The sequence below is a fragment of the Fictibacillus sp. KU28468 genome, from assembly GCF_026153615.1.
GTDB classification, from domain to species: domain Bacteria; phylum Bacillota; class Bacilli; order Bacillales; family Fictibacillaceae; genus Fictibacillus_C; species Fictibacillus_C marinisediminis.
This window is the reverse complement of sequence record NZ_CP110666.1, coordinates 1891478-1948635: the sequence shown is the minus strand read 5'-3', so window position 1 is coordinate 1948635 and position 57158 is coordinate 1891478. Positions and strand designations below refer to the sequence as shown.

62 protein-coding genes and 1 pseudogene (2 of these 63 running past the window's edge) are annotated in these 57158 nt (G+C 45.1%); 12 read left to right on the top strand and 51 right to left on the bottom strand.

Translation table 11 applies throughout. From position 1 onward, the window contains the following. From OKX00_RS10100 to OKX00_RS10065, 8 genes are all read right to left on the bottom strand, one after another. Positions 1 to 313 carry the 5' portion of a purine-nucleoside phosphorylase gene (locus OKX00_RS10100; RefSeq protein ID WP_265410282.1) on the bottom strand. It extends 506 nt beyond the left edge of the window, so the window shows 313 of its 819 coding nt (coding positions 1–313); it begins with the start codon at positions 311 to 313; its stop codon lies off the left edge, out of view. An 11-nt stretch (positions 314 to 324) separates the two neighbouring features. Then, a complete protein-coding gene (gene deoB / locus OKX00_RS10095; protein WP_265410281.1) occupies positions 325 to 1509 on the bottom strand; it encodes a phosphopentomutase in 1185 nt (394 codons plus the stop codon). A gap of 115 nt (positions 1510 to 1624) precedes the next feature. Continuing rightward, entirely contained in the window at positions 1625 to 2515 is an 891-nt protein-coding gene (gene xerD / locus OKX00_RS10090) for a site-specific tyrosine recombinase XerD (RefSeq protein ID WP_062235225.1), read from the bottom strand. Between the two features lie 11 nt (positions 2516 to 2526). Then, a complete protein-coding gene (locus tag OKX00_RS10085; protein WP_053357986.1) occupies positions 2527 to 2766 on the bottom strand; it encodes a YqzK family protein in 240 nt (79 codons plus the stop codon). A 147-nt stretch (positions 2767 to 2913) separates the two neighbouring features. Beyond that, entirely contained in the window at positions 2914 to 3375 is a 462-nt protein-coding gene (locus OKX00_RS10080; protein ID WP_265410280.1) for a ferric iron uptake transcriptional regulator, read from the bottom strand. Positions 3376 to 3492: 117 nt separating this feature from the next. Further along, positions 3493 to 4131, bottom strand: coding sequence for a stage II sporulation protein M (spoIIM, locus tag OKX00_RS10075; protein ID WP_265410279.1), 639 nt, complete (start codon positions 4129 to 4131; stop codon positions 3493 to 3495). A gap of 64 nt (positions 4132 to 4195) precedes the next feature. Beyond that, on the bottom strand, positions 4196 to 5389 hold the full coding sequence (locus tag OKX00_RS10070) for an endonuclease Q family protein (protein WP_265410515.1): 1194 nt from the start codon (positions 5387 to 5389) through the stop codon (positions 4196 to 4198). Next, positions 5382 to 5936, bottom strand: a complete 555-nt coding sequence (locus OKX00_RS10065; protein ID WP_091004795.1) for an NUDIX hydrolase — start codon at positions 5934 to 5936, stop codon at positions 5382 to 5384. The genes OKX00_RS10070 and OKX00_RS10065 overlap by 8 nt, the downstream gene beginning before the upstream one ends. A gap of 100 nt (positions 5937 to 6036) precedes the next feature. Here OKX00_RS10065 and mciZ point away from each other — a divergent pair, with 100 nt between their 5' ends. Beyond that, positions 6037 to 6174 carry a Z-ring formation inhibitor MciZ gene (mciZ, locus tag OKX00_RS10060; protein WP_053357981.1) on the top strand — a complete coding sequence of 46 codons (138 nt, stop codon included), beginning with the start codon at positions 6037 to 6039 and terminating at the stop codon, positions 6172 to 6174. A gap of 84 nt (positions 6175 to 6258) precedes the next feature. After that, positions 6259 to 7176 (top strand): aldo/keto reductase, encoded by a 918-nt coding sequence (locus tag OKX00_RS10055; RefSeq protein ID WP_265410278.1) that lies wholly within the window; start codon positions 6259 to 6261, stop codon positions 7174 to 7176. A gap of 49 nt (positions 7177 to 7225) precedes the next feature. Here the strand turns inward: OKX00_RS10055 and OKX00_RS10050 are convergent, their stop codons facing one another. Genes OKX00_RS10050 through OKX00_RS10035 form a run of 4 tightly spaced genes read right to left on the bottom strand, consistent with a single transcriptional unit; the run spans position 7226 to position 11009 of the window. Beyond that, the gene (locus tag OKX00_RS10050; RefSeq protein ID WP_265410277.1) at positions 7226 to 8407 is read right to left on the bottom strand and encodes a thiolase family protein; all 1182 of its coding nucleotides are present in this window, start codon (positions 8405 to 8407) and stop codon (positions 7226 to 7228) included. 27 nt (positions 8408 to 8434) lie between these two features. Next, positions 8435 to 9088, bottom strand: a complete 654-nt coding sequence (locus OKX00_RS10045; RefSeq protein ID WP_265410276.1) for a CoA transferase subunit B — start codon at positions 9086 to 9088, stop codon at positions 8435 to 8437. Between the two features lie 22 nt (positions 9089 to 9110). Beyond that, complete coding sequence (locus tag OKX00_RS10040; RefSeq protein WP_265410275.1) at positions 9111 to 9800, bottom strand: CoA transferase subunit A; 690 nt, start codon at positions 9798 to 9800, stop codon at positions 9111 to 9113. A 12-nt stretch (positions 9801 to 9812) separates the two neighbouring features. Next, on the bottom strand, positions 9813 to 11009 hold the full coding sequence (locus OKX00_RS10035; RefSeq protein WP_265410274.1) for an acetyl-CoA C-acetyltransferase: 1197 nt from the start codon (positions 11007 to 11009) through the stop codon (positions 9813 to 9815). A gap of 140 nt (positions 11010 to 11149) precedes the next feature. Here OKX00_RS10035 and OKX00_RS10030 point away from each other — a divergent pair, with 140 nt between their 5' ends. Continuing rightward, positions 11150 to 12061 (top strand): hydroxymethylglutaryl-CoA lyase, encoded by a 912-nt coding sequence (locus OKX00_RS10030; RefSeq protein WP_265410273.1) that lies wholly within the window; start codon positions 11150 to 11152, stop codon positions 12059 to 12061. Between the two features lie 100 nt (positions 12062 to 12161). On the opposite strand, the gene OKX00_RS10025 is transcribed toward OKX00_RS10030, so the two are convergent. From OKX00_RS10025 to OKX00_RS10015, 3 genes are all read right to left on the bottom strand, one after another. Further along, positions 12162 to 12500 (bottom strand): iron-sulfur cluster biosynthesis family protein, encoded by a 339-nt coding sequence (locus OKX00_RS10025; RefSeq protein ID WP_265410272.1) that lies wholly within the window; start codon positions 12498 to 12500, stop codon positions 12162 to 12164. A 2-nt stretch (positions 12501 to 12502) separates the two neighbouring features. After that, on the bottom strand, positions 12503 to 13054 hold the full coding sequence (locus tag OKX00_RS10020) for a PadR family transcriptional regulator (protein ID WP_265410271.1): 552 nt from the start codon (positions 13052 to 13054) through the stop codon (positions 12503 to 12505). Between the two features lie 198 nt (positions 13055 to 13252). Further along, complete coding sequence (locus OKX00_RS10015) at positions 13253 to 13828, bottom strand: DedA family protein (RefSeq protein ID WP_062235186.1); 576 nt, start codon at positions 13826 to 13828, stop codon at positions 13253 to 13255. A gap of 139 nt (positions 13829 to 13967) precedes the next feature. Here OKX00_RS10015 and OKX00_RS10010 point away from each other — a divergent pair, with 139 nt between their 5' ends. Continuing rightward, complete coding sequence (locus OKX00_RS10010; protein ID WP_265410270.1) at positions 13968 to 14252, top strand: HPr family phosphocarrier protein; 285 nt, start codon at positions 13968 to 13970, stop codon at positions 14250 to 14252. A gap of 53 nt (positions 14253 to 14305) precedes the next feature. On the opposite strand, the gene OKX00_RS10005 is transcribed toward OKX00_RS10010, so the two are convergent. Further along, entirely contained in the window at positions 14306 to 14956 is a 651-nt protein-coding gene (locus tag OKX00_RS10005) for a TVP38/TMEM64 family protein (RefSeq protein ID WP_053357970.1), read from the bottom strand. A gap of 149 nt (positions 14957 to 15105) precedes the next feature. Between OKX00_RS10005 and OKX00_RS10000 the strand changes: the two genes are divergently transcribed. Further along, entirely contained in the window at positions 15106 to 15351 is a 246-nt protein-coding gene (locus OKX00_RS10000; protein ID WP_053357969.1) for an HPr family phosphocarrier protein, read from the top strand. A gap of 27 nt (positions 15352 to 15378) precedes the next feature. Next, complete coding sequence (locus tag OKX00_RS09995) at positions 15379 to 15633, top strand: hypothetical protein (RefSeq protein WP_265410269.1); 255 nt, start codon at positions 15379 to 15381, stop codon at positions 15631 to 15633. A 58-nt stretch (positions 15634 to 15691) separates the two neighbouring features. Here OKX00_RS09995 and OKX00_RS09990 read toward each other — a convergent pair whose 3' ends face one another. Further along, on the bottom strand, positions 15692 to 16024 hold the full coding sequence (locus OKX00_RS09990; protein ID WP_053357968.1) for a YolD-like family protein: 333 nt from the start codon (positions 16022 to 16024) through the stop codon (positions 15692 to 15694). A gap of 21 nt (positions 16025 to 16045) precedes the next feature. After that, positions 16046 to 17305, bottom strand: coding sequence for a Y-family DNA polymerase (locus OKX00_RS09985; protein ID WP_265410268.1), 1260 nt, complete (start codon positions 17303 to 17305; stop codon positions 16046 to 16048). Between the two features lie 178 nt (positions 17306 to 17483). Between OKX00_RS09985 and OKX00_RS09980 the strand changes: the two genes are divergently transcribed. Further along, the gene (locus tag OKX00_RS09980; RefSeq protein ID WP_062235177.1) at positions 17484 to 17681 is read left to right on the top strand and encodes a YqzH family protein; all 198 of its coding nucleotides are present in this window, start codon (positions 17484 to 17486) and stop codon (positions 17679 to 17681) included. Between the two features lie 43 nt (positions 17682 to 17724). Here the strand turns inward: OKX00_RS09980 and OKX00_RS09975 are convergent, their stop codons facing one another. The 4 genes from OKX00_RS09975 to OKX00_RS09960 form a co-directional block, all read right to left on the bottom strand. Continuing rightward, complete coding sequence (locus tag OKX00_RS09975; RefSeq protein WP_053357965.1) at positions 17725 to 18471, bottom strand: HAD-IIB family hydrolase; 747 nt, start codon at positions 18469 to 18471, stop codon at positions 17725 to 17727. Next, on the bottom strand, positions 18434 to 19678 hold the full coding sequence (locus tag OKX00_RS09970) for a glycosyltransferase (protein ID WP_265410267.1): 1245 nt from the start codon (positions 19676 to 19678) through the stop codon (positions 18434 to 18436). Before OKX00_RS09970 ends, OKX00_RS09975 begins: the two co-directional genes overlap by 38 nt. Before the next feature lie 193 nt (positions 19679 to 19871). Further along, positions 19872 to 20660, bottom strand: coding sequence for an SDR family NAD(P)-dependent oxidoreductase (locus OKX00_RS09965; protein ID WP_265410266.1), 789 nt, complete (start codon positions 20658 to 20660; stop codon positions 19872 to 19874). A 3-nt stretch (positions 20661 to 20663) separates the two neighbouring features. After that, a complete protein-coding gene (locus tag OKX00_RS09960; RefSeq protein WP_265410265.1) occupies positions 20664 to 21632 on the bottom strand; it encodes an MBL fold metallo-hydrolase in 969 nt (322 codons plus the stop codon). A gap of 452 nt (positions 21633 to 22084) precedes the next feature. On the opposite strand from OKX00_RS09960, the gene proC reads away from it, so the two are divergent. The 3 genes from proC to OKX00_RS09945 all read left to right on the top strand — a co-directional run bounded on the left by proC (position 22085) and on the right by OKX00_RS09945 (position 23989). Next, complete coding sequence (gene proC / locus OKX00_RS09955; RefSeq protein WP_416054331.1) at positions 22085 to 22891, top strand: pyrroline-5-carboxylate reductase; 807 nt, start codon at positions 22085 to 22087, stop codon at positions 22889 to 22891. Positions 22892 to 22950: 59 nt separating this feature from the next. Beyond that, positions 22951 to 23106 (top strand): hypothetical protein, encoded by a 156-nt coding sequence (locus OKX00_RS09950; RefSeq protein ID WP_156316367.1) that lies wholly within the window; start codon positions 22951 to 22953, stop codon positions 23104 to 23106. A 103-nt stretch (positions 23107 to 23209) separates the two neighbouring features. Continuing rightward, positions 23210 to 23989: a glycerophosphodiester phosphodiesterase gene (locus OKX00_RS09945; protein ID WP_265410264.1), complete on the top strand. Its 780-nt coding sequence runs from the start codon at positions 23210 to 23212 to the stop codon at positions 23987 to 23989. A gap of 12 nt (positions 23990 to 24001) precedes the next feature. Here the strand turns inward: OKX00_RS09945 and rnz are convergent, their stop codons facing one another. The 9 genes from rnz to OKX00_RS09905 all read right to left on the bottom strand — a co-directional run bounded on the left by rnz (position 24002) and on the right by OKX00_RS09905 (position 33061). Beyond that, positions 24002 to 24937, bottom strand: a complete 936-nt coding sequence (rnz, locus tag OKX00_RS09940) for a ribonuclease Z (RefSeq protein ID WP_265410263.1) — start codon at positions 24935 to 24937, stop codon at positions 24002 to 24004. Between the two features lies 1 nt (position 24938). Next, positions 24939 to 25127, bottom strand: coding sequence for a phosphatase PAP2 family protein (locus OKX00_RS23345; RefSeq protein ID WP_416054318.1), 189 nt, complete (start codon positions 25125 to 25127; stop codon positions 24939 to 24941). Positions 25128 to 25137: 10 nt separating this feature from the next. Beyond that, a complete protein-coding gene (locus tag OKX00_RS09935; protein WP_265410262.1) occupies positions 25138 to 25590 on the bottom strand; it encodes a phosphatase PAP2 family protein in 453 nt (150 codons plus the stop codon). Positions 25591 to 25640: 50 nt separating this feature from the next. Beyond that, positions 25641 to 26834, bottom strand: coding sequence for a DNA polymerase IV (locus tag OKX00_RS09930; RefSeq protein WP_265410261.1), 1194 nt, complete (start codon positions 26832 to 26834; stop codon positions 25641 to 25643). Between the two features lie 117 nt (positions 26835 to 26951). Beyond that, positions 26952 to 27458: a winged helix DNA-binding protein gene (locus OKX00_RS09925; protein ID WP_265410260.1), complete on the bottom strand. Its 507-nt coding sequence runs from the start codon at positions 27456 to 27458 to the stop codon at positions 26952 to 26954. 402 nt (positions 27459 to 27860) lie between these two features. Continuing rightward, positions 27861 to 28982: a tripeptidase T gene (locus OKX00_RS09920; protein WP_265410259.1), complete on the bottom strand. Its 1122-nt coding sequence runs from the start codon at positions 28980 to 28982 to the stop codon at positions 27861 to 27863. Positions 28983 to 28996: 14 nt separating this feature from the next. Next, positions 28997 to 30547: an acyl-CoA carboxylase subunit beta gene (locus tag OKX00_RS09915; RefSeq protein ID WP_053357956.1), complete on the bottom strand. Its 1551-nt coding sequence runs from the start codon at positions 30545 to 30547 to the stop codon at positions 28997 to 28999. Further along, positions 30547 to 31395, bottom strand: coding sequence for a methylmalonyl-CoA epimerase (gene mce / locus OKX00_RS09910; protein WP_091004751.1), 849 nt, complete (start codon positions 31393 to 31395; stop codon positions 30547 to 30549). Before mce ends, OKX00_RS09915 begins: the two co-directional genes overlap by 1 nt. A gap of 22 nt (positions 31396 to 31417) precedes the next feature. Further along, the gene (locus tag OKX00_RS09905) at positions 31418 to 33061 is read right to left on the bottom strand and encodes an acyl-CoA mutase large subunit family protein (protein ID WP_062235144.1); all 1644 of its coding nucleotides are present in this window, start codon (positions 33059 to 33061) and stop codon (positions 31418 to 31420) included. A gap of 166 nt (positions 33062 to 33227) precedes the next feature. On the opposite strand from OKX00_RS09905, the gene prli42 reads away from it, so the two are divergent. Further along, complete coding sequence (prli42, locus tag OKX00_RS09900) at positions 33228 to 33320, top strand: stressosome-associated protein Prli42 (protein WP_156316366.1); 93 nt, start codon at positions 33228 to 33230, stop codon at positions 33318 to 33320. 45 nt (positions 33321 to 33365) lie between these two features. Here prli42 and OKX00_RS09895 read toward each other — a convergent pair whose 3' ends face one another. The 12 genes and pseudogenes from OKX00_RS09895 to OKX00_RS09835 all read right to left on the bottom strand — a co-directional run bounded on the left by OKX00_RS09895 (position 33366) and on the right by OKX00_RS09835 (position 47547). Further along, complete coding sequence (locus OKX00_RS09895; protein WP_265410258.1) at positions 33366 to 34325, bottom strand: aromatic acid exporter family protein; 960 nt, start codon at positions 34323 to 34325, stop codon at positions 33366 to 33368. 114 nt (positions 34326 to 34439) lie between these two features. Beyond that, positions 34440 to 35162, bottom strand: coding sequence for an amino acid ABC transporter ATP-binding protein (locus OKX00_RS09890; RefSeq protein WP_053357952.1), 723 nt, complete (start codon positions 35160 to 35162; stop codon positions 34440 to 34442). After that, positions 35155 to 36624 (bottom strand): ABC transporter substrate-binding protein/permease, encoded by a 1470-nt coding sequence (locus OKX00_RS23235; protein ID WP_062235135.1) that lies wholly within the window; start codon positions 36622 to 36624, stop codon positions 35155 to 35157. Before OKX00_RS23235 ends, OKX00_RS09890 begins: the two co-directional genes overlap by 8 nt. 181 nt (positions 36625 to 36805) lie before the next feature. Next, the gene (locus OKX00_RS09875) at positions 36806 to 37237 is read right to left on the bottom strand and encodes a BrxA/BrxB family bacilliredoxin (protein WP_265410257.1); all 432 of its coding nucleotides are present in this window, start codon (positions 37235 to 37237) and stop codon (positions 36806 to 36808) included. A 153-nt stretch (positions 37238 to 37390) separates the two neighbouring features. Further along, positions 37391 to 38716, bottom strand: coding sequence for a dihydrolipoamide acetyltransferase family protein (locus OKX00_RS09870; RefSeq protein ID WP_265410256.1), 1326 nt, complete (start codon positions 38714 to 38716; stop codon positions 37391 to 37393). A 28-nt stretch (positions 38717 to 38744) separates the two neighbouring features. After that, positions 38745 to 39728 (bottom strand): alpha-ketoacid dehydrogenase subunit beta, encoded by a 984-nt coding sequence (locus OKX00_RS09865; protein WP_265410255.1) that lies wholly within the window; start codon positions 39726 to 39728, stop codon positions 38745 to 38747. A gap of 12 nt (positions 39729 to 39740) precedes the next feature. Beyond that, on the bottom strand, positions 39741 to 40733 hold the full coding sequence (locus OKX00_RS09860; RefSeq protein WP_265410254.1) for a thiamine pyrophosphate-dependent dehydrogenase E1 component subunit alpha: 993 nt from the start codon (positions 40731 to 40733) through the stop codon (positions 39741 to 39743). Between the two features lie 18 nt (positions 40734 to 40751). Further along, positions 40752 to 42173: a dihydrolipoyl dehydrogenase gene (lpdA, locus tag OKX00_RS09855; RefSeq protein WP_265410253.1), complete on the bottom strand. Its 1422-nt coding sequence runs from the start codon at positions 42171 to 42173 to the stop codon at positions 40752 to 40754. A 20-nt stretch (positions 42174 to 42193) separates the two neighbouring features. Continuing rightward, positions 42194 to 43304, bottom strand: a pseudogene (gene buk, locus OKX00_RS09850) (butyrate kinase). 26 nt (positions 43305 to 43330) lie between these two features. Then, the gene (gene bcd / locus OKX00_RS09845; protein ID WP_256226010.1) at positions 43331 to 44431 is read right to left on the bottom strand and encodes a branched-chain amino acid dehydrogenase; all 1101 of its coding nucleotides are present in this window, start codon (positions 44429 to 44431) and stop codon (positions 43331 to 43333) included. Between the two features lies 1 nt (position 44432). Beyond that, the gene (yqiS, locus tag OKX00_RS09840; RefSeq protein ID WP_265410252.1) at positions 44433 to 45353 is read right to left on the bottom strand and encodes a phosphate butyryltransferase; all 921 of its coding nucleotides are present in this window, start codon (positions 45351 to 45353) and stop codon (positions 44433 to 44435) included. 133 nt (positions 45354 to 45486) lie between these two features. Further along, positions 45487 to 47547, bottom strand: coding sequence for a sigma-54 interaction domain-containing protein (locus OKX00_RS09835; protein WP_265410251.1), 2061 nt, complete (start codon positions 47545 to 47547; stop codon positions 45487 to 45489). A gap of 136 nt (positions 47548 to 47683) precedes the next feature. Between OKX00_RS09835 and OKX00_RS09830 the strand changes: the two genes are divergently transcribed. Continuing rightward, complete coding sequence (locus tag OKX00_RS09830; protein ID WP_053357941.1) at positions 47684 to 47917, top strand: DUF2627 domain-containing protein; 234 nt, start codon at positions 47684 to 47686, stop codon at positions 47915 to 47917. Positions 47918 to 48077: 160 nt separating this feature from the next. Here the strand turns inward: OKX00_RS09830 and spo0A are convergent, their stop codons facing one another. The 8 genes from spo0A to OKX00_RS09790 all read right to left on the bottom strand — a co-directional run. Continuing rightward, positions 48078 to 48878, bottom strand: coding sequence for a sporulation transcription factor Spo0A (gene spo0A / locus OKX00_RS09825; RefSeq protein WP_265410250.1), 801 nt, complete (start codon positions 48876 to 48878; stop codon positions 48078 to 48080). 272 nt (positions 48879 to 49150) lie between these two features. Continuing rightward, positions 49151 to 50452, bottom strand: a complete 1302-nt coding sequence (gene spoIVB, locus OKX00_RS09820; RefSeq protein WP_265410249.1) for a SpoIVB peptidase — start codon at positions 50450 to 50452, stop codon at positions 49151 to 49153. A gap of 152 nt (positions 50453 to 50604) precedes the next feature. After that, positions 50605 to 52317 carry a DNA repair protein RecN gene (recN, locus tag OKX00_RS09815; protein ID WP_265410248.1) on the bottom strand — a complete coding sequence of 571 codons (1713 nt, stop codon included), beginning with the start codon at positions 52315 to 52317 and terminating at the stop codon, positions 50605 to 50607. Positions 52318 to 52367: 50 nt separating this feature from the next. Next, the gene (gene ahrC, locus OKX00_RS09810) at positions 52368 to 52817 is read right to left on the bottom strand and encodes a transcriptional regulator AhrC/ArgR (RefSeq protein ID WP_053357937.1); all 450 of its coding nucleotides are present in this window, start codon (positions 52815 to 52817) and stop codon (positions 52368 to 52370) included. Positions 52818 to 52983: 166 nt separating this feature from the next. After that, on the bottom strand, positions 52984 to 53811 hold the full coding sequence (locus OKX00_RS09805; protein WP_265410247.1) for a TlyA family RNA methyltransferase: 828 nt from the start codon (positions 53809 to 53811) through the stop codon (positions 52984 to 52986). Then, positions 53808 to 55709 (bottom strand): 1-deoxy-D-xylulose-5-phosphate synthase, encoded by a 1902-nt coding sequence (dxs, locus tag OKX00_RS09800; RefSeq protein WP_265410246.1) that lies wholly within the window; start codon positions 55707 to 55709, stop codon positions 53808 to 53810. Before dxs ends, OKX00_RS09805 begins: the two co-directional genes overlap by 4 nt. 21 nt (positions 55710 to 55730) lie before the next feature. Beyond that, positions 55731 to 56330, bottom strand: coding sequence for a hypothetical protein (locus tag OKX00_RS09795; protein ID WP_265410245.1), 600 nt, complete (start codon positions 56328 to 56330; stop codon positions 55731 to 55733). 725 nt (positions 56331 to 57055) lie between these two features. Continuing rightward, positions 57056 to 57158 carry the end of a polyprenyl synthetase family protein gene (locus OKX00_RS09790; protein ID WP_265410244.1) on the bottom strand. Its footprint extends 776 nt past the window's final position, so only the last 103 of its 879 coding nucleotides appear in the window; its start codon lies beyond the right edge, outside the window — the gene reads right to left on this strand; it ends in the stop codon at positions 57056 to 57058.

The window sequence follows — 57158 nt, the reverse complement described above, 5'->3', positions numbered from 1 at the left end:
CACCAAGCTCCTTCATGACTCTGACAGGGAAGGTGACTTTCTCCAGAGTGTAGCCTTCATAATAATGAAAACGGCCCTGCATCGCAATGACCTGTTTGCCTTCAAGCTCCCCAATAACAAGCTGGCCGGCATGCCCCTCAACCGTCGATACAGGAAATTCAGGTATTTCGCCGTAAGGAAGAATAACAGCATTTTCGATTTCATCAGCCAATATCCCCAAACCTGATCCCAGGATGAGGCCGATTTCCGGTTTTGCGGACAGTTTTTCTTGAATAAAGTTTGCAGCAGTCTGTATCTGTTTCAATTCTCCCATTTCTTTTCCTCCTAATTTAGTTGATCAAGAAAACTTTTTCCATATTCAGGCATCTTCACGTTGTAGTTGGCGGCTACCGTCGCCCCGATATCGGCAAAGGTTTTACTCACCTTTAAAGGTTTTCCTGATTCGATTCCTTTGTAATACACAAGAAGCGGAACATATTCTCTCGTATGGTCTGTTCCATGATGAACCGGATCATTTCCGTGATCGGCTGTAATAATCAGAACATCATCTTCGTTAAGTTTTTCAAAAACCTCCGGAAGGCGGGCGTCAAACTCTTCAAGAGCTTGTCCATAACCTTTTGGATCCCTTCTGTGTCCGAACAGGGCGTCGAAATCAACAAGGTTTATGAAGTTCAGTCCAGTAAACGATTGATCCATCGATTTAACGAGCTGATCCATGCCATCCATATTGGATTTGGTGCGGATCGCTTCCGTAACTCCTTCACCGTCATAGATGTCGGAAATCTTCCCGAGCGCGATCACATCATAACCGCTGTCCTTCAGTTCGTTCATAACCGTTCTCCCAAACGGTTTCAACGCATAATCATGACGGTTGGCTGTCCGTTTGAAGTCACCGGGTTTGCCGACAAATGGCCGCGCGATAATGCGGCCGACCATATATTTATCGTTTTTGGTAAGTTCCCTTGCTATCTCACAGATTTTGTACAGTTCTTCAAGCGGGACCACTTCTTCATGAGCCGCGATTTGCAGAACGGAATCCGCAGAGGTATAGACGATGAGCGCTCCTGTATTCACATGCTCCTCACCCAGTTCATCCAGAATTTCCGTCCCTGAAGCTGGTTTGTTGCCGATGATCTTGCGTCCGGATTTTTCTTCAAGCACCTGAATCAAGTCATCAGGAAATCCTTCTGGGAACGTTTGAAAAGGCTGTTCGATATGAAGGCCCATGATTTCCCAGTGCCCTGTCATCGTATCTTTGCCGTTCGATGCTTCCTGAAGCTTAGCAAAATGTGCTTTCGGCTTTTCTGCAGGCTTGATCCCTTTGATTTCCCGAATGTTGCTCAGGCCTAAAGATTCCATGTTCGGCATATGAAGCCCGTTCATTTTTTCAGCGATATGGCCAAGTGTATCCGATCCTTTATCATCAAACTTTCCGGCATCCGGTGCTTCTCCGATTCCGACAGAATCCATTACAATCAAAAACGTGCGTTTGAACTTTTTATATTTCATTCTTAAAAAACCTCCAAAACTAATTAATTCATCTTTAGATACTATATCCTCACACCCGCTTGAACAAACTCGGAGCGATGATGTCAGAAGTCAGACATCTATGTAAAAAAAAAGGCTAAGCCCTTGGATGATAGGCAGCGTAAATATCTTTAAGCCTTGTTTTCGACACGTGGGTATAGATTTGCGTGGTGGAAATGTCTGCATGGCCGAGCATCTCCTGTACCGCCCGCAGATCCGCTCCATTTTCCAGCAAATGCGTCGCGAACGAATGTCTAAGCGTATGGGGAGTCAATTCTTTTTCAATATTTGCTTTTTTGGCAAGCTGTTTTAAAATTTTCCAAAAACCTTGCCTTGATAAACGGTTTCCGTGGTGGTTCAAAAACAAAGCGTTCCCGCTCTTGCCTTTTGAAAGTGCAGGACGGCCCTTATCCAAATAGGTTTGTATGGCCCCTGTCGCCATTTTACCGAGCGGAATAATACGTTCTTTGTTTCCTTTTCCAAGACAACGCAAAAACCCCATTGATAAATGGACATCGGCAAGATCCAGGCTTACCAGTTCCGTCACCCTGATCCCGGTCGCATATAGGAGCTCGAGCATGGCCTTGTCCCTGATCCCGAACGTTTCATGGGTATCAGACGTATCTAAAAGCGCTTCCACTTCGTTCATAGCCAGCACCTTCGGAAGCTTGCGTTCAGCTTTGGGTGTTTCAATATGTACAGATGGGTCAGATTCGCTCGCCTTTTCACGAAGCAGAAACTGGTGAAACGAACGGATAGATGCAATGTTCCTCGCAATAGTTGTTGTAGCCTTGCCGTTTTCTTTAAGATGAAGCAGGTAACCTATTATATTTGCACGTTGAATCTGGTTGATATCTGAAATGTTTTCCACTTTTTCAATGAAAAGCACATACTGCTCAAGGTCGCGGCGGTAAGAATCCACCGTGTTTTTAGAAAGACCACGCTCGACTATTAAATAATGAATAAAATCCTGGACATGATCTGTCATATCTGCGCTCCTTATTCACTGGATTCGTAGAAAAACAGCAATCGGATGAGCCAATTGCTCTCCTCTTTATTCGTAGTGGCAGCGTCACTTTGGAAAACCTTGACCGCTTTCCCCTTCGGCACATCGTACCGGTGATAATCCTGGTACTCCTGGTTGATCCAAAGCAGCCCAAAGTAGAATAACAATGTGCAAGCTGTAAAAGATAAAAATATTTTTGATGTGTTCCAGCATAACCTCAGCCAAGATCTCATGGTTCAGCGGCCTCCCCGTACTATAATATTAGTACAGGTTATGCCAAAGAATTGCGGTTATATACACATTTTCTAATTTTACTACAACTTTACGTTAACTGATTCTTTCGGATTTGTAAATAAATAAAAAATGATGAGTACCTTTCATCAAGGGGTCTCATCATTTTTATCATTTCCGTTACAGCGGTGGCAGATGCCGTGAAAAGTGAGGCGGTGGTCTTTAATTTTAAAATTCCAGCCCTCTTCAACGACCTTTTCCACATCTTCCAGCAGATCCTCTTGGATTTCATCGACCGCTCCGCATTCAAGGCAAACGAGATGATGATGGAAGTGAGCTGCTCCTTCTGTACGAAGATCATATCTCGATACGCCATCTCCAAAATTTATTTTATCGACTACTTTCAGTTCAGTTAATAGTTCTAATGTACGGTAGACAGTGGCAAGACCTATCTCTGGTGATTTCTCCTTCACAAGAAGATAGACGTCCTCTGCACTTAAATGATCTTCCTCATTTTCCAGGAGGACCCTAACTGTAGCTTCTCGTTGGGGAGTAAGCTTATAGCTCTGGGAATGCAGCTGTTTTTTGATCCGGTCAAGACGGCTTTCCATACCTAATCCTCCCTTATGTTTCACATGATTATTATAAGGCATGGAAAGAAAAGGTGTCAATTTAAAATAATTATAATTTGCAGTTTATAATTATTATTTTATGGTAGTTTTTATTCTTTATTTGGACCCCAAACTCATGACTCCTTCCATCAGAAGCGGTGAAAGATACGCTTCAAAGGCGGATGCAACAGCCAGGAACAATCCTACTGCGATAATGAGAGCTGAATATTTAAAGAACTTTGGAAAAAAGGGGTCGCTCGATTTTTTCAAAAACTGCTGTCTGATCATTTTAACGGAAAATAGAATAGAAGCGGCAGCTGCCACGATCAATCCCGGAACCAGAATGAGGTTCTGTGGAAGAACGGAAACAAAAGCGAGCAAGAATCCGTGCCAGCCCATCTGATTCACGAGAAAACCGACCGTAAACCCGATGACTACCCCTTTAATGAAGAGCATGATCAAGATGACCGGCAGTCCGATAACAGACAGCCCAAGAATCCACATCACCGCTATATATTTAATATAATGGCTGTAGCTTTGTGAGAACATATCCTCTGGATCAGCAAAACTCCCTTTGGAGACCTCCCCGAAAAACCGGGACAAATAATTCAGCAGGTCCTGTTTTTGGCTCAGTGTCAGGCTGTTTACAATAACAGCTCCAAAAATAACGCCCATCAGCAAGAGGACGGATACAAACACATACAGCGAATAATGCTCTTGAAGGTGCAACAGTACAAACCTTTTAATAGACCGCATCTCTATTTCCTCCCTTAATCTCTTATTTCATTCTATGAAAGTCAGAGGGAGGTATGTCTATTTTTTATCTGCTAGATTTGCCTGATGCTACTTTCCCGTACTTGCCGCCCCCGCCAGACTGGAAAGATAGCTTGCCTTCCCTTGCACGCAGAATATGATGCACGATCGTTTGCGGAGCAGCTTCCATTAAATCTTTTTCTTCTACCTCATGAAGGATCGCCATGTCCGTTCCAAAATGATCCCTTAGTTTTTGCAGCGTTTTCGGTCCAAGAGCAGGAATGAACTCCAGTGGAACTTGATGGATATAAGGCGGCCTTTCTTTGTGATCTGACTGGTGCATGGCGCATTTTCCTAATTCATTGATCCGGTTTTTAACACCTCGTATCGTTGATGAACTCCCGCATTGTTTGCATACGGTCCCTTTCTCTTCCTCGATGAACGCAGAGCATTTAGCGCAGGTCGTTTCATAATACTTGCCGAGTCTCGGATTTAAGCCGTAGTTGGCTGTAATCCCCCTCCCCTGTTCCTCTTTTAATGCCTGTTTGAATTCCAGAAAAGTAGGTTTCTCCATCCGGATCGTCTGGTATTCCCGTCCGATCTTTTCCAGAGAATGCGCGTCTGAATTTGAAAGAAATGGATAGGACGTCAGTTCTTCAACAGCAAAAGCCATAGACGTATCCGAACTTAAACCGAGTTCGATGGCATCTATGAGGTCTGGAAGGAAAACTTCTGAAAGAGAAGCGTTTACCCCTTTTCCATACAAGCTCTTATGCGGAGTGAACACGTGAGCCGGGATAAACAGTCCTCCCAGTTCTTTCGTTTTTCTTTGAAGGTTATGGGCCGACTCGTAAATTCGCTGCGAGCTTAACGTAATATTTTTCATCCGCCCGGCCATATAAAAACTGAACTGTTTCATCTTTTCAAGTGTAGGAAAAAACACTAGAACATGGATAGGCCCTTTGCAGTTCTCATCATAGATTTCGATTTCGGACCCTGGCAGAAGGCACACCTTCTCATACCATAATCCGCCTTCTTCGTGTTCAGCCATGACACCCGATTCTAGCATCTCCTCTAGTTCTTGAATCACTTCCGGCACGTGGCAGTCAATGATACCAAGAAGATCGATTCCTTTAACGGCAGAAGCCATATCTAAAATAGCAGATAAAGTCAGGGATTTGGCCCCCGTTATCTTTACAGGCTTTCCAGAACGCGACCTTCCGATATGTACATGCAGGTCCGCGTAATACGTATTAAGCATCTTTCTCAAGCTTTCTCTTCAATAGTACATATTGTACGGCATAAGCGGTCTTCGCATCGTGTATCTGCTGGTTTTTTACGAATTCCTCCGCCTCTTCAATAGATACTTCAAGAACATCCAGAAACTCATCCTCATCGGGCTGCTGTTCTTTGCACTCTTTAAGGGAATCCGTGTAATACAGGTGGATCAATTCGTCTGCAAATCCCGGTGAAGTATAGAACGATGATAAATACTCAAGCGATCCGCATTCATAGCCTGTTTCTTCGAGCAGTTCACGCTTCGCACACTCCAGCGGATCTTCATTCTTCTCAAGCTTTCCTGCTGGTATTTCAACGATCGTCTTTTCCAAGGCTTTACGGTACTGTCTCACAAGCAGCAGTTTATTTTCCGGTGTAAGGGCAATAATAGCTACTGCCCCGGGATGTTTTACAATCTCGCGCTTGCTTTTGTTGCCGTTGGGAAGCAGGACTTCCTGTATTTCTAAATCTATGATTTTTCCAGAATAAACCGGGGTTGTTGATATTGTCGTTTCTTTTAAATGATCCATTGCTTGTCTCACTCCTGGTTCTATATCTTATTTGGCTACATAAAGTCTATCATAAGCCGGTAATGATGAACACGATAACGCCATATTGAGGAGGAAACCCGTGAAAGTGTATATCCAGCATAATGGTGTAACAATGGTAGGAAAAGCTTGGCAGATTAAATATATGCTCAAGCACTATATGAAGCAGCATTCCACTGTAAAGGAGTGGATCACTTCCTCCCCAGGACATAAACGCTGACCCCTTCCAGGCTGGAAGGTTTTTTTTTGCCTGTTTTCATGCTACTCTTTTTGTAATTCATTCATACAAGGAGATGATTTTCCCATGAAGCAGAATAAACTTGGAGCCTCTGATTTGTTTGTAAGCGAAATCGGGCTCGGCTGCATGTCCATTGAGCCTGGTAATGAAACAGAAGGAAGAGAAATGATTCAAAGAGCGTATGAAGAAGGCGTCACTTTTTTCGACACCGCTGATCTTTATCACTTCGGCTGGAATGAAGAATTTGTAGGAAAAAGCGTAAAGCCTTTCAGAGACAAGATCGTTCTCTCCACAAAAGTTGGCAACCGCTGGACCGCGGGTAAAGAGGGCTGGGACTGGGATCCATCAAAGACATACATAAAAACAGCGGTAAAAGACAGCCTCCACCGCCTGCAGACGGACTACATCGACTTATATCAGCTCCATGGGGGAACCATTGAAGACAATATGGATGAAACCATCGCCGCCTTCGATGAACTGAAAAAGGAGGGCCACATCCGGGAATATGGTATCTCTTCGATCAGACCAAACGTGATATCGTATTATGCGGAACATTCAGACATCGTGAGTGTCATGATGCAGTACAGCATTCTTGACCGTCGCCCGGAGGAAGAGATGCTTGATTTTCTTCATGATAAAAACATCAGCGTGATCGCACGCGGACCTGTTGCGAAAGGCTGGCTCTCTAAACGAGCGCTGCAGCGCAACGAAAGCGATCAGTACTTGGATTATGAAGGAAAGGAGATCCAGGAACTCGTCAAACACTTGCACAGCGAATTTGGAAGTGAAAACCGTTTGAGCCAGACTGCGATCCGTTATGCTCTTCATCACCCTGCCGTCGCTTCGGCTATTCCAGGCGCGAGTTCTGTGGAACAGCTTCTTTCCAATATCGGAGCCAGCACTATGCATGAACTGGCTTCCGATGAGGTTAGCGCCGTCCGTTCGTTGTCTAAAAAGAACGTCTATGAACAGCATAGAAGATAAAATGAAAAAGCTTCACGGCTGTCATCATGGGCGGCCGTGAAGCTTTTATTTATGAAACGTTCTCTATAATCATGGCAATTCCCTGGCCTCCGCCGATGCACAGGCTCGCTAAACCATACTTACCGCCCCGGTTCCGGAGTTCATAAGATAAAGAAAGCAAGAGCCTTGCTCCGCTTGCTCCCACTGGATGGCCGAGTGCAATCGCTCCGCCGTTGACATTGGTTTTTTCCCGATCTAGCCCCAATTCTTTCTCAACCGCCAGATACTGTGAAGCAAACGCTTCGTTTACTTCAACCAGGTCCATGTCTCCAATCGTCAGGTTTGCTTTGGCCAATGCCTTTTGTGCGGCAGGAACTGGGCCGATTCCCATAATCTTTGGATCAACCCCGCAGACTGCCCATGATACAATTTTCGACATCGGTTTAACTCGTTTGTTCTGAACGCTTTCCTCTCCTGCCAGAATAAGAGATACAGCACCATCATTGATCCCGCTTGAATTTCCTGCTGTTACGGTTCCGTCTTTTTTAAACGACGGTCTCAGTGCTAAAAGCTGTTCCAGAGTGGAGTCGGGTTTGACGAGTTCGTCCGTTTCCAGCTGCTGCTTCCTCTTTTCATCAACTGCAACCGCAATGATCTCTTCAGCAAAACGGCTGCTGCCAATCGCTCTTGCGGCTCTTTGGTGGCTCAAAAGCGCATATTGATCCTGTTCTTCTCTTGTTATACCGTACATCTCTGCCAGGTTTTCAGCGGTAATCCCCATTCCGCACCCGATATACTGATCTGTTAAGGTGTGAAGAAGCATATCTTCAAGCTGGAGGTTTCCAAATTTCTGTCCCTGGAAGCGCTGGTTAAAGGTCGAATGAGGGCTCATGGACATGTTCTCAATCCCTCCGCATAACGCCAGCTGTGCGTCTCCGGTTTGGATGGAAAGCGCACTGCTGATCACCGCCTGAAGGCCGGAACCGCATAACCGGTTAACTAGCATTGCCGGCACCGTTTCAGGAATATCCGACCTTAGTGCGATATGCCTTGCTGCGTAAGCCGCATCAATGCTCGAATGAATCACATTTCCGTACACCACTTCTCCTATTTCTTCAGGATTGACTTTTGCACGCTGAAGCGCTTCATGGGCGGTTATTGTTCCAAGCTGCAAGGATGAGATATTTTTCAATGATTTACCAAAGCTCCCGAAGGGAGTCCTCGCCCCTTCCACCACATAGACTGAACTCATCATCTTCCTCCCCGTTTGTTTTAACTGTTAGTAAGCGTCCGTTTTTACATTTTCATCAATGATCAAATCAGGGTCCGTGCATGCTTGAATGTCCTCAACGGTATAACCCGCAGCTACCTCTGCCAGCTTAAGACCCTGTTCTGTCACATCTAGAACGGCCCTGTCTGTAATAATGCGGTGTACGACACCTTTTCCTGTTAACGGCAGGCTGCAGTTCTTCAAGATCTTGCTTTGGCCGCTTTTATTCACATGTTCCATGATCACGATAATTTTTTTTGCGCCATGGACGAGATCCATCGCACCGCCCATGCCTTTGATCATTTTGCCCGGAATCATCCAGTTGGCCAGATCACCATTCTCTGAAACTTCCATCCCGCCAAGAATGGCGATGTCAACATGGCCGCCCCTGATCATGGCAAACGATTCGGCACTGTCAAAGTAAGATGCTCCCTTAATGGCCGTAACCGTTTCTTTCCCTGCATTGATCAAGTCCGGATCTACGTCAGATTCCCTCGGGTACGGACCGATTCCGAGCAGGCCGTTTTCGGACTGCAGGACAACGCTCTTGTTTTCACTTATGTAATTCGCAACCATGGTAGGCATTCCAATGCCAAGATTGACGTAGAATCCGTTCTCAATCTCTCTTTCTGCTCTTCTTGCGATTTTTTCTCTATTATTCATCGCCATTCCCCGCTTTCTCTGCTTATGATTGAACGGTCAGTCGTTCGATGCGCTTTTCCTGCTGTGCGACGATTATCTTCTGTACGTAAATTCCCGGTGTATGAATACCGTCTGCGTCCAATTCTCCTATTTCATGCAGCTCTTCCACTTCTGCAATGGTTACTTTGCCTGCCGCTGCGATCATAGGGTTAAAATTTCTTGCTGTTTTGTTGTAGATCAAGTTTCCTGCCTTGTCTCCATGCGCCGCACGGATCAGGCTGTAGTCAGCGGTCAGCCCTTTTTCTAAAAGGTACTCTTTCCCATTGAATGTGCGGACTTCTTTGCCTTCTGCGATCGGTGTACCGACTCCGGCTGGTGTGTAAAAGGCGGGAATGCCTGCACCGCCCGCGCGGATCCGTTCAGCAAGCGTCCCTTGCGGAATCAGCTCGACTTCAATCTCGCCGGAGAGCACCTGTCTCTCAAACTCCTTGTTTTCTCCCACATAGGAACCTACCATTTTTCTAATCTGCTTGTTCTTCAGGAGCAAGCCAAGCCCCCAATCATCCACGCCGCAGTTATTGGAGATGACGGTTAAATCCTTCGTCCCCTTTTCAACGAGCGCCAGAATCAATTTTTCAGGAATTCCAACGAGACCGAATCCGCCGACCATCAGCGTTGATCCGTCCTTAATCTCTTCAATCGCATGCAGTGCACTGGTTTCTATAGATTTCATTCTGCTCCCCCCTTATTGCCACTTTTCATTTTCTACGATTGTAGCTACTCCCTGGCCGCCGCCGATGCAAAGGGTAGCAAGCCCGTACCGGTTCTCTCTTCTTCTCATCTCGTGCAGAAGGGTCACAAGGATTCTCGCGCCGCTTGCTCCGATCGGATGGCCAAGGGCGATTGCGCCTCCGTTGACATTCAATTTTTCATCTGAGAACTGAAGCTCTTTTCCTACAGCAAGCGACTGTGCCGCAAACGCTTCGTTCGCTTCGATCAAATCGATATCTTCAAGCGTTATCCCTGACTTTTCGAGCACTTTTTTCGTGGCATCTACCGGGCCGATTCCCATTATGCTTGGATCAACACCTGCACTTGCATTGGCTACAATTCTTGCGAGAGGCGTCAGGCCAAGTTCTTCTGCTTTTTTTCTGGATACAACAACAAGAGCAGCTGCGCCGTCATTTATGCCTGAAGCATTTCCCGCTGTTACTGTGCCGTCCTTTTTAAATGCCGGTCTCAGCTTTCCTAGCTTTTCGGCTGTCGTCCCTTTCTTCGGATATTCATCCTCTGAGAACAGCAGTGGATCTCCTTTTCTTTGCGGAATCTCAACCGTTACGATCTCATCCGAAAATTTGCCATCCTCCATGGCTCTTTCACATTTCTGCTGGCTGTCTGCTGCAAACTGATCCATCTCCTGGCGGTTCAAGCCATAGGCGTCACAGAGATTCTCAGCCGTAATCCCCATATGGTAATCATTAAAGGCACACCATAATCCGTCATGAACCATGGAATCAACCAGCTTGCCGTCTCCCATGCGCAATCCGTTTCTTGCATCGTTCAAAAGATATGGCGCCGCACTCATATTTTCCATTCCGCCGCATACGACCACTTCCGCTTCTCCGAGCGTGACCGCCTGGCTGGCTAAATGAAGAGCCTTCAGTCCGGAACCGCATACCTTGTTGATCGTCATACTTGAAACCCTCTGCGGCAGTCCCGCTTTCATGGCCGCCTGGCGCGCCGGGTTCTGGCCCAATCCTGCCTGAAGAACATTCCCCATGATCACTTCACTCACTTCATCCGCTGAAACGCCTGCCCGCGACAGTGCTTCTTTAATTACAATGGCTCCCAGCTCTGTGGCGGGGATATCCTTCAAACTTCCCAGGAAGCTGCCGATCGGTGTTCTGACAGCGCTTACAATCACTGCATCTTGTAGTGCCATAATTTCTTCTCACTCCCGTATTTTTTTCTGAATATTCCTTATTATCATACCATAATTCCATGCTCCGTATTGCAACTTAAGGAGGTAAAACGTAAAATAAAGGAAAGATTTCATACATAACGCAATGACTAGGAGGAGCTATGGAACTACCCCAAAGAGTCACCATCATTGAAGTTGGACCGCGCGACGGACTGCAAAACGAAAAGCAGCTCGTGCCGGCGGAAGACAAGATCCGTTTTATTCATAAACTGAAATCTTCGGGAATTCAAGAAATGGAGCTTACCTCGTTCGTCTCTCCCAAATGGGTGCCGCAGATGGGGGATGCTGAACAAGTGATCGAGCATTGCACCGATGACAGCACTCGAAATATCGTGCTCGTTCCGAACGGAAAAGGAGTAGAGCGCCTGCTTTCTTCCGGATGTAAGAACGCAGCTTTTTTTGTCGGTGTGAGTGATACGTTCAACCGGAAAAATATTAATAAAAGCACGAGAGAGAGCATGGATGAGCTTGCTCCGCTCATCAGAGACCTGAAACGGAAGGGCTTTTTTGTGCGGGCATGTATTTCGACGGCTTTTTATTGTCCGTATGAAGGAAAAATGGACGAACAGGCTGTCCTGAAACTATGTGAGGAATTTTCAGATCTGGGAGTAGATGAGCTCTCCGTCGCCGATACGATCGGGCTTGCTAATCCTCAGGAAGTTTATGACTTGTTTGCCCTGCTTAAGCATCATCTTCCTTCTGCCCTGCTCATCGCTGCCCATTTTCATGACACACGCGGCATGGCCCTGGCTAATATCTTTTCTGCCCTTCAGGCAGGTGTGGACCGCTTCGACACGTCCGCAGGGGGGCTTGGCGGCTGTCCGTTTGCTCCGGGAGCAACAGGAAATGTGGCAACAGAAGATACTGTTTACATGCTGAATCGTATGGGTATCTCGACCGGCATCCAGCTCGATCTTCTCCTTGAGGCTGTGGAGTTTATCTCTCCTTTTGTTTCCCGCAGCCTTCAAAGCAGGCAATACCTTCTTTCAAAACAGGAAAAGACGCCCTTTTAGGCGTCTTTCATCATCATTGATGCACTAAAAAATAGGAAAGACGCCCTTTTAGGCGTCTTTTTTCAGTATTGAAACACTGGATTTAAAAAAAGATGCCCTATTATGCGTCTTTTCCTGTTTTTATTTTATTTTCGAGCCTAAGATGCGGATTGAGCATCTGGTTCGGGCTTTTTAGCTGAAACGTATGGTGTTCCTTTTTAAAATCGATCGTCATCTGCTCATCAAAGAATACCATTTTGGTTTTCTCCATATAAACGGGCAGGAAGTTCGTTTCAAGCTGGACCGTGCCCCTTGGTTCTTCATCCACAATCCAGAGTGCGGACACCCCGCTGACAACACAGCCGCACCCTTCCGTATCATACTTTAGCAGTACGCTGTCTCCTTCCTGCATCTTACTCTTTATCTTTTCGATCGCCCTTTCCGTCCATTCCAGTTTCATATTCACTTCTCCTTGCTGTTCATGGTTTGTATGACCTGAATGGCCCAGTCGCACCATTCAATCCAGTTTTGCAGGTATCTTCTCCCGAATTCCGATGTTAAATATTCGCCTAGATCCTCCTGCTGAAAGCTGTCTTCGGGAAAATGGCTGTCCTTCCAGTCTTTCATCAATCCCAGTCCGAAAGAATGCTGTTCCTTGGCCCGTTCTAAAAAAGCAACAGCCGTATCTGGAGGTATAAGATGAAACAATGAAACACGCAATAACAGGTCATCCTTTAGTTTCGGCTGTGAGATTTCCTTGCTCAGCAGCCATTTCAGCAGCCTCTCACAGCCTTTTGGTCCGATTTGATATACCTTCTTATCCGGATAGTCCACCTGATGAATCACTTGCGAGGTTACAAGCTCCTCTTCCTCCATCTTTACAAGTTCTCGATAAATCTGGGTATGATGGGCTGTCCAGAAGTGGATCATCGTTTCTTTAAACTGCTGATTCAGTTCATATCCGATTGCCTCGCTCTTGGCCAACAATCCAAGCAGCGCATATCTCAACGCCATCCTCTTCATTCCTTCTTTCCGTATCTGTTTGTCATTTTAACATATTCTACACAATTTTTAAGGGAAAATGCTTGATGAACATATGTGAAAATACACATATCAATAATAAGGCGAAAAGAGAGCAAAAGCTACAGAAGATCTCAAAAATCAAAAAGCGGAAACCTTCGAGATTTCCGCTTTTTTGATTTGTCTCTTATTTTAGCTTGCCGTCCTTTTCTTATAAACGAATTTATACAGTAAAAAACCAACCAGCAGGACTCCTGCCCCTGCAAGAATATAGGACTGTGAAGCCTGCAGCACATGATTAACGGTCTTGACTTCCCCCAGCCTGCCTAAAAACAGCATGGCAACTGCTAAAGGAAAGATGCCGATAAAGGTCAGCCCGCCGAATTTCCACCGATTGACCTTGCTCATCCCTGCTGCGTAGGAAACATAATTTCCGATTCCCAAAGGACGGGAAAGAGCAATGCTCCACTCTCCGTATTTTTTAAACACTTTCTTCGTTTTCTCTACTTTCTTCTCGTTGAACTTCTCTTTCATCTTGCTTTCAAGCTTATAACCTATCATATAAGGTACATAGCTGAATATGGTGTATACTGCACTTACTGCCAATGCCAGAAGCAAGCTCTCGACCAGGTTTGGCTTCAGCAGAAATCCGTAGATCAGAATGACCAGCGCACCGGGAAAAGGAATCGAGGAAGCCTCCAGGGCGGTCCCGATAAATAGCCCGACCGCTCCCAACTCTTTTAAAAAATGAAAGATCATTTCAAACATCCGTGCATCCTCCTCCTTCTTTCTCCCCCTCACTATTCCCTTTCCTGATGTTTTCAATCTCACCTGGTTTGAAACGGTTTATTACAGGGTAGATACGCTGTAGATAACTATTACAATCCATTTCAGGAGGATCCTATATATGAAAAAGATTTGTTCAAAAACCATCTCCATTACCAGTGACGCTTCTAAATTCACCATTCAAAAGGTTACGGATTTCGTAAAAATATCCAGATCGTTTCAGTCCAACGTCTTTTTATGTAAAAACGGAGTCACCCTGCACGCGAAAAAACTAACATGCCTTGTTACGTTTTTCATGATGCTCCGAAAAGGTGAATCTTTTCTGCTGATCACCGAGGGGGCCGATGCTGATTCGGCCATCCAGCAGCTTCTTCAGCAGCTTCTCCCTTCCAAAGCGACTACATAAGCATAAAAAAGAAGCGCTAATGCCATTCAGCGCTTCTTTTTCCATGAGAGAGGCTAGAGGCCCAGTTTTTTTTGCCATCTCTTCCTTGTTACAACCGGAAGAATAATCAAAGTAATGATGATGATGGATGAAATTAAAATTTCCTTCATTCCTGTATTCGCCACTGAAGCTCCTATGTACGTGTATGCCAATGTGCCCGGTATGATTCCGATGGCCGTGGCTGCCGCGTAATCTTTAAACTTGACGTTTGCCGCGGCCGTCAAGTAGCTCACAAGATCATAATTCAATATCGGCAGGAGGCGGAGGATCAGTACATAAATAAATCCACGCTGCTTGATGCCCTCCTGGATCTTCTGATAATTTCCCTTCCATTCCTTTTTTACGCTTTTTTTGCCGATCCATTTCACTGCTAAAAACGTCATGAGTCCGCCTGACAAGGATCCCAGGTATGTATACAGACACCCCCAATATAACCCGAAGGCCAAGCCGCTTGTCACTGCAAACACGGATGACGGAAACAGCACAAACGGCCGGAAGGCATATAAAGCGATATAAACGATTGGAGCCCAAACTCCCCACGACAGAATCCAGCCTCTAAACCGCTCCGGCGTTAAATTTAAATACCGATGGTTGATATATAAAAGGCAGCCTGCCAAACTTAATATAATTAAATAGTTCATTATTCTTTTTTTATTGCGAATCACTCTTTACTGCTCCTCTCCACACATCTTACTTTCTATATTTTCCTTTATTTTCCGATAGAAGTCACTTTAATTTAAAATAAATTTTATGACATTTCTCAATTCACCCTTCATAAGCTGTATAAAAAGGATATGCAGGGAGAGAGATTAACTTGAGAATTATTGCGAAAAAACCCATCTATGCCGGAAACGCAAGCCAATTCGTCCAGTTCACTGGAAGTTATGAAGAAGCCGTGTATGTTAAAAAAGGAGATAAGACAGCCGACGGAAAAAGCCTGCTCGGCCTTATCGCATTATCCATACAGCCAGGGCAAGAAATCGAAATTTCAAGCGAAGCGAATCTTGACTCCCTGCAGAGAAAATTATTGGCCTCTGATCTGTTTGCTGAGGCCGAATAAGGGGCTTTCCAAGAAGTCTGGTAGCTATTGATCTCCGCTCCAGGCTGCTCGCTTTTACCGGCGCGTGCTCCTACTTTCGCGGGGCGTGCGGTGAGCCTTACCGGCGTGAACGCCTACTTTTTGGCGCTAGCGCCTGCGGGAATCTCACCTGTCACGCTCGTCCCGCAGGACAAGGAAGACTCCGGCAGCTTTTTATCGCACGAAGAAAATGTGAAGTTCATTTTCGAGGAGTCTCGCACCTTGCACTCCAATCAACTTTTCATTGAAGATTTTTCACGTTAAAGGAGCTGCCTGAAGGTCAATTTTCGACTTTCAGGACAGCCCCTTTTTTTATTTGTCTTTAAACATCCATCTCTATCCCTATGATGGCATCGAGAGAAACATCCTGTTTCTTTCCTTCATCATTCATTATTCTGAGCAGACGGCGATGAGGGTCATAGTAATGGATGAGGCCCAGTATTGCTTTTTCACCAAGGGGTTTACGGCAAAGGACGGCTACTTTCCTTGCCTCTTCCATCGCAAAAAAGATCTGCTGGTTCATTTCCTCCAACTGCTGTTCATCAAGCTCAGTGTTCTCAAGCCACGCCTCTTCCCGCTCCCAGTCCCTTAACTGCTTTACGTGCTCAGGCAGCATCATTGCCGTCCATTTGATGCTTCCGCGGTCTTTGATCATTAGAGACCCTCCATTCTGGTTTTACGCTTTATGCCCGCCTAAAAGGGTGCTGCGGTGCAGAGCCGTTCCTCCGCTCGTATAGGAAACGGCCCGGAGAAGAGCATTGGAGCCGTATTTCCTGCGGATATCGTCCATCACGTATCCAAGCTTTCGCTTTTTAGGATGCTCAAGTGTAAAGATGCTGAGCTGCGTTTCGTTATCTTCACATACATTGGATAGAGCAATGGTGATTTTACGGACCGTCTTTCCTTCATAAAAGGTATGAAAGAGTTCCAGGCACACCTGGTAGATCTCCATTGTAATGTTAGTCGGTTCAGCTACGGTCTTTGAACGGTAAAAACCCCCGCCCCATTCTTCTTTGCTGTAGCCGATTCCCAGACTGACCGTTCTTCCTGCTTTTTTCGCTGTTCTGGCCCGCCTTGCCACTTCTTCGCACATTTCTAAAATAACATGCTGAACCTCTTTCGGATCGGTATAATCACGAAGGAGGATCTGGCTTTTTCCATAGCTGATCTGGCCTTGCATGATGGGAGCCCCCACCTCCGAGAGATCCACTCCCCACGCATGATAATAAAGCTGATTTCCCATCACACCGAATTTTTTTTCCAAGAGCTCCAGCGGATAATGGGCAAGATCGCCTACGGTTGTAATGCCCATCAGATTAAGCGTCCGTTCCACACGGGAACCGATGCCCCACATCTTGCTCAAGGGAGAAAGTTTCCATAGCTTCTCCGGAATGTCCTCATACGTCCATTCTTCCACGCCTTTCTTCTTCGCATCCAAATCCAGACAGAGCTTAGACATCAGCATGTTCGGCCCGATTCCGATGGCGCAAGGCAGACCGAACTCTTCTTTTATGGCAATCCGGATGGCCTGGGCCAGCTGCACCGGCCCTCCCCACAGGCGTTCTGTCCCGTCTGCCTGAATAAAACTTTCATCCACACTGTAAGTATGAAGGGCCTCTTTTGGAACAAACCGATTGAGCAGGCGCGTAATCTCCATGGAACGCTGTAGAAAAAAAGCCATTTGGGCATCCACGATGTGAATACGGCTGTCTTTCGGAATCTCAAACAGCCGGCTTCCGGTTCTTATTCCAAAATCTCTTTTCAGACAAGGAGAAGCAGCCAGGACCACACTTCCCTGCCTCTCTGTATTCCCTACTACAGCAAGGTAACAGGTCAGCGGGTCCAGCCCTAAGCGCACAGCCGCACAGCTGGCATAAAAACTTTTCATGTCCATGCACATAATTGAACGATTTTGAATCATAGAATAATCGATCAACTTCCTTCACCCCTCTAAAAGCAAACATTAGTTCTCATTTATTATGTATACCCATCTTAACCGAATATATGTTCTCTTCTCAATGGAAATTTTTTCAGGGGGCTTTCCGGCTTAAAAAATCCATTGACCGGCAGGCATTCGTAAGGCTACATTGTTGGGAAATGAAAGGAAGTGCAGAATGGAAAATCAGCTGCTGCGCAAATGGCTGGAAAAGGCTTTGCTGGATTATTTTTACGAGAAAGAGGCCATCCCTTATACTGAAAAGGATTATGCTCTCCTGCAGGAACGAATAAAAAAAGAACTTCAAACCGAAGAGGCAGAAGATCCTTATTTGACGGTTCAAGATGTCGTATACAGCTTTATTACAAAAGAATAAGCAAACCCCCGATAAGCGAGGGCTTATAAGGGGTTTGCTTGCTTTATATGCTATTTTTAACTGGAGTTTTTTCAAAGAAATGCTCCCACGCTTCATGAATTCCGCCTGCACAATGCTTTTGCGCACGGAAAATCATAGGGTGGTCTGGCAGCTGTTTTAATTCCTTTTGGCAGTTTCCGACAACGACAGCCGGATATCCAAGTGTAATCATATCACGGTCATTGCCGGAATCGCCGGCAACTAATACATTTGCTTTCTCCCAGCCTTTTTCCCGAAGCAGAAAGGATAGCGCCTCTCCCTTCCCTGCATTTGGCGGAAGAATGTCTACATCTCTTCCGGAACTGAAAATCAGCTTGTGCGGCACCGAACTGCCGCTCAGCTTTTGTTTCACTTCCTCAACCGCCTCATCGCTTTCTGCAAAATAGGAAAGCCGATGCACGGATGGAATCGATTGAGGCGTTAATCCGCTGCAGGATTGAACGATGCGAGAAATATCAGCGGGATTCCACTTTTCTTCCAATGTTTTTTTCCAGCGCTCATGAAGCTCTGGATCATTCAAGTCATACATTTCCGTACCAACATCCGAAATGAGGATGGAAGGCATCGGAAGCTCTTCCTCTTTGATCAGCTCCATAGTAGAAGCATAGTGTCTTCCTGTAACATAAACGAGCTGCACATTGTAGGGACGTTCTTTATAATAATCAAACAGCAAAGAAGTCAGTTCCTTCTCTCCCACTAAGGTTCCGTCTAGATCAGTAGCTAAAAGATGTGTAACGTTTTCTCGTTTCACCTGACAGAACCTCCTCGTACACCTGCTCTACCCTCGCTGCCACATTCGGCCAGCGGTAATCGCGTTCTGCAAGAGAGGATGCCTGTTTGCCGAGCCTTTGCGCAATGATGTCATTGTTTAAAATAATTTCCAGGGTGAGCGCCAGGTCCTGAGCGTCTTTTGGGTTGACGAGCAGCCCTGTTTCTCCTTCAACGACCACATTTTGAAGCCCGCCGACACGTGAGGCAATCACTGGACATCCGCATGCCTGTGCCTCTGCAGCCACCATTCCGAACGATTCATAATAGGAAGGCACGACAGCAACGTTGGCAGCGTTAAAGTATTCCGCCAGCTCCTCCTGGCTTTTCGGCCCTACAAACTGAACATAACGCTCAATTCCTTTCACCCAAGAACGCTGTTTTTCCTGAATCGGAAGCTGGTCATCACCGATTTCTTCTTTCTGTCCTCCAGCAAGAATCAGTCTTGTGCTTGACGGGACGTCACCCCATTGAATCAAGTATCTGAATGCTTTAAGGAGGGTTTCAACACCCTTGGTTTCTTCCAGACGGCCGGCATAAAACACGAGGGGGCCGTGAACGTCCAATTTTTGTTTTATCGCGGGTTTTTGGTTTAAAGGATAAAAAGTTGGAGATACACCGATCGGAATGACATCAACAGGTGCAGGCTGTTTAGTAAACTCATGGATCAGGCTCTTCTCGCTGTTGGTCGTGGCGATCACGCGGTTAGCGGAACGGAGAATGGTTCGTTCATACTGGAACCTGCGCTCATCCCTTTCTCCTGTGGCCCGTTCTTTAGCTGCTCCAAGGGAATGTGAAGTATGGACAAACGGTATATTGTACTTTCTGCGAAGCTGGCGGCCTAATATTCCTGACAGCCAGTAATGAGTATGAATTATATCATATTGTTCAACAGGAACAAGTTCCTCGATTTCTTTAAAAAAGGCGGGTAATATTTGAAACATTTCATTTTTGGATACAAAGCCTTTGATACCGGCTTGGATACGGATAACTCTAGAGCGTTTTCCAAACGCCTCCATCTGCGGAGCATCTTTATCACACCAGTGGGTTATGACATCAACATCCCATCCCCTATTTTCCATGGCAAGCGCCAAATGGTACACATAATTATTCTGTCCTCCAGCTTGCTTTCCGCCCAGTTTTGCCAGCGGGTCTCCATGGTCTGATATAAATAAAACTTTTTTATTCATAACTGCTACCCCTCTTTCTGTTGTTGCGGTCTATAACCTGTAAGTTACTTATACCCGTTCTCTCCCCAGACAAACCACAATAGGTTCTTTAGACCTATCAAATTAAGACTTTCTTCCTTTTGGTGAAGGTTTAGGAAAAGAAAAAAGATGCGTATATCAGCGCATCTTTTTGTTTACATAATATAATTATTGTCTATTTTTGATTAAATGCATTTCCGCCAAGCTTTTCTACAAGCCTGGGAAAAAGCTGATAAAGCGTACTGCCTGCATTCATCCAAAGAGGCAGATTGATCTCACGGACAGGACGGCCGATCGCCGAAATGATTTTTCTAGAAACATACTCTGGGGACAGCATCCACTTCTTGATGTTTTTCTCATAGGAACCCGATTTGTCTGCGATGGAAAAAAAGTTCGTTTCAATCGGCCCCGGGTTGACGGCTGTTACCCATATTCCACTGTCTGCGAGCTCCATCCGCAATCCGTTTGAGAAGCCAAGAACAGCGTGTTTAGAAGCGGCATATCCGGTCGACTTCGGAGTGGATATCTTTCCTGCCTGTGACGCAATATTGATAATATGGCCAGAACGCCGTTCCAGCATTTGCGGCAGCACTGCCTGTGTACAAGCCATCAGGCCGACCACGTTGGTCTGAAGCATGCAGGAAAGATCATTTAGGTCCGCATCAATGAAGTAGTCGAATATTCCAAATCCAGCGTTGTTGATCAGAACATCGACAGAAACCGTACGAGTGATCTCTGCGAAAACCGCTTTCACCTCTTCTGCGTTGCTAACGTCCAGCGAATAGATCAGCGCTTCCACCTCAAAATGTTCTTTTAGATCTTTTTTTACGTTCACTAGTTTGTCCAGACTTCTGGCGATCAGCACCGGCTTAGCACCAAGGCTTGCCGCATCAAACGCGATCCGGGCTCCAAGCCCTCCGGAAGCCCCTGTGATAACCACCGTTTTTCCTTTTAGTTCCTTCATATCTTACGCTCCTTCTGCCCGCTTGTAGTAAATAATACCCTTTATGTCCTCCGTTTGAATCCTTCCCTCCTCTTCAAGCAGATCAAGATGCCCCACGGTTTCGGAGAGAGTAAGCCCAGGTTCCTTTTGATAGATCCTCGGGAATAAAAGCTTGCTTAATTCATAAGCCGTCTTATATCCGGCGAGCATCTCCCATAGGACATCCGCCCGGTTGTTCTGCTGTGCAAGCCTTTCTTCGATCAACTCAGAACTGTTGGAGATCGGAAGTCCATGCCCCGGCAGGATGACGGTTATAGGGAGTTCGGCTGCTGTCTTTAGTGAATCCCGGTATTGCAGCAGCGGTTTAGGCCGGTCTCTTTTCGTGAGAGGGGGAGGCTCGATGAGTGCGTTGGAAGAAATACGCTGCAGCAAAAAGTCCCCTCCAATCATAATACCGCTCTCTTGATGAAACAGAGAAAGATGATCTGGAGAATGGCCCGGTGTTTTCATGATTCTCCACTCTGGCAGCCCTGGCACTTCTTCTCCTTCATACAACGCCGGGGAAGCATGGACCACAGCAGAAAACTCAAGATACTTCTTTAATTTCCTATGTTCAAACCGGACGGCTTCTTCCGGCATTCCCATTTTTTTGTAAAACCCCTCATAAAATTGATTTCTATGTACAAAAAACTCTTGCTGCTGGCTGAGATAGGGTATTTCTTCTAAACTTGCGAGCACAACAGGCACCGGGCTCGTAAAGTATGAATAAAGTCCGACATGGTCCGGGTGAAAATGGGTAAAGATCACCTGTTCAATATCGTTTTCTTCCAGCCCGTTCTCCGCCAGTTTCTCCCGAAAGATGCTCCATGCCTCAGGCGTTTTTGGTCCGCAGTCAACAAGGGTAAGCTTTTCTCCCCGTATGAGATAGACATTGACATCCCCTACCGGAAACGGTGTCGGAAGCGCGATGGTTATAATATTCTGGTTCAACATTTTCACCTGACCTCTTCTCATGCATATATATATCAAACAGTATAGCAAAAGATCAGCACTATAAAAAAAGTAAATATTCAAAATTATCTTTTTTATAAACTTGACATACTGTACAGACTCATTGCATAATGTTTTGTAATAACTGAACGCTGAACACGGCGCTGAAAGGGACCAGTAATTCATTAAACGGCTGAAAGAGAATGGAATCCACCGGCTGAAAGATTCCAGCAGTGCGAAATGAATGAACCTATCCCCCGAGCCATCAGGGATTGAACCTGATCGTATGCCTTCGATACAGGCGATAAGCTGGGCTTTTTACCAAGCCAATTAAGGTGGTACCGCGGACCGCACTCCTCCGTCCTTTTCCAAGGATCGAGGAGTGCGTTTTTACGTTAACCTAAGTTGGAGGGATTGCCGTGAATAAAAAAATCGCGTTTATCGGAGCAGGTGCCATGGCAGAAGCAATGATTTCAGGATTGATCGCCAACAAGCTGGCCTCACCTGAACAGATCATTGCCACAAACAGAATGAACACAAAAAGGCTTCTTGAACTGCAAAGGAAGTATGAGATAAAAATTTCCGCCTCAGCCGCAGATGCAGTGAGTGAGGCAGAAATCATCATCCTTGCTATGAAGCCGAAAGATGCTGAAGACGCCCTGCACTCGATCAGGGACGCTATCCATAAACAGCACCTTGTCATTTCCGTACTTGCGGGGATATCAACAGATCACATCTCCACTCTGCTTCATACGGATGCCCCTGTCATACGGGCGATGCCGAACACATCTGCTGCGATCGGTTATTCTGCAACCGGCCTCGCCGCTGGAAAGTATGCTGAAAAGCAACATGTAAAACAGGCCGAAGAGCTTTTTAATTGCATCGGAACGACCACCTGCTTGAAAGAAGAAAGCCTGCACGCCGTAACCGGGTTGGCAGGAAGCGGTCCCGCTTATGTTTATTATTTAGTAGAAGCGTTGCAACAGGCAGCCTCCTCGCTCAATCTCAGTGAAACTGAGGCAAGGGATTTGATCGCGCAGACTCTGTTGGGTGCTGCCCATATGCTGAAAATGAGCGGCGAACATCCCCGGCTGCTTCGGCAAAAGGTAACCAGTCCGGGTGGAACCACCGAAGCCGGAATTCAAATGCTGGACCATTTTAAAGTAAAAGAAGCGATTGAATCATGCGTCAAGCGTGCCGCACAGCGCTCTGAAGAGCTCGGGAGCATGTACACCCCGCCCTCTCCCAAAGGAATAGTTTGACAATTCTGTTATTTTATTTTATAATAAAACGACTATAGAGCAGCAACGGGAGGTATAAGATGCTTGATCAAGAAGAATTCAAGCGGTACAATCTGTTGTTTAAAGAGTTTGAGCAGTTTCTTACACGGCCACTGACAAAAAAGGAAAAAGATTTTATAAAATGGATCGTAAAAAATGATGTGAGCATCGAACGCACATCGGCGCGAGCCACCTAAACAAGCCCCTGAAAGGAAATGGGCTTGTTTTTTTCTTGGATTTAGAACGTTTGACCTGCTTATGTTAAGGTAAAATATAAAGAGGAAAGGAGTTTTTCCCGCTATGACAAAAATCTTTGGACACCGGGGCGCAAGCAAGGTATGCCCCGAAAATACAATGGCCTCCTACACTCGGGCTTATGAAATGGGCGCAGACGGACTTGAAATTGATGTCCATTTAACAAGCGACGGTGTTCCTGTCATCATTCACGATGATACGGTCAAACGGACAACCAACGGAAAAGGATATGTAAAAAATTTCACGCTCGCTGAAATTAAACAGCTGGACGCGGGAAGCTGGTTTTCTCCCACCTTTCAAAATGAACGGATCCTCACACTAGAAGAGTTCCTGCAATGGATCTGTACCAAGCCGCTGCTTCTCAATATAGAATTGAAGAATAACAAAGTGATGTATGAAGATTTAGAGAAAAAAGTATACGATCTCGTAAATGCTTATGGAATGAAAGAAAAAACGATCTATTCATCTTTTAACCATTACAGCCTTGTGAAATTAAGGAGCATGGACTCTTACATTGACATTGCCCCCCTCTACTCTTCGGCCATCTACGAGCCATGGAACTATGCAAGAAGCATGGGTTCGCTGAGTGTGCATCCTCAATTTAAGAGCCTTCATCCCGTGATACTGCAAAGCCTTCATGAGCATGGGATACGGGTCAGGCCTTATACGGTCAATCAAGAAAAATGGCTGCATTATTTAATGAATTGGCGGGTGGATGCCATCATCACAGATGTACCCGATGTTGCGTTGGCTGTTAGAAATGGAGAAACTACTGAACAAAAAAGCTTAATCCTTGAAATGTATAATAAGTTAAAAAAAAAATGAGCGGCTGCCCGCTCATTTTTTGTTGAGCTTTTCAATTGGAAAGACACTGAAGTCATCGGCAATCTGCGTATTCGGAAAGACTTCCCGTGCCTCTTTTAAAAGAAGAGTCTTCTCCTCTTTATGATATCTGGAACTGATATGGTTCAAGATCAAGGCAGCTGCATTCGCCTGTCTGGCGGTAACTGCAGCCGATCTGGCTGAAGAATGGCCGAATTCCGCTGCCTTTTCAGCCAGTTCGTGAAGAACAGTAGCCTCATGAATAAGTACCTCAGCATCTCTTCCCAGCTCCACCGCATTCTCGCAGTATTTAGTATCGCCAAGGATAGCGACAATCCGGCCAGGAACAGGAGGGGAAACAAAATCACTGCTCTTGAGCACCGTTCCGTCCTCCAGAGTAATATCCCTGCCTTCTTTCAATTGCTGATATAAAGGACCGGGCGGAAGGCCCATCTTTTTTAACAAGCCGGCTTCCAGCTTTCCGGGCTGTGCCTGCTCTTCTACGCGAAAACCGAAACAAGGGATCACATGCTCAAGTTGCTTGGCGTATACCCGGCGGCCTTCCTCTTCACAGATCAGCCCTTCATCTATTTCTATCACTTGAATCGGATAGGTAAGATGCGTCTGGCTTATGTTCAAAGAGGTGTCGATGAAGGCCTTTATTCCCTTTGGTCCGTATATGGATACCGGACTCTCTTCACCATTTTGGAAGGAGCGGCTTCCCAGCAGGCCCGGCAGACCGAATAGATGGTCACCGTGCAGATGAGTAATGAAAATTTTATTGATCTTACGCGGTTTGAGAGAAGTGTGCAGGATTTGATGCTGTGTAGCTTCTCCGCAGTCAAAGAGCCAGATTTCTCCTCCCGTCTGCAGGAATTTAAGGGCAACCGAAGAAACATTCCGTTCCTTTGAAGGCATTCCGGCTCCTGTTCCCAGAAAATGAAGTTCCATATCAGCTATTCCTTTCATGCTTTAAAATAGAAATCATGAGGTGATAAGTGACAACGAAAAAAAGGAGCAAGCTTCCTCCCGCAAGAAATCCTGCCAGCACATCACTCGGATAGTGCACACCAAGATAGACTCTGCTTAATCCGACAAGCACGATATAAACACATCCCCCAGCGGTTATAAGATGCCGCACCCAACTATGCTTAGCCTGTCTCACAAGCAGGTAGAATAACAATCCAAAAAAAACCGATGGAGATCATGGCGTGTCCGCTCGGAAAACTATATCCTCCGATATCAACTAGGCGATGGAGGGATGGCCTCTTTCTTTCATAGACTCCTTTAAGAAAAGCGTTACCGTAACGGATGACAAACAAACAAATCCCCAGGATTACCGGTTCAAGCCAGCTCCTCCTCCATAAAATAGAAAAAGCAGAGAACACGGCAAGCACTATAAATTCATTGGTCCTTGCTGCACTGTTTGTGATCACTATAAAAGCTCGAGTCAGCTCGTGGGGCTGATATGCCGTTACTGCATCAATCACCGTCTGATCCAGTCTCTTTACGCCAGCCTCCCCATAGACGGCTGCAAGCAGAAAAAAGAAAATAAAAAGCAACAAAAATCCAAGCACGTATGGCAGATGGATACTTTTCTTCAATTATAATCACCCGGCCTTTGGCTCGATAAAAAGCTGTCTACAACCTATAGCTATGATGGATCATCTGTTAGTTTGCCTCGAATAATGGAATGATCACCAAACTTTTTTTGAATATCGCTGATCAATCGATTTACATCATCCCGTTTTTTTTCCTGTTCAAAAGTAAACAAGTCCATCTGTTTATAGGCTTTTTCTTTAGGGATAACATCCGCGGCCGTAATGCCGAGCAGCCGTACAGGTTCACCGTTCCAGTGTTTTGTAAACAAGGACCAGGCATGTTCCAGGATTTCACTCTTATCATGAAAGGGATTCTCCAGTGTCTTGCTTCTCGTAACCGTCTTCCTGTCTCCATACCGGATCACGATCTGAAGATTTTGACCGACGACTTTCTTCCCTTTCATCCGGCGTTCAACTGAATCAGCCAGAACTGAAAAGACGCGTTTAAGCTCCGTTTCATCACTCACGTCTTCAGCCAGAGTGGTCGAGTTGCCAACGGATTGAAATTCTGAGGCGCGCTCCGGGTCTACTGGGCGGTCATCGATCCCGTTCGCACGCTCCCACATCCTCACTCCGTTTTTTCCGAAGCGGTGTTTTAAACTGTACGCGTCTTCCTGTGCCAGGTCACCGATCGTATGAATATTATATTTTTTTAGTTTTTCTTCTGTGGCCTTTCCGATCCCATGCATTTCACCTACGGTCATCGGCCAGAGGATCTGCGGGATCTCCCGCTTTCGCAAGACGGTAATCCCCATAGGTTTCTTCATATCTGAAGCCATCTTCGCAAGAAATTTATTCGGGGCAATCCCTATGCTGGAAGGAAGACCCAGTTCATGATACAGCCTGTTTTGAATTTCCTCGGCAGCTTCGATGGGGCTCATGGATATCCTCGTAATATCAAGATATCCTTCATCGATTGAAACAGGCTCTACAAGCTCAGTATATTCCCGAAGCAGCTGAAACATCTTCTGAGACATCGTCCTGTATTTTTGAAAATCCGGCCGTAAGACGATAAGAGATGGACAAAGTTTTTTTGCCTGCCACAGAGGCATCGTAGTTTTCACTCCAAACTTACGTGCTTCATAGCTGCAGGTTACGATGATGCCGCGGCGCTCTTCGGGATTGCCGGCGATCGCAAGAGGCTTTCCCTTTAAAGTGGGATCCATCATACTTTCTACAGAAGCATAAAAGCTGTTCATGTCGACATGCAGGATAAATCTTCGTTTTATATTGGCAGACCTATCCATGTTGTTCCATCTCCTTCAATCCTTTTCCTTTCCCATTATATGAAATGGGAGAACATAAGAAAAGCGAAAGCCGTTCACTATCACGGGGTTCACACCATAAAAAAAAACAAGGTTTATTCACCTTGTCTCCACTTTATCCCGCAGCTGCCTGCCTGTGTTTTCAATCCATTCCACGTATTCTGTTCCGTGAAAATGCTCATTCATATCCCTATGTAAGTTTACAAGCTGCACCAGAAATTCCTGGTTCCCATGATCCTTGCTCCAGGCCTGAAGATAACTGTACACTGAGTATTTGCCTTCAGAGGACATCTGCTGTTTTTTTGCTCCTTCTTCCGTAAGCGTTACGTACGAAATTCGCCGATCATGATCTTTTTTCAATAATTGTATTAAGCCTTTATCTTTTAGGCGTTTTATAACCTGCATGACTGTCGAAACATCCCATAATCCGAGGTGTGCTATGCGGGAAATCGTCGCTTCTCGTTCAAAGAATACAATCCATAGAATATGCTGTTCAGCTTGGGTCAATCCCAATGACTTCGCTGATTTTTGCCATTCATCTTCAAGAACCTTGTACACTCCCCGCAAATAATTCATCATCATATGCATGTTCGCAAGTTCACTCATCCAATCCCTCCGGCTTCCCATCCTATTTAGACATTTTTTTCCATGATTAAACTACAACCAAATATACTAATTTGAGCAATATATGTCAACCTTGACCTGAGGGGGACATAACAAAAGGCTGTTTTCGTAATCTTTGTTGCTCTTAGAAGTGGTTGATTTCCGTTTTAGGCTACTCGCTTTTACCGGCGTAAACGCCTACTTTCGCGGGGCGTGCGTTGACCCCCAGGCGCAAGCGCCTGCGGGTCTCATCTGTCACGCTCGTCCCGCTGGAGTCTAACACCTTCCACTCCACTCAACTTGTCATCGAAGATTTTTTTGCATGTAATGTTTCCACAGTCAAATTTTTTTAAAAAAGGAGCTGCCAGAAGGTCAGTTTATGACTTTCTGGACAGCCCCTTAGCTTTACTCTCCTGCTACTTCCTGAATGACTGCAACCACGATCTCGGCTGTTTTCACCAGTTCCTCGATCGGCATTTTTTCATTTTTAGTGTGTATTTCCTCGTAGCCTACAGCAAGGTTAACAGTTGGAATCCCATGACCGGCAATCACATTCGCATCACTTCCGCCGCCGCTTTGCAGCAAGCGGTGAGAACGTCCGATCCTTTCAGCAGCTTTCTTAGCCACTTCAACGACATGGTCTCCATCCCTAAACTTAAATCCAGGGTACATGACTTTCACATTCACTTCAGCACGTCCGCCGAACTTAGAAGCCGTTGCTTCAAATGCCTCTTTCATCTTAGCAACCTGAGCTTCCATTTTCTCTGTTACGAGAGAACGGGCTTCTGCCAAAATGGCCACATGATCACAAACGATATTGGTCTGTGTGCCCCCTTCAAACCTTCCGATGTTAGCCGTGGTTTCTTCATCAATTCTTCCGAGCGGCATTTTAGAAATGGCTTTTGCAGCGATTGTGATGGCTGATACACCTTTTTCAGGAGCAACACCGGCATGCGCGGTCTTTCCATAGATATCAACCATCAGTTTAGCTTGTGTCGGCGCTGCAACAATAATGTCACCGACTTTGCCGTCACTGTCGAGCGCGAAACCGAATTTTGCGGTTAAGCGGGCAGGATCCAGTTCTTTCGCTCCTACAAGCCCTGACTCTTCCCCAACTGTGATGATGAACTGGATGTCTCCGTGTTTAATATTTTGTTCCTTTAAAAGTTTAACGGCTTCGAGCATCGCTGCGAGGCCTGCCTTGTCGTCCGCCCCAAGGATGGTCGTTCCATCGGTTACAACATACCCATCTTTAATCGAAGGTTTTACCCCATTGCCAGGAACGACGGTATCCATATGGGAGGTGAAATAAATTGGATCCACCCCGCCTTTGTTGCCTTTCAGCGTACAAATCAGGTTGCCGGCGCCGTGTTCAGTTTTGGACTCAGCGTCGTCTTCGAATACTTCGACACCAAGATCAGTGAATTTTTTAGTAAGGACTTTGGAGATTTCCTTTTCAAATTTTGTTTCAGAATTGATCTGTACCAATTCCAAAAACTCTTCTAGTAATCGTTGCTCATTAACCATTGTGTCTTCCTCCATTATAACGGGATATTGCCATGTTTCTTCCAGGGCCTTTCCTCATGCTTCGTCCGCAGCATTTCCAGTGCTTGAATACATTTGATCCTCGTATCCCGTGGATCGATGACATCATCGACCATTCCTCTTGCTGCTGCAACGTACGGATTGGCAAACTTCGTCCGGTACTCGTCAATCTTAGCCTGCCTTGTTGCTTCAGGATCATCGCTTTGTTCGATCTCTCTGGCAAAGATGATGTTCGCCGCACCCTGCGGTCCCATGACTGCGATCTCCGCATTTGGCCAGGCAAAAACAAGGTCAGCGCCGATGGACTTGCTGTTTAATGCCACATAAGCCCCGCCATAAGCCTTGCGGGTAATGACCGTTATTTTTGGGACGGTTGCCTCGGAATAGGCATACAGGATTTTAGCTCCGTGTCTTATGATGCCGCCGTGCTCCTGTTTAATTCCTGGAAAAAATCCGGTGACGTCCTCAAAGGTGATAATCGGAATATTAAAAGCGTCACAAAAACGAATAAAGCGCGATGCCTTATCCGAAGAATCAATATCAAGGCCGCCAGCCATAACTTTTGGCTGATTACATACTAATCCTACCACTTCACCCTTAATCCTGGCAAAACCAATGACTATGTTTCTGGCAAAATACGCTTGAACTTCTAAAAAAGTATCCTGATCGACCACTTGCTCGATGACCTTACGAACATCGTAAGGTTTTGTGGCATCCACAGGTACCACCTCGGCGATATCCGGGCGGTCATCATTCTTGTGCTCCTGAACTTCTATTCTAGCCGGTTTTTCTTTATTGTTTTGAGGAAGCAAGGCTACCAGCGCCCTAACCTGCTCGAGCACTTGAGCCTCTGTTTCCCCCATAAAATGGGCGTTTCCACTTTTCGTGCTATGTACCTTTGCCCCGCCAAGATCCTCAGATGAAATTTTTTCGCCCGTTACCGTTTCGATGACTTTCGGCCCGGTGATAAACATTTGGCTTGTCTGCTCCACCATGAAAACGAAATCCGTAATAGCCGGTGAATAGACAGCTCCACCTGCACAAGGCCCCAGAATAACTGAAATCTGTGGAATGACACCAGAGTAGATGGAGTTTCTGTAAAAGATCTGCCCATAGCCGTCCAGAGAAACAACACCTTCCTGAATTCTCGCTCCTCCTGAATCGTTCAGACCGATAAACGGTGTTCCATTCTTAGCCGCAAGATCCATCACACTGGCGATCTTGTGAGCATGCATCTCTCCTAACGCTCCTCCAAAAACCGTAAAATCCTGAGCAAATAAATAAACAGGCCGGCCGTGAATCTTTCCATAGCCTGTAACAACTCCTTCTCCAGGAGCCTTCATATTCTGCAGACCAAAATCGGTGCAGCGGTGCTCAATAAAAGGATTCAACTCCACAAACGTTCCCTCATCGAGCAAAAGATCGATTCGCTCCCTTGCGGTCAGTTTTCCGCGCTCATGCTGTTTATCAATCTTCTCGTCTCCGCCGCCAAGCTCAATCTCACGTTTCCTGTCATATAATTCGTCCATTTTATCGTACATATCCATCAGGACACTCCTCCTTCCTTTTCGTGTTTTTCGCACAGTTCAAACAGCACCTTATGAGTAGAAGATGGATGGATGAATGCGATAGATGCCCCGCCCGCACCTTTCACCGGCTGATCCTGAATCATGTTAACACCGGCTTTCTTCAATTCTTCGATTCTCGAAGCAATATCTTCCACACCTAGAGCGACATGGTGGACTCCCTGTCCGCGTTTGATAATAAATTGCCGGATCGGACTCTGTTCATCCATTGGCTCTAGAAGCTCCAGCCGTGTCTGGCCGATCTTCAAAAAAGCTACCTTTACTTTTTGAGACTTCACGTCTTCGACAGCTTCAAGCTTAAGACCGAGTGTGTTCACATAAAACGGAAGAACCTCATCGAGGGATTCGACGGCTATGCCGATATGGTCGATTTTTTTTGGCGGTTCCATGCCTGCTGGTGCTGGATAACCATCCCGCTCGAGCACGGCTGCCTCAATGAATTTAGCGGTTTCAACCGTTGGTGTGCCGGGTGTAAATATCTTTCTTACGCCCGCTGATTCAAGGAAAGGAATGTCCTCCCAGGGGATAACACCGCCTCCTATTACGATAATATCCTCTGCTCCCCGCTGTTTTAAAAGCGACATCACCTCAGGAAACAGTTCATTATGTGCTCCAGACAGACAAGATAAACCGATGGCATCCACATCTTCCTGCACAGCAGCAGCTACAATTTGTTCTGGCGTCTGGCGAAGGCCGGTATAAATGACCTCCATCCCATAATCACGAAGAGCCTGAGAGATCACAAGAGCTCCGCGGTCATGCCCGTCAAGCCCTGGCTTTGCTACCAGCACACGTATTTTCTTATTCATTGTTCTTCCCACTCCTGTCTGTCTATATTCCTGTAAATTCCCCAAACTCTTCCCGGAGGATGCCGCAGATTTCTCCGATCGTGCAATAATCACGCACACAGTCCAAAATGAGCGGCATAAGATTTTCTGCTCCTTGAGCACCTTGGCGCAGCGCATCCAACCGAGCGCTCACTCGGTCGTGGTCCCTCGCAGACTTCAAACGGTTCAGCTTTTCTTTTTGCTTCTCCCCCAGTGTTGGATCGACTCTTAAAAGTTCAGGCTGGACTTCATTATCAACCGTGAATGAATTCATGCCTACGATGACTTCATCCCCTTTTTCAATCGCCTTTTGTATTTCATAAGAAGTATGATGAATTTCGCGCTGCATGTAACCTTGTTCAACAGCAGCCACTGCTCCGCCCAGTGATTCGATTTTTTCAAGATAAAGTTTGACTTCTTCCTCCATGACATCCGTCAGGTGCTCCACATAATAAGATCCGGCCAGAGGATCCACCGTATCCGCCACCCCGCTCTCATGGGCGATGATCTGCTGAGTTCTTAACGCGATTCTCGCAGAATCCTCGGTCGGAAGGGCGAGTGCTTCATCCCTCGAATTCGTATGCAGGCTTTGAGTGCCACCCATTACGGCCGACAGCGCCTGAAGGGTTACACGGACAATATTGTTATCCGGCTGCTGGGCCGTCAGCGTAGAGCCGCCTGTTTGGGTGTGAAAACGAAGCTGCCAGCTCTTCGGGTTCTTTGCCTGATAATGTTCCTTCATAAGTTTGGCCCAAATTCTTCTGGCTGCCCTGAACTTGGCGACTTCCTCAAAGAACTGATTATGGGCGTTAAAGAAAAACGCCAGCCTCGGTGCAAAGTCATCGATGTTCAATCCGGCTTCCAAGGCTGCATCGACATACGCTTTTCCATTGGCAATCGTAAATGCCAGCTCTTGAACAGCATTCGCCCCGGCTTCGCGGATATGGTAGCCTGATATACTTATGGTGTTCCATTTCGGTACCTGTTCCTTGCAATAAGCAAATATATCCGTGATGAGGCGCATAGACGGCTTAGGGGGAAAAATATACGTTCCCCTCGCAATGTACTCTTTTAAAATATCATTCTGAATCGTACCGGATATTTTTTCTGAAGAAACACCTTGCTTTTCTGCCACAGCAATGTACATTGCCAGCAAGACGGATGCAGGTGCATTGATTGTCATCGAAGTACTGACCTGATCCAGCGGGATATCCCGTAAAAGCGCTTCCATATCTTCCAATGAATCGATGGCTACCCCTACCTTCCCTACTTCTCCCTTGGACATCGCATGATCAGAGTCATAGCCGATCTGGGTAGGAAGATCAAAAGCGACGGAAAGACCCGTTTGCCCTTGTTTTAACAGGTAGCGGAACCGCTTGTTGGTCTCTTCAGCAGAACCGAAGCCGGCATATTGCCTCATCGTCCAGTAGCGGGCCCTGTACATCGTTGGCTGTATACCCCTAGTATAGGGATATTCGCCAGGCAATCCAAGTTTCTCTATATCGTAATCTTCTGCTTCTGCTCCATAAAGCCGGTCGATCTCAAACTTTGAACTCGTTTCAAATGTTTGCTTTCGTTCTGGAAACCGCTGCATGCTTTTCTCTGTTGCCAGCTTCCAATTCTTTACTCTCTCCTGATGCTTGCTCATATGGCTGCCTCCTATAACCTATCATTCGACATTTTCTTTCTTACATTACTTTCTTTTTGAAAACGCTTTTTCCTGCCAAAATTGCTAAAATTATAGACAGATGGAAGGAAATCTTGTTACACTGTTCAATTCCTTGTACAATAATAATTGGATAAGGAGGGTAATGATGTCTCGAAAATTAATAAAAACCATAGTCTTTATCATGCTTGGCTCCTTGCTGCTGACAACCTTGCTGACGGGGATAAGTGCATTGTTCTAATAAAAACCAAAAAAAAATAAGCCTTTGCGGCTTATTTTTTTTGCACTAAATATCACTTTTCTTAAAGCTTTTCTTAATCTGCAAGTAACGCTCAATCTCATTTAAAAGATGAAGCAGCTTCGATCTTGTCTCAAATTCTTCCCGGTCTTTCGGCAAATCCATCTCTCGGAACTTGCCTCTCAATTTTTCAATACTATCAAGATAGATGACTGCCGTATTGCCCGGATGTACGGCTTCGCTCAATTCATTGAAGAAATTTCCAAGGATGTACCCCTGCATATATCTCTGATCAATAGAAGAAAGGATCGGCATCATCCTCTCGATCAGTTCAAGCTGCTTTTCCCTCATTCTGAAATAAAGGTAATATTCATTTTCATAGCGTACCGTATGATTCTCCACATCACGGAAAGCAAGATCCTTCCCCTCATCGATCAGCTGGGCAGCTTTAGTGATCTCATGCCCGTCCCAAAGATGGTTATGGTCATACAGATAGTCCCGAAACTCAAGAAAGATGGATTTGAATTGTTCCTCGAGGTCCGACTGGATCTTCTTAACGGTATGTTCCATGCTTGGCATATACAAGTTGACGATAAGGGCCATGCCGATTCCGATACAAATCAGGGCAACTTCATTCCCTACCGCTTTCCAGCTGAGGTATTCCAGTGTATACAGATGAAGAATGATTACCGAACTTGTAATGATGCCTTCCTTAAGGTTTAAGGCAACAAGGACAGGGATAAACAGCAGAATCAGCAGCCCGATGCTCCAAGGATGGTACCCTAGAACATTGAAAAAAACCGCGGCAAACAATATACCGATGATACATGCCGCAAACCGTTCCCAGGAACTGATCAAGGACCGTTTCTGCGTCACTTTAACACAAAGAATTGTTAATATTCCTGCGGAGCTGTAGAATTCCAGACCCAACCACTGAGCGATGCCGATAGCAAGAGCCGTCCCGATTGCTGTCTTTACCGTCCTGTAGCCGATTTTGATTGCTGGCATATTAGCCTTCCTTTCCTGCTGTACTCCCAACGATTATCTCATGTTTAGCATGCGGCAGAAAGAATTTTCACATGCACATAGAAAGAAGCAAAAAAAGAGACCTGAAAAGGCCTCTTATAATACTTTTTCAAGAAAGGATTTCGCTCTTTCTGTTTTTGGCTGTTCAAAAAATTCAGCCGGCTCAGCATCTTCCACAAGCACACCGTCATCCAAAAATAGAACACGGTCCGCCACTTCCTTGGCGAAGCCCATCTCATGAGTGACGATGGCCATGGTCATCCCGCTTTGAGCAAGGGATTTCATAACGTCCAGTACTTCCTTTACCATCTCAGGATCAAGAGCAGAAGTGGGTTCATCAAAGAGCATTACTTCCGGATTCATCGCAAGAGCTCTTGCAATCGCTACACGCTGCTTCTGGCCACCGGAAAGCCGGCCTGGATATTCGGCTTCTTTATCAGCAAGACCGACTCTCTTCAGAAGCTCACGGGCAGCTGCTTCTGCCTCGCGTTTAGAAACTTTATTAACGGTAACCGGTGCATACGTTAAGTTGTCCATTACAGTCATATGCGGAAAGAGATGAAAATGCTGAAACACCATCCCGATCTTCTTTCGGACTTGCTGGATTTTAGATGCTTGAGCAGTTACCTCCTGATCCTTGAATAAGATTTTTCCATCCGTCGGTTCTTCAAGCATGTTTATACATCGGAGGAAGGTCGATTTCCCTGAGCCGGAAGGGCCGATGATCGCAACGACCTCGCCTTGTCCGATCTCAGTGGAAATGCCTTTTAATACTTCGTTTTTTCCAAATGTTTTATGAAGGTTTTCGATTTTAATCACCGCGGCTCATTCTCCTTTCAAGCTTGCGTCCCAGAACAGTTAATGCCATTACCATCAGATAATAGATGATTCCTGCAGTTATCAGCGGTTCAAAATAACGGTACGTATCCGCCCCGACAATCTGTGCGCGCCTCATGATATCTGTCGTACCAATCACCGCAATGATGGCTGATTCCTTCGTTAGTGTAATAAATTCGTTCATCAGTGCCGGCAGAATGTTCTTCAAGGCTTGAGGAAGGATGATCTGTCTCATCATTGAACCATAGGAGACCCCAAGCGCCATAGAAGCTTCACGCTGCCCTTTATCAACTCCATTGATTCCGGCCCTGATGATTTCGGAAACGTAAGCCGCTGAGTTCAATCCAAAGGTCAGTACACCCGCAAGAAATGGTTCGATTTTATATCCAGTCAGCTGAGGTGTCGCATTATAGATGATGAGCAGCTGAAGAATAAGCGGTGTTCCACGGAAGATAGACGTATAAGCGTCTGCTCCCCATCGAAGCACTTTCACTTTGCTTATTTTGAACAGAGAAAGGATCGTACCAAGCACAAAGCCTAAAAGAATGGACACAACCACAAATTTCAGGGTCGTTAATATCCCTTTTAAAATATACGGTACAGATGGCATGATAGTTGAAAAGTCAACAATCGATTTCTTCTCTGCTTTTTTCTTGGATTTCGGCTCAAACCATTTCTTGGCGATTTTATCCAGCTCGCCATTCTTTTTCATCAGCGCAATCTGCTGATTAAAATCATCTGTCAGCTTACTTCCTTTTTGAAGGGCAACCGCAGAACCGGCAGATGCGGAATCAGGTATTTCAAAAGCACTTAAATCTGAGTTTTTATTTAGATATTCAATAGCGACTCCGTCTTCAATAACGGCTCCATCAAATCTTTTTGACATAATTTCCTGTACAAGGTCAGGAACTTTATTTCTTTTTTCAATATGAACCTTGTCCACTTTATCAGCAATTTTTTTCGCTTCATTTTCCTGGATGGAACCTAGCTGGACACCAATTGTTTTTCCTTTTAAATCCTGAATCGTTTTAATTTTAGGATTATCTGTAACTACCAGTTGCTTAGCTTGATAGTAGGTGTTTGAGAAATCCACCTTCTTCTTCCGCTCTGCATTCGGCGTCATGCCAGCCATGACGAAATCGACCCGCTTTGAATCAAGTGCAGGAACCAAACCGTTAAAATCCATATCTTTTATGACGAGATTATAGCCAAGCTTGTCCGCGATGTGATTAGCCACATCCACATCAAAACCAATGATTTTGTTGCCTTTGGTCGTATCGATATACTCATAAGGCGCATAATCGGCAGATGTTCCCATCACCAGTGTTTTTTTATGTTTTTCTTTTGCTAAAGCCTGGTGCTCGCCCATTGGCAATACAGCCCCCACTGCACTGAAAATGATCAATAGCGCAAGTGAAAGCAATACATAGGTTCTTTTTAGCATTATATCCCCCAACTTTCTTAAAAAGTGTCTCTAAAAAATTTATGCATTCATATTTATTCAATATAATGTATTTTAACACAAAAAGTGAGTGATATTAGTTTTTAGATAATTCCGAATGTATTTCTATTCATGATAGTGCATAATAAAACCCATCCTCTAAGAGAGAATGGGTCTTAAATGTTTATTTGCAATAGGTATTAAACGCACTGATTAATTTATTGACAACTTCCATCGGTTCTTCGCCTTCAATTTCGTGTCTTTGCACCATCGTTTGAATTTCTCCATCTTTAAGAAGTGCAAAAGATGGGGAAGAAGGAGGATAACCGGTAAAATAAGAACGCGCTTTCTCTGTCGCTTCCTTATCCTGTCCAGCAAAAACGGTAACGAGATGATCCGGGCGGATACCCTGCTTAACTGAATAAGAAGCAGCCGGCCTGGCAATACCGCCTGCGCATCCGCATACAGAATTGATCATAACCAACGTTGTTCCATTTTTAGCTAGTGCTTCATCTACCTCTTCAGGCGTCGTTAATTGCTTATATCCAGCCTCTACGATTTCTTTTCGTGCTGATTCAACGGCATCATTCATGAAAAAGTTAAAATTTAAATTCATTGCTGACCTCCCCTTTCTGCCTTTATTTTACCCGTTTTCTCCATGAATACAAAGAAAAGACGCTTACCGAAGCGTCTTTTCTTTAGGGGGTTATGGGGTATGGAGGTGTTGATACTTCTTACTTACCCTTTTCATTCCCACATAAACCTCTTTTTAATAAATAGATGTTGTTTCAATCGAAATATTTTCCAAGCGTTCTTTAACACGGGCAAGGAACCTTCCGCAGACAAGTCCGTCAAGTACGCGGTGATCAAGTGACAAACAAAGATTAACCATATCACGGACTGCGATCATACCGTTATTTATAACAACCGGACGTTTTACAATGGATTCTACCGAAAGAATCGCTGCCTGCGGGTAATTAATAATCGGTGTAGACATGACAGATCCAAAAGAGCCGGTATTATTGACAGTGAATGTGCCGCCTTTCATATCATCAGCGCCCAAACGGTTCGTACGGACTTTATCTGCCAGTTCCTTCACTTCACGCGCTATACCTTTGATGCTCTTCTCATCTGCCTGTTTGATAACAGGAACGTAAAGTGCAGTATCGGTCGCTACAGCGATAGAAATGTTAATGTCTTTCTTCTGTATAATCTTATCGCCCGCCCACATGGAATTCAATTGAGGGAATTCTTTCAGTGATTCGACGACAGCTTTGATAAAGAAAGGCAGGAACGTTAAGTTGTAGCCTTCTTTTGATTTAAAATCGTTTTTCACGCCATTGCGGTAAGACACCAGGTTAGTAACATCTACTTCGACCATCGTCCACGCATGAGGAGCTTCGTGTTTGCTCCTCACCATGTTGGCAGCAATCGCTTTTCTTACACCTGTAACTGGAATCTCAATATCGCCAGGCTGGCTTTCAACCGATGCTGCTGGTTTTGGTGCTTCAGTTTGAGGAGCCGCCTGTGGTTCTGGGGCCTTGACGTTTGCTGCCTCCTGAATCGGAGCTTGAGCCGGTGTTGTTCCTTGTGCCGGAATATTACCGGATTCAATCAATTTCATTAAATCTTTGCGGGTAATCCGGCCATTCATTCCGGTACCTTCCACTTGGTTCAGATCAATGTTATGTTCATCCGCTATTCGAAGGACAGCTGGAGAAAAACGGTTTTTCTCAGATTTGTCCCGCTTAGGAAGCCCAGTTTCTGCAGAAGCAGTCGCCGTTCCTTCTTCTTTTTTATCAGAAGAAGAAGCTGCCGGTGCTGCTTGATCATTACTTTTTTCCGCTGTCCCGCTTTCCGTATCGATATAACAGATCAACTCGCCTACAGCGAGTGTGTCGCCTTCCTGAGCAGACAATTCTTTAATAACTCCAGTAAATGAAGAAGGAATTTCTGCATTTACCTTATCAGTCATTACTTCAGCAAGCGGATCGTATTTCTTTATATGATCACCAGGCTGTACCAGCCATTTGCTGATTGTTCCTTCTGTAACGCTCTCCCCGAGCTGGGGCATTAAGATTTTTTCCGTAGCCATTTATTCACCCTCCTGCTAGAGTGCTGTTTTAGAATTCAGCAAGTTCTCTCATTGCTTTTTCTACCTTATCTGGATTCACCATAAAATACTTCTCCATCGTTGGAGCGTAAGGCATTGCAGGCACATCAGGCCCTGCAAGACGTTTAATCGGTGCGTCCAGTTCAAAGAGGCAATGTTCACCGATAATAGCAGAAACTTCGCTCATAATGCTTCCTTCTTTATTATCTTCAGTCAATAGCATTACTTTGCCTGTTTTTGAAGCAGATTCAATAATCGCTTCTTTATCAAGAGGATATACGGTCCTTAAGTCAAGGACATGAGCGGAAATTCCGTCTTTCTCAAGCTTTTCTGCTGCTTGAAGAGCAAAATGTACACATAAGCCATATGTAATGACCGTAATATCATCACCTTCACGTTTAACATCGGCTTTGCCGATCGGCAGTGTATATTCTTCTTCTGGAACTTCACCTTTAATCAAACGGTAAGCGCGTTTATGTTCAAAGAATAGAACAGGATCTTCATCACGAATCGCAGCTTTCAGAAGGCCTTTTACATCATAAGGAGTCGAAGGCATCACGATCTTAAGTCCAGGAACATTAGCGAACAATGCTTCGACTGACTGAGAATGGTACAGAGCACCATGAACCCCGCCGCCATACGGAGCGCGGATAGTGATCGGACATGTCCAGTCATTGTTCGAACGGTAACGGATCTTCGCAGCCTCGGAAACAATCTGGTTTACAGCAGGCATGATGAAATCAGCAAACTGCATTTCAGCAATAGGCCGCATGCCATACATCGCTGCACCAATTCCTACGCCTGCAATCGCGGACTCCGCCAATGGAGCATCAATTACTCGATCTTCACCAAACTCTTCTATCAATCCAGCAGTGGCACGGAACACTCCTCCGCGTACTCCAACGTCTTCTCCAACCACAAAAACTTTTTTATCCCGTTGCATTTCTTCTCGTATCGCCTGTGTTACTGCATCTATATAGGAAATAATCGGCATGGTTTCTCCCCCTTACTCTGCATAAACAAAGCGCATTGCAGATTCTGGGTCTGCATACGGCGCTGCTTCTGCATAATCAGTTGCTTCATCAATGATCGCTGCAATTTCTTCATGGCATTGCTTCTCAAACTCGTCAGTTAGAACGCCTGCATCTCTTAGATATTGAGCAAACGTAAAGATCGAATCCTTTGCCTTTGCTTCTTCAACTTCTTCCCTTGTACGATAGGCACGGTCATCATCATCACTGGAGTGAGGAGTCAGCCTGTATGACACGGCTTCGATTAACGTTGGACCCTCTCCGCGGCGTCCGCGGTCTGCAGCTTCTTTTACTGCTTCATATACAGCCAACGGATCGTTTCCGTCTACGGTAACACCAGGAATGCCATAGCCTAAAGCACGGTCTGAAACATTTTTGCACGCCAGCTGTTTTTGGATCGGTACAGAAATGGCGTATTTATTATTTTCACACATGAAGATAACAGGAAGTTTGTGAACACTGGCAAAGTTGATGCCTTCATGAAAATCTCCCTGATTGGAGGAACCTTCTCCAAAGGTAGTAAATGTAACAAGATCTTTTCCTTCAAGTTTTCCGCCAAGTGCCATACCGACAGCGTGTGGAACTTGAGTCGTAACCGGGGAAGAACCTGTAACGATTCGATATTTTTTTGCTCCAAAGTGACCCGGCATCTGCCTTCCGCCGCTGTTAGGATCTTCTGCTTTTGCAAAACCTGAAAGCATCAAGTCTTTTGCAGTCATCCCAAACCAAAGGACGACTCCCATGTCTCTGTAATACGGCAATGCGAAATCTTTTTCACGGTCCAGCGCCATTGCGGCGCCGACCTGTGCTGCTTCCTGTCCCTGGCAAGAGATAACGAACGGGATTTTACCAGCCCGGTTCAACAGCCACATACGCTCATCGATTTTTCTGGCCATCAGCATCGTTCTATACATTTCAAGGACTTTTTCGTCCGTTAAACCAAGTCTTTCATGGCGGTTTTCGCCCATGATAGATCCCTCCTATTTTTAGAAATGAATCGCTTTTCCATCGACGGCAAGCGCTGCTTCGCCGAATACTTCAGAAAGTGTAGGATGAGGATGAACAGTCTGGGCGATCTCCCATGGTGTAGCATCCAAAACTCTCGCCAGACCTGCTTCGGAAATCATATCGGTAACGTGCGGTCCAATCATATGGACTCCCAAGAGATCGTCCGTTGCTTCATCCACTACCAGTTTAACAAATCCGTCTGATTCTCCATAAACAAGAGCTTTGCCGATTGCTTTGAACGGAAACTTTCCGACCTTTACAGTATACCCTTTCTCTTTCGCTTCCTTTTCCGTATATCCCACACTCGCCATTTCCGGGCTGGAGTAAATACACTTAGAGATCATGGAATAATCTATAGGGTGCGGGTTCTGGTTGGAAAGATGCTCAACTGCTGCAATGCCTTCATGTGATGCCACATGAGCAAGCTGCAGCCCACCGATAACATCTCCGATGGCATAGATATGGCTTTCTGCCGTTTGGTAATATTCATTTGTTTCGATAAACCCTTTTTCTACTTTGATTGCTGTGTTCTCCAGGCCAATTCCTTCCACATTTGCCTGGCGTCCAACGGAAACAAGAATTTTTTCTGCTGAAAACGATGCCGTTCCGCCTTTATGCTCAGCATCAATCTGAACAGATTCTTCTTTTTTCAGCGTTTCTGAAAGAACTTTCGCACCTGTAACAAGTTTGATTCCTTTTTTCTTCAAGATGCGCGCAGCTTCCTTGGAAATCTCTTCATCTTCTGTCGGAAGGATTCTGTCCGCATATTCTACAACCGTAACTTCGACACCGAAATCATTGAGCATGGAAGCCCATTCGATGCCGATTACTCCGCCTCCGATAATCAGGATTGATGCTGGAAGAGTCTCCATTTTCAGTGCATCATCTGAAGACATGACCAATGTGCCGTCAATCTCTAACCCAGGCAGTGTACGAGGCCTGGATCCAGTCGCTACAATAACATTCTGCGGAATGAGGATTTCATTCTCGTCTCCATTGTTAAATTCAACCGAAATGGTTCCAGGCATCGGAGAAAAAATGGATGGCCCAAGGATACGGCCTGTCCCTTCGAAGACTTGAATGTCTCCTTTTTTCATGAGGTGCTTTACACCGTTATGAAGCTGATCAACAATTTTTTGTTTGCGTTCCTGTACTTTATTAAAATCAAGGGACACACCTTCAATGGATACACCGTATTCAGCTGCTTTTTTAGAAGTAGAATAAACTTCTGCACTTCGCAGCAAGGCTTTGCTTGGAATACACCCTTTATGAAGGCAAGTTCCGCCAAGCAATCCTTTTTCCACTAACGCTACTTTTTTGCCTATTTGAGCTGCACGGATGGCTGCAACATAGCCGCCTGTACCTCCGCCGAGGATGACTAAATCAAAATCAGTTGCCATACTGTTTCTCCTTTATCACTTTAATTCGTTCGGACAGAAACATCTGATGCAGGATATTCTTTGGCTTCTTCCTCGCCCTTTAATACGCGAAGCCCTCCTTCGGCCAAAGCCTGAAGCTCATTTTCACCGGGCTGAACGATAACATCAGCAATCCATTCTACACGTTCTGTAATCTTTTTCACAAATTCCTTGCCGTAAGCTAGTCCTCCGGTAATGATGATCGCGTCAACTTGCCCTTCTAATACGGTACTGGAAGCGCCTATCTCCTTTGCCACCTGGTAGGCCATCGCATCGTAGATCAGCGCCGCTTCTTCATTTCCATTCGCGATCATCGCTTCGACTCTTACTGCATCATTCGTGCCAAGGTATCCGACAAGGCCGCCTTGTCCGACCAGTTTCTTCATGATCTCATCGGCATAGTATTCCCCTGAAAAGCATAATTCCACTAAATCTCCGACTGGAACGGTTCCGGCTCGTTCAGGTGAAAATGGACCTTCGCCGTGAAGACCGTTGTTTACATCAATAACCTTGCCGTAAAAATGAGCACCAACGGTAATTCCTCCGCCCATGTGCGTAACAATGAGCCTAAGGCTAGAGTATGGCTTACCAAGTAGAGAGGATACTCTTCTTGCAACAGCTTTTTGGTTCAATGCATGAAAAATACTCTTCCGCTTAATCTCTGGGATTCCCGAGATTCTCGCTAGCGGCTGCATCTCATCGACGACAACAGGATCAATAATAAATGATGGAATGTTTAGTCCGGATGCGATTTCGTATGAGATGATCCCGCCGAGATTAGAAGCATGCTCTCCCGCATAGCCCTTTCTAAGATCCGCAAGCATCAGATCATTAACATGATACGTGCCGCCCTCGATGGGACGCAGCAAACCGCCGCGCCCTACTACCGCACTTAATTTAGAAATGTTGATTCCTTCATGATCAAGGGTTTCGAGAATTGTATTTTTTCGAAATTCATATTGATCGATAATATTTTCAAATTTATTGATACTGTCGCTGTCATGCCGTATAGTTTTTTTCAAAAACAGCACGTTCATTGTCGAAAATCCCGATTTTGGTAGAGGTTGATCCTGGATTGATGACGAGTAAGCGATATTCTTTTGTAGGCACCATATAAACCTCCAATGTTCAAACCGAGATTAGCGGGTCCTGCTGGACAGGATATGACGTTCGTTTAAAAGGAACTGGCTTCTGGAATTGCGCATTCTTTCAATTCGTTCTTCAGCGAGCCTGTCTGCTGCCAAATAAGTCGGGATACCATCGCGTTTAGAAATCTCGATAACTTTCGCAATGTTGTCATAGATTGTCTCAACTTTTTTCATTGCACGGTCGCGGTTGTAGCCATTCAATTCATCTGCTACATTGATAACACCGCCCGCATTGATTACATAATCAGGAGCATAAATGATTCCCATTTCGTGGATCGCATCACCATGACGTGTTTCACGAAGCTGGTTGTTTGCGGCACCGGCGATGACTTTTGCCTTAATCTGGCCGATCGTTTGGTCATTGATGATCGCACCTAATGCACATGGTGCAAAGATGTCACATTCAACTCCATAGATTTCGTCAGGGTCGACGGCTTTCGCACCAAATTCTTCAACGACACGGTCAACCGCTTCTTTGTTGATATCTGTAACGATTAGTTGTGCGCCTTCTTCGTTTAAATGGCGGCAAAGATTGTAGGCAACATGTCCCACACCTTGAACTGCAATTACTTTCCCTTCAAGTGAATCCGTGCCAAACGCTTCGTTGGCTGCCGCTTTCATTCCGCGGTAAACACCGTAAGCTGTAACTGGTGATGGATTGCCTGAAGAACCGAAAGCAGGAGAGACACCTGTTACAAATGGTGTTTCTTGGTAGATGATATCCATGTCTTCAACCGTTGTACCTACATCCTCAGCTGTAATGTATCGGCCGTTAAGACCTTGAATAAAACGTCCGAACGCACGGAACATTTCTTCATTCTTGTCTTTTTTCGGATCGCCGATAATAACCGTTTTTCCGCCGCCAAGATTCAGACCTGCAGCCGCATTTTTGTAAGTCATACCGCGTGCGAGTCTAAGTGCATCTTCAAATGCATCTGCTTCCGTGTTGTACGTCCACATTCTTGTCCCGCCTAATGCTGGCCCAAGGGTTGTATCGTGAATAACAACAATGGCTTTTAATCCTGATTGTTTATCTTGGCAAACCACCATTTGCTCATAATCATAAGTTTCCATGTATTTGAATAGTTCCATTTTATTTTTCCTCCTGGTTGTTGTTATTTTTTCCAAGTGATTTTACAGCAAGAGCAATAGAGTACAGCTTGCTTTCAGCCGTATCCGCTCTGGAAGTCAGAACGATTGGTGCACAGGCACCTGCGATAACTGCTCCCACTTTTGCATTTGCAAAATAGATAAGTGATTTATACAAAGCGTTGCCTGTCTCGATCGCAGGAACAACCAGTACATCGGCATGCCCTGCAACCTCGCTGGATATGCCTTTGTGTTCAGCCGCTTTTACTGAAATGGCATTATCCAATGCAAGGGGACCATCGACGATACACCCGCTGATTTGTCCTCTCTTGTTCATCACCATCAGAGCACTCGCATCCAGCGTTGCCTGCATGGCCGGGTTCACGGATTCAACAGCCGCCAAGACCGCAACCTTAGGCATTTCCACTCCGATACCTCTTGCAACCTGCACGGCGTTCTCGATGATCTGCGCTTTTTGCTGAAGATTTGGAGCAATATTCATTCCTGAATCGGTTACAAACAGCAGCCGATCATAGCCCGGAACTTCAAAGGCAGCGACATGTGACAGAATCTTACCCGTCCGCAGCCCGTTTTCTTTGTGAAGGACTGCTTTAAGCAGGTCAGCTGTAGGAATCAGTCCTTTCATCACGATGTCAGCTTGACCGCTGCTAACCACTTTCACAGCTTCAAGTGCAGCGTTTTCAGGTTTTGCCTCCATAATCTGAAGCTCTTCATTTTGCTCAAGCTTACTTCGCTGTAGCAAAAATTGGATTTTTTCTTTATTTCCAACAAGGATAAATGATGCAACCCCTTTTTCATAGGCCTGCTTCACTGACAGAATGACTTCTTCATCTTCAGCAGCGGCAACTGCCACTACTTTTTTTGATTCCGTTGAAATGGAGTTCAGCAGATGTTCTAGTTTCAATGTTCAGCCTCCTTTTGCCACCCTTCTATTACCATGCAAGAACCGTGCCAACTGTTTCCCCCTTTTAAATTGGCTAAATTGTTATTTTTCCTATGAATATAATTGCACACCGTGAACAAAATTGCATGCATTTTCATTCATCCTGGCTTATTCCATACTTTTCAAGTTTGTAGTAGAGGCTTCGCAATGAAATGCCGAGTGCTTTTGCGCACTTGGTTTTATTGCCCTGGACACTAGTCAACGTATCCTGCAGGATGTCTCTTTCAACTTTTTCCATCTGCAGCGCTAAGGGTTTAAACTCTCCAGCCAGTATGGGGCGAGACTTTTGATCCTCAGTTTTATCCAGCGATGGCAGATCAATATGGCTGGAGCTGATGGATTGTTTATGATGATCCATATGAATCATCGCTCTTCCGAGAACATTCTCCAACTCCCTGACATTGCCCGGCCATTCATACTGTTTTAGTATTTCTTCAGCTTGAATTGTTATTTCCTCAATATTTTTTCCATAATCCTGATTGAGCTTATGGATAAGGTGGCTTGCCAATAGCCGGATATCCTGTTTTCTGGCACGTAAAGGTGGAATATAAATCGGCATCCGGTTCAGGCGGTAATAGAGATCTTCCCGAAAAGCACCTTCACCAATTTTCCTTTCCAAGTTAATGTTCGTGGCCGCAATGACCCTTACATTTATTGGAACGGACTTTGTTCCACCTACTCTCCTTATTTCCTTTTCCTGAAGCACTCGAAGCAGTTTTGCCTGCATGGCTGGAGCCAGTTCACCGATTTCGTCCAGAAAGATACTTCCTCCGTTGGACTCTTCAAACAGCCCTCTTTTCCCTCCGCGCAATGCGCCAGAAAAAGCTCCTTCTTCATAACCGAACAACTCACTTTCAAGAAGGGATTCTGATATGGCAGCGCAGTTGACCCTGATAAATTTATTGTACTTTCTGCTGCTCCCATTATGGATGGCGTGGGCGAAAAGTTCCTTCCCTGTTCCAGATTCTCCTCTCAGCAGTACGGTTGCGGGTGTTGAAGCGGCCAGACGGGCCTGCTGGACGGCAAATTTCATTTCCTCAGACTCACCTTTTATATCCTCAAAGGAATATTTAGCTTCAAGTGTACGGATAATTTGTCGGGCACGGCTCAGCTCCTCAGTAAGGGATTTAATTTCCGATACATCATGGATCACGCCGACACTTCCCTTTAGCACACCGTCTACAATAATAGGTGCCACGTTGACGACAACATCGCGCCGCTGCGGCCCAACTTTTAGCCGGGCACCTCTGACAGGCTTTCTCGTTTTAAGGACCTGCATATGTATACTCTCACCTTCAGAGATATCAATCGTAGCAGGCTTTCCGATCACTTTTTCTGATGTTAGTCCTGTAAGCTTCGTATAGGCAGGGTTAATCATCAACCCTTTTCCTTCTTCATCAACAACCGAGATTGCTTCTTCAGAAGACTGAATAATCGCATGAAGCATGGACTGGATGCTTTTCAGATTGGTGACTTCCTCTGCAAGATCAATCATTTCGGTGATATCCTTAAATACTGCAAATGCACCCATCTTGTTGCCAAAATCATCAATAATCGGGATGCGGGTTGTAATAATTTTTGTGCCATTATCCAGTATTTGTTCCTGGTTGATTTCTTCCTTGCCATCGGACATCACTCTAGGCAGCTGGCTGTTGGGGATCACTTCATGCACAGGATGGCCAAGTACATCTTCTTTCTTGCTCCCCGTCATTTTTTCTGCACTCTTATTAAATAAAGTGACAGATAAATTTTCATTAATAGCAATCATTCCATCATGTGTCGAATCAAGTATAGTATTAATCTTATGGAGTTTGCTTTTATAAGAAGGGATATAATGTTCACTCGCAGACAGCGTCTGGCAGAACTCCCAGGCAATTGAGGATGGGATAATACTGACCCGGTCCCCAAAATGAAGCATTGCCATTTGTCTTGGCAGTTGATTGGTAAAATCGATCAAAAAATCAACAGAACGGTCAGCAGCTCCATCCAGGCTGTCTTCGATCGGGATATTAAATTGCTCTGCAAGCCGATTTAATCCTTCAGAAGCAGAAGATCTTAAAATTATGGCACTGATTTGAATCACGCGGGACGAAGCCAAAAGGAGTACCAGAGACTCAAGATGCTCCCCTGTCCCGTAAATAACTGCTTTTTGCATACCCAGCTCCTTAGTTTTGCAATTATTTTCACACCCTCATCATACGTTTTTATGAAAAGGTTTGCAAGATTGGGATTTTCATTCGACACCCAACTGCAACTGCAGTAAAATGAAGGAGTAAAAGGAGAGGACAACCATGCAACGTTTAATTGCTCTGCTCATTATGGTGATCCCGGGAATTGCAGGTGTAGTCGGAATAAAATTAATGAGAGATGTTTTGTTTGGCATTCATTACGGATTCGGTGCCCTGTGGCTTCAGTTTGCCGCCGGTTTCATCCTGTTTGTCTGCGGTCTGTCATTTGTAGCCGGCTTTGTATTTTACCGTGACCGAAAAAGAAATAAAGTTCAGACCCGTTTCCAAAAAAAATAGTCCGCAGAAGTACTATTCTTCCGTGGACTATTTTTTATTGCACACAAAAACAGAAGACTCTTGCGGAGTCTTCTGCGGAATAAGGAAGTATACATTCAAAGGCTAGGAAGGAATTGAATACAAGTTCGTTCTCCCTATTCCCAAAGCCAGGGGCATTAATTTAAACGGTCATACTGGATTTATGTTCGATTCTCAGCTTGTCTGCAACCATGGCGATAAACTCAGAATTGGTCGGTTTTGCTTTTGACATGGACACCGTATAACCGAACAGGGATGAAATACTGTCGATGTTGCCTCGGCTCCACGCTACTTCAATAGCATGGCGGATCGCACGTTCGACTCGGCTGCTGGTTGTATTGAACTTTTTAGCGATATCAGGATAGAGGACCTTTGTAATAGATCCTAGCAATTCAATATCGTTGTATACCATTGATATGGCTTCACGCAGATACATGTATCCTTTAATATGGGCAGGAACCCCAATCTCGTGGATGATGCTCGTGATGCTCGCGTCAAGATTCCGCGGCTGTTTCATTGTATTTAATGCTGATCGAGCAGTTGATGGACGCTGTACAAAAGACTTTTCCGTTCCGCTGATCTGGCGAATCTGACTAGCCAGATTTTCCATATCAAACGGTTTCAATATGAAGTAAGAAGCACCAAGTTCCACTGCTTTTTTTGTTACGTCCTCTTGGCCAAATGCCGTCAGCATAATGACGTTTGGCTGCGGAAGATGATCGTTTGAACGAATTCTTTCAAGTACTGCAAGCCCGTCAAGATGAGGCATGATAATGTCCAGTACAAGGACATCAGGATTTTTATCTTCAAGGACGTTCAGGCACTCCTGACCATTGAAAGCGACACCAATCACTTCCATATCATCCTGATTTGCCAAATATTCTTTTAACAAACTAATTAATTCACGGTTATCGTCAGCTAAACAAACTTTTATTTTTTGCACGGATATTCCTCCCTATCCAACATTTTCTTCGTTTCTCTTATAAGATTTCCACAAAAAACCTGTTTTCCCTTTATTTTTTCTCAAATTTTTAATTTTGGTTAATATATCACATTTTCTCTTCAATTATCTTAGATTTTCGACACTATATCAGTTTTCTTAACCACGCTTGTCGAATTTTCTTTATCTACTATGTATTGTATAAAATATTCATTCAAATGTCTATGAAAAGGAGAAGGTTTTCCCTTTTGATGGAAAAAAAGCAGAGGCTGCTTTTAACTCGCCTTCTGCTTTTGTTTTCCATATATATTTATACCTGCTTCATCCAGCATCCATTCAATATGAACACCATACCCTGAAGTCGGATCATTTACAAACACATGAGTAACCGCACCAATGAGCTTTCCGTTCTGGATGATCGGGCTCCCACTCATCCCCTGAACGATTCCGCCTGTTGTTTTCAAGAGCTTCGGATCGGTAATTTTTATAACCATCCCTTTTGTTGCAGGGAACTTTTGAGGAACTGAACTGACAACCTCCACTTGGAATGCCTGTACTTTCGTTCCGTTAACGACCGTCAGGATCTTGGCGGGTCCTTCTTTTACTTCATCAGAAAAAGCAACCGGCAGGGGCTTATCCCACCGTCCGTTTGATAAACCGTCGTTCAGCTTTCCAAATATACCGAATGGACTGTTTCTCGAAATACTTCCAATGCTTTCATTTTCGTCAGAAAAACGCGCTAATTTCTCGCCAGGATGACCATTGCTTCCTTTTTCAATAGAAGTAACGGTTGATTTTAAAATTTCTCCTTTGTTCACGACTATCGGCTGCTTCGTATCCATATCTGAGATCACATGGCCAAGTGCTCCATACTTATGTGACTGAGGATGAAAGAACGTCAGTGTTCCGACTCCTGCAGCAGAATCTCTGATATATAACCCGATACGATAAGATAAGTCGTGTTTATCCTGGAGCGGCTGTAATGTTCGATGGTACGTTTTTTTGTTTCTGATCACTGTTACATCCAGCATGCCGCCTGATTTACCGGCTTTTCTTACAAATGGGGCAACATCTCCCATTTTTGCAATGCTTTCACCGTTAATTTTAGTAATAATATCACCAACTTGTATATCTGCGATTTCACCTGGTGATCTTTGTCCTTTTTTAGTATCTACAAGATGATGGCCTACGACCAAAACACCTAAGGTATTCAGTTTAACCCCAATTGATTGTCCCCCTGGCACCACTTTCAATTCCGGCAATACACTTATCCCCATTTTTTTCACCGGAAAGCCTCCTGCTTCGAGCGTGACCACAGAATCACCATCCTCATGAGCATTGACTGAAAATGAGTGTCCGCCACTCGATTTGCCTATTGAAAAGATTGCATTTGTTCCTTTTGCTGAAGCAACCTCAGTTCCCGCAGGAAGGTTGGAAACGATACGATCCTGACCTTTAAACACCTTTAGGGCTGAAGGCAGGCCTACATAATCCTGGACCGGCTCAAGGAAACCAATTCCCACCAGGCAACCAAGGAGAAGCACACCTAAAATCCGCCTTACTTTATCTTTAACCATCTTTCACTCTCCTCGCTCCTTACCCACACCTCCAACATGGCTGTACTACTAATTTTGCCTTAGAACTGTAAGATTATAACCGCTTAAAAAGAAAAAGCTATCCTTAAATGGATAGCTTTACATACGTATAATGCCAAAAATGACTTTGACGCTTATGATGTTTTTTTTATTTCTTCGGCAAGATCAAGCAGTTCCCTTGCATGCTGTTTTGTCAGCTCTGTGATCTCAACTCCGGAGATCATTCTTCCGATCTCATTGACTTTTTGTGTTGTTTCCAGTGAGACGACATGTGTCGTCGTCCTTTTCTTCGACGTTTCTTTGGAGATATGCAAATGAGTATCTGCCATGGCTGCTACCTGCGGAAGATGAGTAATACAAAGCACCTGGGAACCTTCTGAGACCCGGAAGATTTTTTCAGCAATCGCTTGTGCGACACGCCCGCTTACCCCTGTATCCACCTCATCAAATATAATTGCAGTAATTCCCTGATGATGTGAGAAGATGGATTTCAGCGCTAGAATAACACGGGAAAGCTCTCCTCCAGAAGCCACTTTTGCCAGCGGCTTCAATGGTTCTCCAGGGTTAGTGGAGATGAAGAACTCCACTTGATCAGAGCCGAATTTACCGAAATCCTGTTCACGCAATTGCTCGGCTTCATGTTGCAATGAAGTAATCTTAATGTCGAACACAGTCTTCTCCATATACAGTTCTTTTAATTCTTGAAGAATTTCAGAAGTCAGACGCTCGGCAAGGTTCTTTCTTTTTTTACTAAGCTTTTGAGCATGTTTCTGAAGGAGTTTTTCCTGTTTTTGAAGCTGCTGTCTTATTGCTTCGATATTGCCGTCCTTATTCTGCAGAATATCTAATTCTTTTTCAATCTCAGATGCATATTCCAATATCTCATTTACAGTGTTGCCATATTTTCGTTTCAACTTGCTGATTTCGTTCAATCTCGTCTCTATAAAATCCAGTCTTGCCGAATCAAATTCCATGGTTTCAAAATAGTTACGGATGGAAAAAGCCGCTTCTTCCAGTGCATAAAAATGATTTGCCACATTCTCCTGCAGCTGGTTCAGCTCATCATCGAGATGGGAAATATTCTGAAGATGGCTCAATGCGACGGAAACGTGTTCAATCCCTTTTTGTTCACCATATAGCGACTGATAAGAATCCTGAAGGCTGTTAAAAAGCTTCTCATAGTTCCCGAGCTTCAGTTTCTCTTCCTGCAGTTCTTCATCTTCATTGGGCAATAGTTCTGCGCTGTTGATTTCTTCAAGCTGATACTGGATCAGATCAACCCTTTGGTTCATCTGCTGTTCGTTTTCTGTCAGATTTCTTAACTGCTTCCTCAAATCCTTATATTCATAATAGACGGATTGATATTGGCTTACGAGAAGCTCCATATCATCATCGCCAAAGCTGTCGAGCAACGAAAGATGCATCTCAGGCTGCATTAAGTATTGTGTCTCATGCTGCCCATGGATATCAACCAGAGATTGCCCGCATTCTTTTAAAAGTGACAGCGTCACAAGCTTCCCGTTAATCCTGCATACACTTTTGCCGGACTCCATAATGTCCCTTTTTAAAACGACCATTCCATCCTGTATATCGATCCCCAATTCTTCAGCTTTTGAAAAAACGGGATGAGGAGCATCCACTAAAAATAACCCTTCAATCTCCGCTTTTGGTGTTCCATAGCGTACGAACTCTGAGGAACCTCTCCCTCCGATCAATAGACCGATGGCATCAATAATTATGGATTTACCGGCACCAGTTTCCCCGGTTAGCACGGTGAGCCCTTTATTGAAGGAGATAGTTAATGCATCAATAATCGCAAAATTGCGGATGCTTAATTCTGCCAGCAATTACATCACACCTTACTTTTTAAGCTTTTGAGGTTAGAAACCCATTGATTTTACAGCATGTCAAGAAACCGCTGTGACACGTCGGGAGAAACATCTTTCGAACGGCATATTACCAGAATCGTATCATCACCGCAGATGGTTCCCATAATCTCTTCCCAGTCCAGATTATCGATCAAGGCACCAATCGCGTTGGCATTACCGGGCAGCGTTTTCATAACAATTAAGTGATCAGCCTGGTCGATGCTTACAAAGCTGTCGATCAGTGTCCGCCTTAGCTTTTGCAGCGGGTTGAAACGCTGATCTGCAGGCAGGCTGTATTTGTATCTTCCGTCTGACATCGGCACTTTTACAAGATGCAGTTCTTTAATATCACGGGAAACCGTAGCCTGTGTCACATTAAAATGAGCATTGCGAAGCTGCTCGACCAGGTCATCTTGTGTCTCAATTTCTTTATGTGTAATGATTTCTCTTATTTTAATATGACGTTGGCCTTTGTTCACGTCTTTCACCTCATTTAATATCAATTGGAGCCCAAATTCTTATGTCATCTGCTCTTATCTTATAATATTGTCCGGTACTTGTACATTTTTTCTCTATTCTTACAATAACCACTATGAGCAAAAAAATAACCCGTATCACTGATTTGTAATACGGGCCATTGTTTATTTATTCTTCTGCATCTGTTTTTTTGAATTGAAGGTGAGCTTCCGAAACGACTTTCGCAATATCTTCCTCTTGAAAGGTATCTTCTGTTTCTTCTTCAGACTTTAAGTGAACAAGAAATTCGATGTTTCCTTCCCCGCCAGTTATAGGAGAAAAAGAAAGATGCTTAACACTGTAGCCTTCGTTGCGGGAAAATCGGATGATTTCTCCGATAACCCGTTCGTGGGTAGCAGGATCTCGTACGATTCCTTTTTTGCCAACATCCGCTCTCCCGGCTTCAAACTGAGGCTTGATCAAAGCCATGACCTCTCCGCCCGGTTTTAAGATGGTCTTAAGAACAGGCAGAATCAGTTTTAACGAAATGAACGAAACATCAATCGTAGCAAATTCCGGCAGACCAAAGGCAAGATCCTCTGGTTTGACGTACCTGAAATTTGTTCTTTCCATTACAGCTACTCGTTCATCCTGTCTGATTTTCCATGCAAGCTGATTGTATCCGACATCAAGGGCATATACAAACTTCGCCCCATTTTGGAGGGCACAATCGGTAAACCCACCGGTGGATGCCCCGATATCCAGAACTATTTTTCCTTCAAGGTTCAAGCTGAATACCTTGATCGCTTTCTCCAGCTTTAAACCACCCCTGCTCACGTATGGCAGTGCATTGCCCTTTACCGCCAGAGGAGCTTCAATATCGATCTTTAAACCCGGTTTGTCTAATCGCTCGCTTCCCGAATAGACAAGCCCGGCCATTATTGAACGTTTTGCTTTTTCCCTCGTCTCACTCAAACCCCGTTCAACAAGCAAAACATCGATTCGTTCTTTCTTCATGTATATAGACCCTTTTTCTTTTTTTCTAGAACGAGCTTCTTCGTCCGTTCTACAACCGCTTCTGTCGTCATCCCGATCTCTTCAAGCAGCTTTGTTACACTCCCATGCTCAATAAAGCAATCCGGTATCCCCATCCTGTCTACCATAGATGAGTAGAACTGATGCTCGTTGGCATACTCAAGAACTGCACTGCCGAAACCGCCTTGCAGGACTGCTTCCTCGATTGTGAGGATCGGCAACCCTTCACGAAGGATTCCCATCATCATCTCATGGTCAAAGGGCTTGATGAAGCGGGCGTTGATCACCCTTGCGGAAACACCTTGTTTTGCAAGGATTTCCCAAGCTTCCAATGCCATCGGAACCGTTGTTCCAAATGTAAGAATGACGGCTTCGTTTCCTTCTTTCAATACTTCCCAGCTTCCGATTGGAATCTCTTCCAACTCAGGATCTAATTCAACTCCGAGTCCGTTTCCTCGTGGGAACCGAATTGCAATCGGGCCATCATCGTAATTCACCGCGGAATGGACAAGATGCTGAAGTTCATTCTCATCTTTCCCCATAGCGATCACAAGGTTTGGAATATGGCGCATGAACGCTATATCAAAAACGCCTTGGTGGGTTTCACCATCAGCTCCAACAAGTCCTGCACGGTCAATGGTTAAGATCACATTTAAATTTTGTCTCGCCACATCATGCACGAGCTGATCATATGCCCGCTGCAGGAATGTAGAGTAGATGGAAAGAACGGGCTTCATGTTTTGAGTAGCGAGCCCTGCAGCCATCGTCATGGCATGCTGCTCTGCAATCCCAACATCATACAGCCTGTCAGGGAACTTTTGAGCATACCCTTGAAGCTGTGAGCCTAAGATCATGGCAGGTGTGATCACCACAACCCGTTCATCAGTCTCTGACACCGTACTCAGTGTATCACTGACGAGTTTGCTGTAAGAAGGAGCAGCCTGTTTCGCTTTAATCTTCTCTCCGGATTCAATTTTATATGGCCCAACTCCGTGCCAATGATCCGTAAGGTCCTGTTCAGCCGGTTTATAGCCTTTGCCTTTTTTCGTCAATACGTGGACAATAACTGGTCCTTCTGTCTTTTTCGCATAACGAAGGTTTTCTTCCAGATCAGAAAGGTCATGTCCGTCCACAGGGCCAAGGTAGGTATATCCCAGTTCTTCGAAGAACATTCCTGACACAAGCATGTATTTCAGGCTGTCTTTCACCCTTTCAGCTGTTGCTGCGAGCTTTCCGCCAAAAGCAGGGATTTTGCGGATCAGAGATTCCAGTTCATCCTTTGCTTTATTGTATTTTTTAGCTGTCCTCATGCGGCCGAGCACACTGTGCAGAGCACCGACATTCGGGGCAATGGACATCTCATTGTCATTTAAAACGACGATCAGATCTTTCTTCTCGTGCCCGATATGGTTCAGTGCCTCAAGAGCCATACCGCCTGTCAAAGCGCCATCTCCAATAACGGCTACTACTTTTTCATCTGTCCCTTTTAGATCACGGGCAATGGCCATCCCCATAGCAGCTGATAAGGAAGTAGAACTGTGTCCTGTTTCCCAGACATCATGTTCGCTTTCAACTCGTTTCGGAAATCCGCATAAACCTTTATATTGGCGCAATGTATCAAATTGCGATGTTCTGCCTGTCAGCATTTTGTGGATATAAGCCTGGTGACCGACATCCCAGATCAGCTTGTCCTTCGGGCTGTCAAAAACCTTATGAAGGGCAAGTGTCAGTTCTATTACCCCAAGATTGGCACCGAGATGCCCGCCTGTAACAGAGAGCTTGCTGATTAAAAATTGTCGGATCTCCTGCGCAAGCTTCATAAGCTGTTCTTGATCGTAGGACTTCAAGAACTGAGGGTTTTGAATATCTTCCAGTTTCATGGAAAATCCTCACTTTCCAATTTAATTCCTTCTCTTTCCTCTATTAGAAGAAGTATCAAATAGTTTAATCTTTAATTTTTCCTCAAAAAAATATATTAAACGGCCCACTTGAAAAATAATGGCTGTGGCATGATGGATCGCATATGATTTTCCGAACGCTTTTCCTCCAACCGTAATAGACGCAATAATCCCGGTAAACAAGATGGAAACTGTATGTTCAAACACCGTTCCTTCTCCACGCCCAAGGTTCATTGTCAATTCAACAATTACCGCGGCCGAAGCCGTTCCGCTGATAATGCCTGATATATCTCCAATCACATCATTGCAGAAATTGGCTACCCTGTCAGCATTCCTTGTAATTAGTATGGCATGTCTGGCACCCGGCACTTTTTCAGATGCCATGGCATGAAAAGGAACTTCATTAGCTGCAGTTGATGCTACTCCAATGATATCAAAAAATACCCCAATAAGAACAATAATTAACACAATCACCATACCCATGCCCCATGATACACCACTCAGCAGCAGGGTGGAAGCTACTGAAAAAATTGCCGCTAACACGAGCGTGATAACGGCAATGCCTGTACTCCATTTTAGCGATTTATGAAAAGAATGTTTCATAAAATCTCCCTAAATATAATGAACGCCTTACGCCAAGATCAAACGTAAGGTTCCATTTGAATTATGTAATAGGAGTGGTCATTCAAAAAGTAAACGCTGCGGCTTAGGTCCAGTAGGTTTTCCCAAGAGGAAACGGAAATGTCGCCATCTCCGCGGTTTCCCTTTACTTCCTCCTTAACGATGTCGCCAAACGTTAGACTGGATTGCCACTTAGTCCGCACTATAATCCTTTTTGAATGTCGGTGGGAACAGTCTAGGAGTTTTCCTCAACAGCCCTTCCCCATTTCCCTAGCCTCTTTTGCAGAGATGATTTCATATAGCATGAACAGATTTCAGGCGGCCAACCATCCATCGTCCCTATGACCATAATCCCCTCAAGCTCCACTCAAGGCAGGCTACGCTGCATGTTTCCGCTGTTCGCAGAACATAAACAGGTTCAAACCCCATTTCACAGCAAGGTATTAGAACGCAAGCCGTAAAGATGGGGGTCTCCGCGGAAGCAGGGTCAACGCCCACATGCCATTGTGGATCGCCCTGCGACCTTAACTCCCAGCGTTAACCCAAGGCTGGGCGCCTCAAGCCAACACCAGGAACTTCATCGATGTGCCCTTTGGCGGATTTTTAGGCCCGCCTTCAAGAATGGGAGACTGACTAGAATACTGCACCACTCCAAAGTATTTTCTATCATACCATAAATCTCGAATACCAACAATATGGCTGAAACACTAGTGGTTTCTACTTACAATATAATCCGTGATCCCTTCAAGTATGACAGGATCCACTTTTGTTTTCCGAAGATTATCTTTAGCCAGCTTGATATGATGAGCT

Coding starts and splice junctions, on each gene's coding strand:
- OKX00_RS09875 (WP_265410257.1), bottom strand. CDS start 37,237: ATGAATTTAAATTTTAACTTTTTCATGAATGATGCCGTTGAATCAGCA.
- prli42 (WP_156316366.1), top strand. CDS start 33,228: ATGTCTCGAAAATTAATAAAAACCATAGTCTTTATCATGCTTGGCTCC.
- OKX00_RS10015 (WP_062235186.1), bottom strand. CDS start 13,828: ATGTTTGAAATGATCTTTCATTTTTTAAAAGAGTTGGGAGCGGTCGGG.
- OKX00_RS09860 (WP_265410254.1), bottom strand. CDS start 40,733: ATGGGCGAAAACCGCCATGAAAGACTTGGTTTAACGGACGAAAAAGTC.
- xerD (WP_062235225.1), bottom strand. CDS start 2,515: ATGACAGATCATGTCCAGGATTTTATTCATTATTTAATAGTCGAGCGT.
- OKX00_RS09835 (WP_265410251.1), bottom strand. CDS start 47,547: ATGCAAAAAGCAGTTATTTACGGGACAGGGGAGCATCTTGAGTCTCTG.
- OKX00_RS09990 (WP_053357968.1), bottom strand. CDS start 16,024: ATGATCAAAGACCGCGGAAGCATCAAATGGACGGCAATGATGCTGCCT.
- OKX00_RS10025 (WP_265410272.1), bottom strand. CDS start 12,500: ATGAAACTGGAATGGACGGAAAGGGCGATCGAAAAGATAAAGAGTAAG.
- OKX00_RS10085 (WP_053357986.1), bottom strand. CDS start 2,766: ATGAGATCTTGGCTGAGGTTATGCTGGAACACATCAAAAATATTTTTA.
- OKX00_RS09965 (WP_265410266.1), bottom strand. CDS start 20,660: ATGAAGGAACTAAAAGGAAAAACGGTGGTTATCACAGGGGCTTCCGGA.
- OKX00_RS09830 (WP_053357941.1), top strand. CDS start 47,684: ATGCAACGTTTAATTGCTCTGCTCATTATGGTGATCCCGGGAATTGCA.
- OKX00_RS10040 (WP_265410275.1), bottom strand. CDS start 9,800: ATGAAATCTATAGAAACCAGTGCACTGCATGCGATTGAAGAGATTAAG.
- OKX00_RS09870 (WP_265410256.1), bottom strand. CDS start 38,716: ATGGCTACGGAAAAAATCTTAATGCCCCAGCTCGGGGAGAGCGTTACA.
- proC (WP_416054331.1), top strand. CDS start 22,085: ATGGCAGAAGCAATGATTTCAGGATTGATCGCCAACAAGCTGGCCTCA.
- OKX00_RS09930 (WP_265410261.1), bottom strand. CDS start 26,834: ATGGATAGGTCTGCCAATATAAAACGAAGATTTATCCTGCATGTCGAC.
- rnz (WP_265410263.1), bottom strand. CDS start 24,937: ATGGAACTTCATTTTCTGGGAACAGGAGCCGGAATGCCTTCAAAGGAA.
- OKX00_RS09970 (WP_265410267.1), bottom strand. CDS start 19,678: ATGAATAAAAAAGTTTTATTTATATCAGACCATGGAGACCCGCTGGCA.
- OKX00_RS10070 (WP_265410515.1), bottom strand. CDS start 5,389: ATGCTTAATACGTATTACGCGGACCTGCATGTACATATCGGAAGGTCG.
- OKX00_RS09925 (WP_265410260.1), bottom strand. CDS start 27,458: ATGAGTGAACTTGCGAACATGCATATGATGATGAATTATTTGCGGGGA.
- bcd (WP_256226010.1), bottom strand. CDS start 44,431: ATGGAACTATTCAAATACATGGAAACTTATGATTATGAGCAAATGGTG.
- lpdA (WP_265410253.1), bottom strand. CDS start 42,173: ATGGCAACTGATTTTGATTTAGTCATCCTCGGCGGAGGTACAGGCGGC.
- OKX00_RS09795 (WP_265410245.1), bottom strand. CDS start 56,330: ATGAAACATTCTTTTCATAAATCGCTAAAATGGAGTACAGGCATTGCC.
- OKX00_RS10050 (WP_265410277.1), bottom strand. CDS start 8,407: ATGAGTTCAGTCTATGTGGTGGAAGGGGCGAGGACTCCCTTCGGGAGC.
- OKX00_RS09920 (WP_265410259.1), bottom strand. CDS start 28,982: ATGGTTAATGAGCAACGATTACTAGAAGAGTTTTTGGAATTGGTACAG.
- OKX00_RS09865 (WP_265410255.1), bottom strand. CDS start 39,728: ATGCCGATTATTTCCTATATAGATGCAGTAACACAGGCGATACGAGAA.
- OKX00_RS23235 (WP_062235135.1), bottom strand. CDS start 36,624: ATGCTAAAAAGAACCTATGTATTGCTTTCACTTGCGCTATTGATCATT.
- OKX00_RS09950 (WP_156316367.1), top strand. CDS start 22,951: ATGCTTGATCAAGAAGAATTCAAGCGGTACAATCTGTTGTTTAAAGAG.
- OKX00_RS10045 (WP_265410276.1), bottom strand. CDS start 9,088: ATGAATAATAGAGAAAAAATCGCAAGAAGAGCAGAAAGAGAGATTGAG.
- OKX00_RS09915 (WP_053357956.1), bottom strand. CDS start 30,547: ATGGATATGTACGATAAAATGGACGAATTATATGACAGGAAACGTGAG.
- OKX00_RS10055 (WP_265410278.1), top strand. CDS start 6,259: ATGAAGCAGAATAAACTTGGAGCCTCTGATTTGTTTGTAAGCGAAATC.
- OKX00_RS09805 (WP_265410247.1), bottom strand. CDS start 53,811: ATGAAGAAAGAACGAATCGATGTTTTGCTTGTTGAACGGGGTTTGAGT.
- OKX00_RS10030 (WP_265410273.1), top strand. CDS start 11,150: ATGGAACTACCCCAAAGAGTCACCATCATTGAAGTTGGACCGCGCGAC.
- OKX00_RS10035 (WP_265410274.1), bottom strand. CDS start 11,009: ATGGCACTACAAGATGCAGTGATTGTAAGCGCTGTCAGAACACCGATC.
- mce (WP_091004751.1), bottom strand. CDS start 31,395: ATGAATAAGAAAATACGTGTGCTGGTAGCAAAGCCAGGGCTTGACGGG.
- spoIIM (WP_265410279.1), bottom strand. CDS start 4,131: ATGCGGTCTATTAAAAGGTTTGTACTGTTGCACCTTCAAGAGCATTAT.
- OKX00_RS10020 (WP_265410271.1), bottom strand. CDS start 13,054: ATGGCGTTGAGATATGCGCTGCTTGGATTGTTGGCCAAGAGCGAGGCA.
- OKX00_RS09945 (WP_265410264.1), top strand. CDS start 23,210: ATGACAAAAATCTTTGGACACCGGGGCGCAAGCAAGGTATGCCCCGAA.
- OKX00_RS09980 (WP_062235177.1), top strand. CDS start 17,484: ATGGAAAATCAGCTGCTGCGCAAATGGCTGGAAAAGGCTTTGCTGGAT.
- spoIVB (WP_265410249.1), bottom strand. CDS start 50,452: ATGGTTAAAGATAAAGTAAGGCGGATTTTAGGTGTGCTTCTCCTTGGT.
- OKX00_RS09960 (WP_265410265.1), bottom strand. CDS start 21,632: ATGTTGAACCAGAATATTATAACCATCGCGCTTCCGACACCGTTTCCG.
- OKX00_RS10010 (WP_265410270.1), top strand. CDS start 13,968: ATGAAAAAGATTTGTTCAAAAACCATCTCCATTACCAGTGACGCTTCT.
- OKX00_RS10065 (WP_091004795.1), bottom strand. CDS start 5,936: ATGGATCATTTAAAAGAAACGACAATATCAACAACCCCGGTTTATTCT.
- deoB (WP_265410281.1), bottom strand. CDS start 1,509: ATGAAATATAAAAAGTTCAAACGCACGTTTTTGATTGTAATGGATTCT.
- dxs (WP_265410246.1), bottom strand. CDS start 55,709: ATGAAACTGGAAGATATTCAAAACCCTCAGTTCTTGAAGTCCTACGAT.
- OKX00_RS10080 (WP_265410280.1), bottom strand. CDS start 3,375: ATGGAAAGCCGTCTTGACCGGATCAAAAAACAGCTGCATTCCCAGAGC.
- OKX00_RS09905 (WP_062235144.1), bottom strand. CDS start 33,061: ATGAGCAAGCATCAGGAGAGAGTAAAGAATTGGAAGCTGGCAACAGAG.
- OKX00_RS09895 (WP_265410258.1), bottom strand. CDS start 34,325: ATGCCAGCAATCAAAATCGGCTACAGGACGGTAAAGACAGCAATCGGG.